Source organism: Streptomyces sp. Rer75, from assembly GCF_013414305.1.
GTDB classification, from domain to species: Bacteria; Actinomycetota; Actinomycetes; order Streptomycetales; family Streptomycetaceae; genus Streptomyces; species Streptomyces himastatinicus.
Map to the genome: position 1 here is coordinate 5572174 of NZ_CP058693.1, position 57671 is coordinate 5629844.

General features: G+C 70.5%; 49 protein-coding genes and 3 rRNA genes (2 of these 52 only partly in view). 28 read left to right on the forward strand and 24 right to left on the reverse strand.

Annotated elements, in window-relative coordinates:
* A protein-coding gene (locus HYQ63_RS23845; RefSeq protein WP_179935783.1) for an NADH:flavin oxidoreductase crosses the window boundary here: on the reverse strand, positions 1-178 show its 5' end (the start). Its footprint begins 956 nt before the window's first position; the window shows 178 of its 1134 coding nt (coding positions 1-178); it begins with the start codon at positions 176-178; its stop codon lies off the left edge, out of view.
* Between the two features lie 92 nt (positions 179-270).
* On the opposite strand from HYQ63_RS23845, the gene HYQ63_RS23850 reads away from it, so the two are divergent.
* Positions 271-705, forward strand: coding sequence for a MerR family transcriptional regulator (locus HYQ63_RS23850; RefSeq protein WP_179935784.1), 435 nt, complete (start codon positions 271-273; stop codon positions 703-705).
* Here the strand turns inward: HYQ63_RS23850 and HYQ63_RS23855 are convergent.
* On the reverse strand, positions 665-1117 hold the full coding sequence (locus HYQ63_RS23855; RefSeq protein ID WP_179935785.1) for an Lrp/AsnC family transcriptional regulator: 453 nt from the start codon (positions 1115-1117) through the stop codon (positions 665-667). The two genes, HYQ63_RS23850 and HYQ63_RS23855, sit on opposite strands and share 41 nt — an antisense overlap.
* Positions 1118-1177: 60 nt before the next feature.
* On the opposite strand from HYQ63_RS23855, the gene HYQ63_RS23860 reads away from it, so the two are divergent.
* The gene (locus HYQ63_RS23860) at positions 1178-1969 is read left to right on the forward strand and encodes a thioesterase family protein (RefSeq protein WP_373689135.1); all 792 of its coding nucleotides are present in this window, start codon (positions 1178-1180) and stop codon (positions 1967-1969) included.
* Here HYQ63_RS23860 and HYQ63_RS23865 read toward each other — a convergent pair.
* The 3 genes from HYQ63_RS23865 to HYQ63_RS23875 are packed head-to-tail and all read right to left on the reverse strand — an operon-like array spanning position 1935 to position 6227.
* On the reverse strand, positions 1935-2417 hold the full coding sequence (locus HYQ63_RS23865) for a GNAT family N-acetyltransferase (RefSeq protein ID WP_179935786.1): 483 nt from the start codon (positions 2415-2417) through the stop codon (positions 1935-1937). The two genes, HYQ63_RS23860 and HYQ63_RS23865, sit on opposite strands and share 35 nt — an antisense overlap.
* Entirely contained in the window at positions 2411-3232 is an 822-nt protein-coding gene (locus HYQ63_RS23870) for a class I SAM-dependent methyltransferase (RefSeq protein WP_179935787.1), read from the reverse strand. Before HYQ63_RS23870 ends, HYQ63_RS23865 begins: the two co-directional genes overlap by 7 nt.
* 10 nt (positions 3233-3242) lie before the next feature.
* Positions 3243-6227 (reverse strand): NACHT domain-containing NTPase, encoded by a 2985-nt coding sequence (locus tag HYQ63_RS23875; protein WP_179935788.1) that lies wholly within the window; start codon positions 6225-6227, stop codon positions 3243-3245.
* Between the two features lie 339 nt (positions 6228-6566).
* On the opposite strand from HYQ63_RS23875, the gene HYQ63_RS23880 reads away from it, so the two are divergent.
* Positions 6567-7169, forward strand: coding sequence for a M23 family metallopeptidase (locus tag HYQ63_RS23880; RefSeq protein ID WP_179935789.1), 603 nt, complete (start codon positions 6567-6569; stop codon positions 7167-7169).
* A gap of 46 nt (positions 7170-7215) precedes the next feature.
* On the opposite strand, the gene HYQ63_RS23885 is transcribed toward HYQ63_RS23880, so the two are convergent.
* Complete coding sequence (locus HYQ63_RS23885) at positions 7216-7803, reverse strand: TetR/AcrR family transcriptional regulator (RefSeq protein ID WP_179935790.1); 588 nt, start codon at positions 7801-7803, stop codon at positions 7216-7218.
* Positions 7804-7968: 165 nt separating this feature from the next.
* On the opposite strand from HYQ63_RS23885, the gene HYQ63_RS23890 reads away from it, so the two are divergent.
* Complete coding sequence (locus HYQ63_RS23890) at positions 7969-9597, forward strand: MDR family MFS transporter (protein ID WP_257232044.1); 1629 nt, start codon at positions 7969-7971, stop codon at positions 9595-9597.
* Positions 9598-9696: 99 nt separating this feature from the next.
* Here HYQ63_RS23890 and cseC read toward each other — a convergent pair whose 3' ends face one another.
* The 5 genes from cseC to HYQ63_RS23915 form a co-directional block, all read right to left on the reverse strand.
* Positions 9697-10998, reverse strand: coding sequence for a two-component system sensor histidine kinase CseC (cseC, locus tag HYQ63_RS23895; protein ID WP_179935791.1), 1302 nt, complete (start codon positions 10996-10998; stop codon positions 9697-9699).
* 9 nt (positions 10999-11007) lie between these two features.
* Positions 11008-11718, reverse strand: coding sequence for a two-component system response regulator CseB (gene cseB, locus HYQ63_RS23900; protein WP_179935792.1), 711 nt, complete (start codon positions 11716-11718; stop codon positions 11008-11010).
* Between the two features lie 9 nt (positions 11719-11727).
* Positions 11728-12459, reverse strand: coding sequence for a hypothetical protein (locus HYQ63_RS23905; RefSeq protein ID WP_179935793.1), 732 nt, complete (start codon positions 12457-12459; stop codon positions 11728-11730).
* A complete protein-coding gene (locus HYQ63_RS23910; RefSeq protein WP_179935794.1) occupies positions 12447-13064 on the reverse strand; it encodes a SigE family RNA polymerase sigma factor in 618 nt (205 codons plus the stop codon). Before HYQ63_RS23910 ends, HYQ63_RS23905 begins: the two co-directional genes overlap by 13 nt.
* Before the next feature lie 253 nt (positions 13065-13317).
* The gene (locus HYQ63_RS23915; protein ID WP_257232045.1) at positions 13318-14238 is read right to left on the reverse strand and encodes an A/G-specific adenine glycosylase; all 921 of its coding nucleotides are present in this window, start codon (positions 14236-14238) and stop codon (positions 13318-13320) included.
* Between the two features lie 238 nt (positions 14239-14476).
* Here HYQ63_RS23915 and HYQ63_RS23920 point away from each other — a divergent pair, with 238 nt between their 5' ends.
* Positions 14477-15328, forward strand: coding sequence for a hypothetical protein (locus HYQ63_RS23920; RefSeq protein WP_179935795.1), 852 nt, complete (start codon positions 14477-14479; stop codon positions 15326-15328).
* A 68-nt stretch (positions 15329-15396) separates the two neighbouring features.
* On the opposite strand, the gene disA is transcribed toward HYQ63_RS23920, so the two are convergent.
* Both disA and radA read right to left on the reverse strand, forming a co-directional pair.
* Positions 15397-16455 (reverse strand): DNA integrity scanning diadenylate cyclase DisA, encoded by a 1059-nt coding sequence (gene disA, locus HYQ63_RS23925; protein ID WP_179935796.1) that lies wholly within the window; start codon positions 16453-16455, stop codon positions 15397-15399.
* Between the two features lie 270 nt (positions 16456-16725).
* Positions 16726-18147 (reverse strand): DNA repair protein RadA, encoded by a 1422-nt coding sequence (gene radA, locus HYQ63_RS23930; RefSeq protein WP_179935797.1) that lies wholly within the window; start codon positions 18145-18147, stop codon positions 16726-16728.
* Positions 18148-18329: 182 nt separating this feature from the next.
* Between radA and HYQ63_RS23935 the strand changes: the two genes are divergently transcribed.
* Positions 18330-20042, forward strand: a complete 1713-nt coding sequence (locus HYQ63_RS23935; RefSeq protein WP_179935798.1) for a sigma-70 family RNA polymerase sigma factor — start codon at positions 18330-18332, stop codon at positions 20040-20042.
* A 580-nt stretch (positions 20043-20622) separates the two neighbouring features.
* Here the strand turns inward: HYQ63_RS23935 and HYQ63_RS23940 are convergent.
* Positions 20623-21480 (reverse strand): hypothetical protein, encoded by an 858-nt coding sequence (locus HYQ63_RS23940; RefSeq protein WP_179935799.1) that lies wholly within the window; start codon positions 21478-21480, stop codon positions 20623-20625.
* A gap of 106 nt (positions 21481-21586) precedes the next feature.
* On the opposite strand from HYQ63_RS23940, the gene HYQ63_RS23945 reads away from it, so the two are divergent.
* The 4 genes from HYQ63_RS23945 (at position 21587) to ilvD (ending at position 26046) form a co-directional block, all read left to right on the forward strand.
* Positions 21587-22516 (forward strand): Ppx/GppA phosphatase family protein, encoded by a 930-nt coding sequence (locus HYQ63_RS23945; protein ID WP_179935800.1) that lies wholly within the window; start codon positions 21587-21589, stop codon positions 22514-22516.
* A 55-nt stretch (positions 22517-22571) separates the two neighbouring features.
* Positions 22572-23417, forward strand: coding sequence for a sugar phosphate isomerase/epimerase (locus HYQ63_RS23950; protein WP_123105647.1), 846 nt, complete (start codon positions 22572-22574; stop codon positions 23415-23417).
* The gene (locus HYQ63_RS23955) at positions 23414-24052 is read left to right on the forward strand and encodes a TetR family transcriptional regulator (protein WP_179935801.1); all 639 of its coding nucleotides are present in this window, start codon (positions 23414-23416) and stop codon (positions 24050-24052) included. Before HYQ63_RS23950 ends, HYQ63_RS23955 begins: the two co-directional genes overlap by 4 nt.
* A gap of 143 nt (positions 24053-24195) precedes the next feature.
* A complete protein-coding gene (ilvD, locus tag HYQ63_RS23960) occupies positions 24196-26046 on the forward strand; it encodes a dihydroxy-acid dehydratase (RefSeq protein WP_179935802.1) in 1851 nt (616 codons plus the stop codon).
* Positions 26047-26085: 39 nt separating this feature from the next.
* On the opposite strand, the gene HYQ63_RS23965 is transcribed toward ilvD, so the two are convergent.
* Entirely contained in the window at positions 26086-28350 is a 2265-nt protein-coding gene (locus HYQ63_RS23965) for a PQQ-binding-like beta-propeller repeat protein (RefSeq protein WP_179935803.1), read from the reverse strand.
* 145 nt (positions 28351-28495) lie between these two features.
* Here HYQ63_RS23965 and HYQ63_RS23970 point away from each other — a divergent pair, with 145 nt between their 5' ends.
* Complete coding sequence (locus tag HYQ63_RS23970; RefSeq protein ID WP_179935804.1) at positions 28496-28771, forward strand: SH3 domain-containing protein; 276 nt, start codon at positions 28496-28498, stop codon at positions 28769-28771.
* 100 nt (positions 28772-28871) lie between these two features.
* Here the strand turns inward: HYQ63_RS23970 and HYQ63_RS23975 are convergent, their stop codons facing one another.
* Both HYQ63_RS23975 and HYQ63_RS23980 read right to left on the reverse strand, forming a co-directional pair.
* Positions 28872-30404 (reverse strand): SulP family inorganic anion transporter, encoded by a 1533-nt coding sequence (locus HYQ63_RS23975; protein ID WP_257232047.1) that lies wholly within the window; start codon positions 30402-30404, stop codon positions 28872-28874.
* Positions 30405-30615: 211 nt separating this feature from the next.
* A complete protein-coding gene (locus HYQ63_RS23980; RefSeq protein WP_257232048.1) occupies positions 30616-30960 on the reverse strand; it encodes a hypothetical protein in 345 nt (114 codons plus the stop codon).
* Between the two features lie 339 nt (positions 30961-31299).
* On the opposite strand from HYQ63_RS23980, the gene proC reads away from it, so the two are divergent.
* A complete protein-coding gene (proC, locus tag HYQ63_RS23985; RefSeq protein ID WP_179935805.1) occupies positions 31300-32109 on the forward strand; it encodes a pyrroline-5-carboxylate reductase in 810 nt (269 codons plus the stop codon).
* Between the two features lie 45 nt (positions 32110-32154).
* Here proC and trpS read toward each other — a convergent pair whose 3' ends face one another.
* Complete coding sequence (gene trpS / locus HYQ63_RS23990; protein ID WP_009716046.1) at positions 32155-33174, reverse strand: tryptophan--tRNA ligase; 1020 nt, start codon at positions 33172-33174, stop codon at positions 32155-32157.
* Between the two features lie 748 nt (positions 33175-33922).
* Here trpS and HYQ63_RS23995 point away from each other — a divergent pair.
* From HYQ63_RS23995 to HYQ63_RS24045, 11 genes are all read left to right on the forward strand, one after another.
* A 16S ribosomal RNA gene (locus HYQ63_RS23995) occupies positions 33923-35451 on the forward strand.
* A gap of 257 nt (positions 35452-35708) precedes the next feature.
* A 23S ribosomal RNA gene (locus HYQ63_RS24000) occupies positions 35709-38829 on the forward strand.
* A gap of 74 nt (positions 38830-38903) precedes the next feature.
* Positions 38904-39020, forward strand: a 5S ribosomal RNA gene (gene rrf, locus HYQ63_RS24005).
* The 16S, 23S and 5S rRNA genes sit together here, the layout of an rRNA operon.
* A 73-nt stretch (positions 39021-39093) precedes the next feature.
* Positions 39094-39750 (forward strand): HAD family phosphatase, encoded by a 657-nt coding sequence (locus HYQ63_RS24010; protein WP_179935806.1) that lies wholly within the window; start codon positions 39094-39096, stop codon positions 39748-39750.
* A gap of 25 nt (positions 39751-39775) precedes the next feature.
* Positions 39776-40990, forward strand: coding sequence for an MFS transporter (locus HYQ63_RS24015; protein WP_179935807.1), 1215 nt, complete (start codon positions 39776-39778; stop codon positions 40988-40990).
* Entirely contained in the window at positions 40959-42131 is a 1173-nt protein-coding gene (locus HYQ63_RS24020; RefSeq protein ID WP_179935808.1) for an acetoin utilization protein AcuC, read from the forward strand. The genes HYQ63_RS24015 and HYQ63_RS24020 overlap by 32 nt, the downstream gene beginning before the upstream one ends.
* Before the next feature lie 100 nt (positions 42132-42231).
* Positions 42232-43047 (forward strand): phosphatase, encoded by an 816-nt coding sequence (locus HYQ63_RS24025; RefSeq protein WP_179935809.1) that lies wholly within the window; start codon positions 42232-42234, stop codon positions 43045-43047.
* A gap of 131 nt (positions 43048-43178) precedes the next feature.
* Entirely contained in the window at positions 43179-43388 is a 210-nt protein-coding gene (locus HYQ63_RS24030) for a helix-turn-helix domain-containing protein (protein ID WP_014053989.1), read from the forward strand.
* 113 nt (positions 43389-43501) lie between these two features.
* A complete protein-coding gene (locus HYQ63_RS24035) occupies positions 43502-43600 on the forward strand; it encodes a 30S ribosomal protein bS22 (RefSeq protein WP_003948845.1) in 99 nt (32 codons plus the stop codon).
* Between the two features lie 195 nt (positions 43601-43795).
* Entirely contained in the window at positions 43796-44839 is a 1044-nt protein-coding gene (locus HYQ63_RS24040) for an NAD-dependent epimerase/dehydratase family protein (protein ID WP_179935810.1), read from the forward strand.
* 13 nt (positions 44840-44852) lie between these two features.
* Entirely contained in the window at positions 44853-45896 is a 1044-nt protein-coding gene (locus tag HYQ63_RS24045) for a lysophospholipid acyltransferase family protein (protein WP_179935811.1), read from the forward strand.
* Between the two features lie 76 nt (positions 45897-45972).
* On the opposite strand, the gene HYQ63_RS24050 is transcribed toward HYQ63_RS24045, so the two are convergent.
* From HYQ63_RS24050 to HYQ63_RS24065, 4 genes are all read right to left on the reverse strand, one after another.
* Positions 45973-47235: a DUF5667 domain-containing protein gene (locus tag HYQ63_RS24050; protein ID WP_179935812.1), complete on the reverse strand. Its 1263-nt coding sequence runs from the start codon at positions 47233-47235 to the stop codon at positions 45973-45975.
* Between the two features lie 204 nt (positions 47236-47439).
* Positions 47440-48279, reverse strand: coding sequence for an ECF subfamily RNA polymerase sigma factor, BldN family (locus tag HYQ63_RS24055; protein WP_123101053.1), 840 nt, complete (start codon positions 48277-48279; stop codon positions 47440-47442).
* 474 nt (positions 48280-48753) lie between these two features.
* The gene (locus HYQ63_RS24060; protein ID WP_123101054.1) at positions 48754-49677 is read right to left on the reverse strand and encodes an HAD family phosphatase; all 924 of its coding nucleotides are present in this window, start codon (positions 49675-49677) and stop codon (positions 48754-48756) included.
* A 119-nt stretch (positions 49678-49796) separates the two neighbouring features.
* Positions 49797-50075, reverse strand: a complete 279-nt coding sequence (locus HYQ63_RS24065) for a glutaredoxin family protein (protein WP_123101055.1) — start codon at positions 50073-50075, stop codon at positions 49797-49799.
* Between the two features lie 349 nt (positions 50076-50424).
* On the opposite strand from HYQ63_RS24065, the gene HYQ63_RS24070 reads away from it, so the two are divergent.
* From HYQ63_RS24070 to hemB, 5 genes are read left to right on the forward strand one after another with little or no spacing between them, the layout of a single operon-like run.
* Positions 50425-51273: a redox-sensing transcriptional repressor Rex gene (locus HYQ63_RS24070; RefSeq protein ID WP_179935813.1), complete on the forward strand. Its 849-nt coding sequence runs from the start codon at positions 50425-50427 to the stop codon at positions 51271-51273.
* A complete protein-coding gene (locus HYQ63_RS24075) occupies positions 51270-52772 on the forward strand; it encodes a glutamyl-tRNA reductase (protein WP_179935814.1) in 1503 nt (500 codons plus the stop codon). Before HYQ63_RS24070 ends, HYQ63_RS24075 begins: the two co-directional genes overlap by 4 nt.
* The gene (hemC, locus tag HYQ63_RS24080) at positions 52769-53737 is read left to right on the forward strand and encodes a hydroxymethylbilane synthase (RefSeq protein ID WP_179935815.1); all 969 of its coding nucleotides are present in this window, start codon (positions 52769-52771) and stop codon (positions 53735-53737) included. Before HYQ63_RS24075 ends, hemC begins: the two co-directional genes overlap by 4 nt.
* Complete coding sequence (locus HYQ63_RS24085) at positions 53734-55398, forward strand: bifunctional uroporphyrinogen-III C-methyltransferase/uroporphyrinogen-III synthase (RefSeq protein WP_179935816.1); 1665 nt, start codon at positions 53734-53736, stop codon at positions 55396-55398. The genes hemC and HYQ63_RS24085 overlap by 4 nt, the downstream gene beginning before the upstream one ends.
* Positions 55395-56399, forward strand: a complete 1005-nt coding sequence (hemB, locus tag HYQ63_RS24090) for a porphobilinogen synthase (protein ID WP_179935817.1) — start codon at positions 55395-55397, stop codon at positions 56397-56399. The genes HYQ63_RS24085 and hemB overlap by 4 nt, the downstream gene beginning before the upstream one ends.
* A gap of 66 nt (positions 56400-56465) precedes the next feature.
* Here the strand turns inward: hemB and HYQ63_RS24095 are convergent, their stop codons facing one another.
* Together HYQ63_RS24095 and HYQ63_RS24100 are read right to left on the reverse strand one after the other, a co-directional pair.
* Positions 56466-56687: a hypothetical protein gene (locus tag HYQ63_RS24095; protein ID WP_179935818.1), complete on the reverse strand. Its 222-nt coding sequence runs from the start codon at positions 56685-56687 to the stop codon at positions 56466-56468.
* Between the two features lie 14 nt (positions 56688-56701).
* On the reverse strand, positions 56702-57671 hold the 3' portion of the coding sequence (locus tag HYQ63_RS24100; protein ID WP_179935819.1) for a sodium:solute symporter family protein. It continues 710 nt past the right edge of the window; only the last 970 of its 1680 coding nucleotides appear in the window; its start codon lies beyond the right edge, outside the window — the gene reads right to left on this strand; its stop codon occupies positions 56702-56704.

A 57671-nucleotide genomic window follows, 5' to 3' on the forward strand; every position in this document is an offset into this window, starting at 1 on the left:
CACCGGCCGCCCGGCGCGCGTAGTACTGCGCCACATCGGCGCCGGGGACGCCGCCCGGCGAGAACTGGCGCGTCATCGGCGCCATGGCGATCCGGTTCGGCACGGTGAGCCCGCCCAGGGTGAACGGGCGGGACAGGATCTGAGCCGCGCGGTCGGCGGCAGCGCTGCTGGCAGGCACGTGAAGGCTCCTCGAAGCAGATGATGTTTCGCGGAGCTAAGCTAAAACCTGACGTTGACGTCAGGGGCAAATGTCGCAGGGAGGAGACCTGAGTGCGCATCGGTGAACTCGCCGCGCAGGCAGGAGTGAGCGTACGGGCGCTGCGCTACTACGAGGAGCAGCGCCTGCTCCACCCGGAGCGCAGCGCCAGCGGCCAGCGGCACTACCCCGAGAGCGCGGTCGACCGCGTCCATCTGATCCAGCAGCTGTACGCGGCGGGGCTGTCGAGCCGGACCATCGTGCAGCTGATGCCGTGCGTCGACACCGGTGAGGCGACCCCGGCGATGCTGGAACTGCTGCTCGCCGAGCGCGACCGCATCGAACGTCAGATGGGCGAGCTGGCCGAGGCCCGCGACCGGCTCGACACCGTGATCGCCTCCACGAAGGTGAGCACCTGCGTGCACCAGCCGCCCCGGCACCAGCCGCCGCGGCACCAACCGCCCCGGCTCACAGCGGCAGCGGCCGGTCCACGACGACGTCCTTCATGACGAGGGTGGAGCTGAGGCGCTGCACGCCGGGGAGCGTGGCGAGGCGGTCGTCGTACAGCTCCTGAAAGGCGGGCAGGTCGCGGGTGACCACGCGCAACAGATAGTCGGGGTCGCCGAAGAGCCGCTGCGCCTGGAGGACGTTGGGGATGGCGGCGACGGCCTGCTCGAAGGCGGCGACGGTGTCCCGGGACGCGTCGTGCATCGTGATGAAGACGAGGGCGTCGAAGGTGAGGCCGAGGGCGTGCGCGTCGAGGTGCGCGCGATAGCCGCTGATCGCGCCGGAGCGCTCCAGGGCGCGCAGCCTCCGGTGGCACGGCGAGAGGCTGAGGCGCACGCGCTCGGCGAGCTCCGTGACGGTGAGGCGCCCGTCCTTCTGGAGCTCGGCAAGGATTTTCCGGTCCACGTCATCCATGAGGAAGATTCTCCCTCACCCTTACGGTGGTCTCGTCAACGCCTGCCAAGGAGAAACCCGTTGGACAGCTACTTCGAGCGCACCGCCGAACACCGCTTCAAGCCCACCGGCCACGTAGGCGGCGCATGGGCCTCCGACGAACAGCACTTCAGCCCGCTCGGCGGCCTGATCGTGCACGCCATCGACCGCCACCTGGCCGGGCGTCCGGAGACCGGCATGGTCCTGAGCCGCATCAGCTTCGACATCCTCGGGCGCCTCGCCCTCGACGAGTGCGAGGTCCGGGTGGAGACCCTCCGGCCCGGCCGCACCATCGAACTCGTCGAAGCCACCGTGCTCATAGCGGACCGCGCGGTGGTCCGGGCCCGCGCCTGGCTCCTGACCACGCTGGACACCGGCGCCGTCGCGGGCGGCGGCCCCGACCGGCTCACCCCGCCCGACGCGCTCGCGCCCTGGGCCATGTCCACCGTCTGGCCCGGCGGGTTCATCGCCTCCCTGGACGTCCGGCCGCTCGCCCCGCCGCAGCCCGGCCGCGCCACCGTCTGGGTCTCCACCGGGACGGACCTCGTCGCCGGGGAGACCGCGACCCCGCTGGCGTCCTACGTCGCCCTGGTCGACACCGCCAACGGCATCGCCGTCCGCCAGCCGCCCACCGCCTGGATGTTCCCCAACGTGGACCTGACCCTCCACCTCCACCGGCAGCCCGAGGGCCGCTGGACCGGACTCGACACCAGCGTCGCCTTCGGCCCGACCGGCCAGGGCATCACCAGCACCGTCCTGCACGACCTCGACGGACCCGTGGGTCACGCACAGCAGATCCTCACGGTCCGCCCCCAGCCCGGTGAAGCGCCTTGACCATCATCTGCTCCCCGGTCACGCCGTCGGACGACAGATACACGAACCCGTTGCGCCGGTAGAGGGCGATGGCCGCGTCGTTGCCCGGGAGCACGCCGAGCGTCAGCGTCGTACCGCCCGAACGGCGCGCCCATCCCTCGACCGCCCCGATCAGCCGGTCACCGACCCCGTGGCCGCGCGCCTCGGCGCCGACCCACACCGACCGCAGCTCCCGCACCCCGCCCTCGCCGGGCACCCCGCCCGCCACGCCCACGGCCCGGCCGTCCCGGAGGGCGACGACGTGGAACGCGCCCGGCATCTCCAGACGGGCCCGCCACCGTTCCTCCCCGCCCCGGTGCCAGTCGGCGAGCGTGGTCTTGAACGCGTGGGGCGCGTCGGTCAGCGCGGCGAGCCGTACCTCCCGCCACAGCGGCCAGTCCCCGGGCGTGAGGACCCGCAGGTTCACCACTTCGTCGCCCGGAGCGAGTACATCAGCGGCAGGCGGGGGTGCCCCTCGGGGAAGCGGAAGACGGGCTGCTCGGCGGGACCGGTCCGCTCCAGCACCGGATAGCGCTGGAAGAGCGTGGTGTCGTGCTCGTGCAGGAACTCGATCCGCAGCCCCGCCCGCGCGAGGGCCGTCACCACGGCCCCCAGCGGGTGCTGCCACTGTACGGAGACGGTGTGGGCGAGCGGAGGCCCATCGGTGTACGTGTGCGGCTCGTCCCACGTCTCGCCCTGATCGTCGAAGTAGTCCACCTCGACGCTCTTCCCGTCGTCCCCCAGCACCTCGGTGAACGGATGGAACTCGGCGAGGTACAGCACCCCGCCGTCGTGCAGCAGCTCGGCCACCACGCGCGCCCAGCGCGGGATGTCGGGCAGCCAGCACAGCGCGCCGAGCCCGGTGTACACGACGTCGAACCGCTCGCCGCCGAGCGCCGCGGGCGCGTCGTACACGTCCGCCGCGACGAACCGCGCCCGGTCGCTGCCGAGCCCGACGTCCGCGGCCAGCCCGCGCGCGGTGCGGATGGCCGCCTCGGAGAAGTCCAGCCCGGTGACGTGCGCCGCCCCGCGGCGCGCCCAGGACAGCGTGTCCTGCCCCATGTGGCACTGAAGGTGGACGAGCCGCTTGCCCTGGACGTCCCCGAGTTCGTCCAGCTCGAAGCCGCGCAGGGTGCAGGCGCCGCCGCGGAACCCCGGCAGATCGTAGAAGTCGCTGCGGGCGTGGACCCGGACCCGGTCGTCCCAGTTCGCGCGGTTGTGACGCAGCCAGTCGTCGTCCGTCATGGCCGGGACGCTAGTGGGTGCGCCTTCCGGTGCTCATCCGGTTTTCGTCGACCTCGTTGTTCACGGCGACGCCCGGGAGCGCGTCCGGGTTGGCGACGGGCACGTTGACGGTGACGGTCTCCAGATCGGGGAGGACGGCGAGCGGGGACAGATCGATGGGCTCGGCGGATCCGTAGGTGAACACGAGGTTCAGATGACGGAGCCGGGGGCACGCGGCGGCGAGCCAGGCGGTGTCGATCGTCTCTCCCAGGACACGGAGGTCCAGCCAGGTGATCTCAGGGGGGAAGCAGAACGACAGCGGGTACTCACCGAAGGTGATCTTCAGCTGGTCCAGGGTCCCCAGTTTGTCCAGGCCCCCGGGGAAGGGCATCACTCTGGGCAGGTCGTAGACCAGGGTGCGGAGGGGGAGTTCGGAGAGCGGGGTCAGGTCGCGGGCTTCGGGGCAGCCGTTCAGATACAGCGTGTCGAGGTGCGTCAGATAGCTGATGGCGCCGAGGTCGGCGACCACGTCGTTGCGCTCCAGCCGCAGCCGGGTGACCTCCTCACCACGGAGGTGGTCCCTGAGATCGTCCTCGGTGAAGTCGCCGCGCAGGATCAGATCCGGACGTGGCCCGGTCTCCTGGAGCAGGCGCAGGTGCTCCATGGACTCGGCCACGAAGTACAGGTCCTCCCGGTCGAGGCGCAGGATCACCTCGGTGAAGTAGCGCTCGGTGTCGAACCGTCCCCAGCTGGAGGCCAGCTGCGCGCGCACGGCGATCGCGGGGTGGTCGGCGAATCGGGCCAGGTACGGGATGGCCGCGTCCACGGGGATGCGTGAGGCCGTCACGACGCAGCATTCCGCCTGCTGGTCGGTCAGGTCCCCGGGCGGCGGCAGGAGTTCCAGGACGAGAGGGCCCACCGTGGCGAGTTCCCGGGCCCGTCGGACGTCCAGGGGCGGGATGAACTCCATGGCGTGCCGGGTGACCTCTTCACGTATCTCCGGATCCAGGTCCGGTGCGTGGTCGAGGCAGGCCATGGCCAGAAGGAACAGCCGTAGCGAGGACTGGGAATTCTTGCGGGCCAGCTCCAGCAGCTTGCCCAGCAGCTCGGCCCGTTCGCGCGGGCGGGCGTGGGCGACGGCCATGCGGAGGACGTCTTCCCACTGGGAGTCGTGGGCGTTCTTGACCAGCAGGCCCACGTCCCACGCCTCCACCGCCGCCTTCGCGCCCAGGTAGTCCTGGAAGGTGCGGTGGACGAACTCCACGGTGCCCGCCGAAGGCTCCCGCAGCAGCCCGCTGCGCAGCAGCAGATGGCTGAGGATGCCGGGGGCGTCGCCCAGCTCCCGCACGGCCGGGACGGACGGCAGGGCCTCGGCGACGATGCGTTCGGCCCGGTCGCGGTCGAGTTCGGCCTCGCCGTTGCGGATCAGGTAGTAGGCGAGCCGCTGGAGGAGCTGGATCTGCGGCTCCTCCTCCAACTGGATGTCGCCGGGCGCGTAGATGTGGCGTTCGGTGTCGCGGCGGGTGAGGAGCATGGAGAGCGCCGCGTCGTAGAGGGCCTTGCGGCCGGGCGGGAGGTAGCCGCGGCGGGCGCGGTGGAGGGCGCAGATGAGGCCGCACATCAGGGGGTTGGTGGCGAGCCGGCTGAGGTCCTGCTTGGTGCGGACGGCCGTGTGGAGGGCGCTCTGGTACGCGTCGAGGGCCGCGCGCTCGTCGTCCGTACGACACGTCTGGCGCGCCGCTTCGTGCCAGCGGTCGATGAAGGCGGCCATGTCGTCGCGGCTCATGGGGGACAGCGCGAACTCGCTGAAGTCCTGGGCGGCCAGCCAGTCGTCGGCGACGGCGGAGGGGCGGGAGGTGACGAGCCACAGGTTGCCGGGGTAGGCGAGGAGCAGGTCGGCCAGCCAGGCGCGGGTGCGCTCCCGGTCGCGTTCGGGGATCTCGTCGATGCCGTCGATCAGCAGCAGCCCGCGTCCGGCGGTGAGGACGCGGTCGGCCCAGCCGGTGGGCTGGGCGGCGTCCAGGGGGTTGTGGACGGCGGCGAGGAAGCGGGCGGGGGAGGGCAGGGCGTCCTGGCGGGCGATGGTGCGCAGGGGGAGGACGAAGGGGACGCGGCCGATCAGCTGCTCCAGCCCGCGCGGCGGCTCCTGCCGGGCGGCGGAGACGGCGAGCCACTGGACGAGGGTCGTCTTGCCGGAGCCCGCGACCCCGCGCAGCAGGACGCGCTCGTGGCCGGAGAGGGCCCGGTCGGCGGGGAGGGCGGTGAGGGGGGCGCCGTCGAGGCCGGGGGAAGGCTCATCCTGGGAGACCGCCTCCAGGCTGAGGTACGCGGCGTCCAGCGGCCAGGTGGCCTCGGAGTGGCTGAGGTCGATGCCGACGATGGTCAGCGTGTCGTGTTTCTTGGCCGTGTAGTCGGCGTACCGGCGCTCGAACGCGGCGTCCTGCGCGGACTGGGACGGGAGCCGCTCGATCAGGATGTCGATCTTGGTGATGAGTTCGGTGAGCTGACCGCTCTGCTCGACCAGGGTGCGGGCGACGAAGGTCGAGCGCTGGGTGAAGAAGTGCAGGATGTGCAGGCAGGCGGTGTCGAGGAGGTTGCGGTAGAGCCGGGACGCGTTCAGCGAGAGCTGGGCGTCGGGAAGCTCGGCCTTGTAGTGGAGATCCTTGGCCAGCACCCGGTGGCCGAACCGCACGGCCTGTACGTCGTCCATGGTCAGGTCGCCCAGTGAGTGCAGCGACCTGGCCAGCGCGTCGGTCAGCGGCTCGGCCTCGTCGGCGGGGATCGGCCGCTCGCCCGGACCCGCCCCCGCCATGGCACGTTCGACGAGTTCGGCGGCGAGCTTGCGCAGGTCCTTGTCGGTCAGCGTGCGCTTCTCGCCGCGGAAGGAGACGAGGGAGGAGATGCGGACGGGCCGGTCCACCAGCCCGGCGCCCGGCCCCTCCTGCACGAACAGCTTCTTGACGAGCGGTGCGACGGCGCTGGACGCGAGGCGCGCGCCGATGACTGCGGGATCCACGTCCCATTCCCCCCGGTAGTGGTGCCTCCTGGCCGGACAGCATACCGGCGGGGCAGGGACTTTGGTCCCGAAATGGACACCCGGAAGTCCTTGCGAAAGGGGCGCGGATCGCGCCGCGCGGTGATATGCGGCACAGCGCATCCGGGACCTACTACGGGAAATAGGAATCGCGGCGCGACGGGACGAACCACGAGGTCAGGGGGTATGGAATTCCCCACCGGAAAGGGGTCCGGAGGTGCGTGAACTACGGAACCGCTTAGTAGAGACGCATCTTGGCCATATCGCGCGAACGGGATAACAAGGGGCGTCGTCTTCACGCATTCCCGGAGGTAGTCCCCTATGGCCCCGCGCGCCACCACCCGTCGTTATCCGCATTCGCATTCGTCCCTCGCGCGGGCCCGCGCCGCCGTGATCGCCGTGGGCGTGGGCGCCTCGCTCGCGCTCGGCGCCGGCGCGACGTTCGCCGCGGACGCGACGGCCGCCAGCACCCCCGCGAAGGTCGCCGAGGCCAAGAAGAAGGCCGACACCTGGGAGAGCCCGGTCGCCAAGTACGCCCTGGGCGCCGCCTTCGGCCTGGCGGGCAACCTGTGGTCGCACAACCACAGCGGTCAGGACTTCGTGGTGCCCACCGGCACCCCGGTGCGGGCCGTGCACACCGGCGTCGTCGTGAAGGCGGGCCCGAACGGCGCCGGGGACGGCTCCGCGTACGGCAACGCCATCGTGATCAAGCACGACAACGGCACGTACTCGCAGTCCGCGCACCTCTCCCGGATCGACGTGCGGATAGGCCAGAGCGTGACCACCGGCCAGCAGATCGGGCTGTCCGGCAGCACCGGCAACTCGACCGGCCCGCACCTGCACTTCGAGATCCGTACGACGCCGAACTACGGCTCGGCCGTGGAGCCGCTGCCCTTCCTGCGGCAGCACGGCGTCAAGATCTGACCCCCGGGTCGAAATCCGGCCGGTGACGCCCCGTCTCCCTCGGGCGTCACCGGTCGCCCAGGCGCTCCGCTGGCGCGTGTGCCTGGGTCAGCAGGTCGAGGGCGACTTCGAGGACGGCTTGCCGCTTCTCCTCGGGGTCGCCCTCGATCGTCTGCATCGCGAAGACCCCCGCGTGCATGCTGAAGAGCGCGGTCGTGCAGCGGACCTGGTCGGTCAGTCCGGCGTCGGGGTCGCGGATGAGGCCGGACATCGCGATCATCCGGTCCTTGAAGAACTGGCCGATGCTCAGCTCGCGCACCGTCGCCTGGTTCTCCTGCATGAAGCGCAGCAGCGGTTCGACGTCGGCCAGGGCCGCGCTGTAGCGGCGCAGCAGCTCCTGCTTGGTCTCCAGGGTGCGGGGCTGCCCCTCGCCCCAGGCGATCAGCTCGTCGAGCGGCTCGCTCAGGTCCCGGAAGAGGCTGAGGACGATGTCTTCCTTGGTCTTGAAGTGGTAGTAGAGCGCGGCCTTGGTGACGTCGAGATGTTCGGCGATCTCGCGCAGCGAGGTCTTCTCGTACCCCTGCTTGGCGAAGAGGTCCAGGGCCACGTCCTGGATGCGCTGACGGGTGTCGCCCCGGCGCGGTGTGCTGCCCAAGATGCTCTCCTGTGGGGGTGGGGGCCAGCCCTCTGAGCAGGCCGAACAAAACTTACTTGACGCCCGGCTAGTAGACGTCTTACCGTTCCCACTGTACTCAACTAGCCGGGCGGCAAGTAAGTGGCGCGTCACCGGAGCTCGTCGTAACCAGGGGGAGTGGAGATCATGTCCCAGAAGAAGCAAGAAGGTGAAGCGCCACCCGCTTCCCTGCCCGCACAGGGCGCCGCCCGGCCCGCTCCGGGCAAGCAGGGCAAGGAGCCGAAGACCCACAGCACCAGCGTGGTGATCCTGGCCCTCATGATCGCGATGCTGCTCGCGATGCTCGACAACATGATCGTCGGCACCGCGATGCCGACCATCGTCGGTGAGCTGGGCGGGCTCGAGCACCTCTCGTGGGTGGTGACCGCGTACACCCTGGCGACCGCCGCCTCGACCCCCATCTGGGGCAAGCTCGGCGACATGTACGGCCGCAAGGGCATCTTCCTCTCCTCCATCGCCCTCTTCCTCGTCGGCTCGGCCCTGTCCGGCATGGCTCAGACGATGGGTCAGCTCATCGGCTTCCGGGCCCTCCAGGGCCTGGGCGCGGGCGGTCTGATGGTCGGCGTGATGGCGATCATCGGCGATCTGGTCCCGCCGCGGGAGCGCGGTCGCTACCAGGGCATGATGGCCGGTGTGATGGCCGTGGCCATGATCGGTGGCCCGCTGGTCGGCGGCACCCTCACCGACCACCTCGGCTGGCGCTGGATCTTCTACATCAACATCCCGCTCGGCGCGATCGCCCTCTTCGCGATCAGCGCGGTGCTGCACCTGCCCAAGAAGCGCTACGAGGGACGGATCGACTACACCGGCGCTGTCCTGCTGACCGTGGGCATCACCGCCCTCGTGCTGCTCACCACCTGGGGCGGCAACGAGTACGCCTGGGACTCGGCCCAGATCTTCGGGCTCGGCGCGATCGGCGTCGTGGCGCTCGTGGCGTTCGTGTTCGTCGAGAAGCGGGTCGCCGAACCCGTGCTGCCGCTGCACATCTTCCGGATCGGCAACTTCTCGCTGGTCACGGTCATCGGCTTCCTCACCGGTTTCGTGATGTTCGGCTCGATGACCTTCCTGCCGCTCTTCCAGCAGACCGTCCAGGGCGCCAGCGCCACCAACTCCGGGCTGCTGCTGCTCCCGATGCTGCTCGGCATGATGGTCGTCTCGCTGGTCGCGGGCCGGGTCACCACCCAGACCGGCAAGTACAAGATCTTCCCGATCCTCGGCGGCGTCCTGATCACCACGGGCATGTTCCTGCTGGCGCAGATGGACACCGAGACCACGCGCACCACCTCCGGCATCTACATGACGGTGCTCGGCGCGGGCATGGGCTTCCTCATGCAGACGACCATGCTGATCGCGCAGAACAGCGTCGAGATGAAGGACATGGGCGTCGGCAGCTCCTCCGCCACCCTCTTCCGCACCCTGGGCGGCTCCTTCGGCGTCGCGATCCTCGGTGCCCTGTTCACCAACCAGGTGAACGACACCATGGCCGAGCGGGGCGGCGCGAAGGCGGCGGCTGCCACCTCCGGCAGCGCCCAGCTCGACCCGGAGAGCATCAAGCACCTGCCCCCGCCCATCAAGGACGCCTACACCCACGCCGTGGCCAGCGGCGCGCACCAGGTGTTCCTGTGGGGCGCGGTGATCAGCATCGTCGGCTTCCTCGCGGCCTGGTTCATCAAGGAGGTCCCGCTGCGCGCCGCCCCCAAGTCCGACGACGGCGAGACCCCGGCCGATGTGACGCCGGTGGCCGAACCTGTCTGACGCGTAACGGAACCCGAGCCGCCCGTCCCTCCCCGAGGGCGGGCGGCTCGCGTACGTCGTCAGTCCGGTTCAGTCCGGTTCAGTCCGGTTCAGTCCGGTTCAGTCCGGGACCTCGATGACGGGGAAGCTGCCGGTGTTGGTGGGCGCCGACTCCGGCAGCCAGAGCACCGCCACCGCGCCGTCCTCGCCCTCCACCGCCGGGTCCGCGTTACGGAACGTCAGCCGCGCACCCAGCACCCGGGCCTGGCCCGCGGCGATGGTCAGGCCCAGCCCGTGGCCCTTGCCCGCCCGGTCCTTGCTGCCGGTGCGGAACCGGCTCGGCCCGTCCTTCAGCAGCGACTCCGGGAAGCCGGGCCCGTGGTCGCGGACCCGCAGCACCCGGCCCTCCACGGTGACCTCGAACGGCGGCTTGCCGTGCCGCGCGGCGTTGGCCAGCAGATTGCCCAGGATGCGTTCCAGCCGCCGGGGATCGGTGGAGACGTGGGCGTCCCGGGCCACCACCGTGACCACGGCGTCCGGGGACACCACGCGCACCCGGCGGGTGATGAACTCGGCGAGGTCGATCTCCTGGAGTTCGGCCCGCTCGGCGAAGCCGTCCAGCCGGGCCACCTCCAGCACGTCCTCCACCAGCGTGCGCATCGCCTGCGCCCGGTCCCGCACCAGCTCGGTGGGGCGGCCCGGGGGCAGCAGCTCGGCGGCGGTGAGCAGCCCGGTGACCGGGGTGCGCAGCTCGTGCGCGATGTCGGCGGTGACCCGGCGCTCCGCCTCCAGCCGCTCCTGGAGCGCCTCGGCCATGCCGTCGACGGCGCGCGCCAGGTCGTCGGTCTCGTCGCGCACCCGGCCGCCGATGGCGTCCCGTACCCGCACCTCGGAGTCGCCCTCGGCGAGCTTGCGGGCCGCGGTGGCGGCCTTGCGCAGCCGCCGCGAGAGCTGGTCGCCGATGAGCACGCCGAGCGCGATCCCGCCCAGCACCACCGAGACCGAGCCCAGGATCAGCACCCGGTCCAGGTCGTCCAGGACGGCGAAGCGGTCCTGGAAGCGGGTGTGGACCGACAGCACCTTGCCGTCGCGCAGCGGCACCGACGCCCACACCTCGGGACTGCCGGTGCCGGAGTCCTCCAGATAGGTGGCGCGCTGCCCGCGCGCCGCGAACTTCCGCAGGTCCTCGGGCAGCCGCGCGTCGTCCAGCTTGGCGCCGAAGCCCAGCACCCGGGACTCCTCGTACCACTTCTGGGCGACCTTCACCCGCTCGTCCATCACCGTGCGGCTGTTGTCGAGCATGGAGACCCGGGCCGCGTTGTGGACGACGAGGCTCAGCGCGACCGCGACCAGCGCGCTCACCGCGGCGATCGCCAGGCTGACCTTCCAGCGCAGTCCGGAGCGGAGCGCGAGTCTCACCATGGTCCTGCTTCAGCCCCTGAGCTTGTAGCCGAAGCCGCGGACCGTCTCGATGCGGTCCTGGCCTATCTTGCCGCGCAGCCGCTGGACGTGGACGTCCACGACCCGGGTGTCCCCGCCCCAGCCGTACTCCCACACCCGCTCCAGCAGCCGGTCGCGGGAGAGCACGGTGCCGGGCGCGGCCGAGAACTCCAGCAGCAGCCGCATCTCGGTCGGCGTCAGCGCGACCTGCTCACCGGCCTTGCGGACCTCCATGCCCTCCGGGTCCACCTCCAGGTCGCCGAAGCGCAGCACCCCGCCCTCGGGCTCCTCGGGGCCCGGCTGCTCGCCGCCGCGGCCTCCGGGGCCGCTGGCGTGGCCGAAGCGGCGCAGCACGGCCCGGATGCGGGCGACCAGCACGGCGCCGTCGAAGGGCTTGGTGACGTAGTCGTCGGCCCCGGCCTCCAGGCCCAGCACCACGTCGATCGAGTCGGCGCGGGCCGACAGCATGATCACGGGCACGGTGGACTCGTCGCGGATCCGGCGGCACAGGCTGACCCCGTCCAGGCCCGGAACCATCACGTCGAGCAGGGCGATGTCGGGCCGGTCGGCCCGGAACCGCTCCAGCCCGGTCAGCCCGTCGGGCGCGGCGGTCACCAGGAAGCCGTCGCGCTCCAGGGCGAGCTGGGTGGCCTCGCGGATGACGTCGTCGTCTTCGACGAAGAGCACATGGGTTTCGGCCACAGCCTCGGTTCAGCCTTCCGTTCCGTCGTCCTCGCCGCCGTCCCTCGTGGCGGCGCTGGGGGCGGGGTCGTCCGTGGGGCTGCTCTTGCTGTAGTCGGTGTGCCGCTGCCGGACCACGGTGAACGCCTGCCTGCTTGCCGCCCAACGGTAGGTGATGACGTCCTCGCGCGAGGGACAGCAGACGCTGTCCCCCGAGGCGTACGAGAGCTTGGTGACGCTCAGATCGCCCTTGACGACGTCGGCGTAGACCGGCGGCTGCTCGTCCGTGAAGACGTTCTCGTACCGCTGTCCCACCTTGCGGTACACATACGAGCCGATGCCGAAGCCGTCATCGCAGCTCGTGACGTTGATGACGAGATCGGACGCGGTGGGTCCGGTCAGCTTCCCCCGGGACACCTCCACCGGGTAGCCCTTGACCGGCTGTTCCTTCGCGGCCGTCGCCGTGCACGGCTGGAGGTGCGACTTCAGGTCCTGGCCGACCTTCGGGTCCTCCTTGATCAGCCGCACCGCGTCGGCCTTCTGCACGGCCGACGGCTTGGTCGTCGAGCCGCTCGCGTACGAGCCCTTGTCCTGCGCGGAGGGCGAGGTCCACTGGGTGCGTGCGGGGCCCTCCGTCCGCACGCCCTGGCTGCCGGCGCTGCATCCGGCCAGCATCCAGCCCCCGGCTGCCGCGAGGCCCACGACCGCGCCGCCGGTGATCATGGCAGTCCTGCCAGGAGTGGCCTTGATCAGGCCGCGCACCGTTCCTGCCCCCGCTCCTGGCGGTCACGCCGGACCTGGTTCCCCGCCCGGAGCGGCTTCGCGACGGCGGGCTCGCCCGCCGGCTCGCGGCCGAGCGCGCGGGCATCCAGCTCGCGGCTCTCCAGCTCCTGCCGCAGCCGCGCGAGCGCCCGGTGCAGCGTGCTCTTGACCGTGCCGGTCGACATACCGAGCGCCTCCGCCGTCTCCTCCGTCGTCATCTGCTCCCAGTGTCGCAGCACCACGACACTGCGCTGCTTGGGAGCCAGCACTCCGAGGATGTCCATCAGCAGGGCCCGGTCGGCGTGCTGCTCGGTGCCGTCCTCGACGCTGGCCTCCGGCAGCTGCTCGGTGGGCACCTCGTCCAGCTTGCGGGCGCGCCACCACTCGGTACGGGTGTTGATCATGACGCGGCGGAGATACGCGTCGGCGAGGGACTTGTCGGCTATCCCGTCCCAGCGGCCGTAGGTGCGCACGAGCGCGGTCTGGAGGAGGTCCTGTGCCTCGATCGGGTCCGGAACCAGCCGACGGGCGCTGCGCAGCAGCGCGTCCTGCCGGTTGCGCACGTACTCCTCGAAGTCCAGAACCTCGCCGCTGCTGCCGTTCATCGTGCAGCCCTCCATCCCGCTGTCTTCCCCACGTTGAATGCCTGCCGTTCGGCCGGCACGGGAAGGACGCTACGGAGGCGCTGTTGCGGCACCATGTGCGTCAGCACGTCGGCGAACGCACAGCTACCCATAGGTTGTGTAACAGCGGAACCCGGTTCGACTGAGTGTCAGAACCGGGTCCTGGCAGTGTCACAGCTCTGTCACAGGATGCCTGGTGGGGCCGTGAAACCGGGGTGTGGCAGGGGCGTTCGGATCAGGTCAGCGGCAGCCGGTAGAGGCCGCCCGCGAGCGGTTCGACGAGACCGTCGGAGACCAGCCCGTCGAGCGCCCGGGCCCGCTGCACCGGCTCGTTCCACACCTGGTCCAGCGCCGCCTGCGGCACCGGCGCGACCGCCTCCCGCAACACCGCCAGCAGCTTGCCCCGCACCTGACGGTCCGTACCCGCGTACGTCTGGCCGCGCCGCGGCGGGCCGTCGTGCTCCGGCGAACCGGCCCCGCGCCAGGCGCAGGACCCCGCGATGGGGCAGCGCGCGCAGTCGGGGGTGCGGGCCGTGCAGACCAGGGCGCCCAGCTCCATCGTGGCCGCCGCCCAGCGCGCCGCCGTCCGCTCGTCGTCCGGCAGCAGGGCGCGGGCCAGCTTGCGCTCGGCGGCGGTGGTGGCGTTCGGCGGGTACTGGACGCCGCCGACCGCCCGCGCGAACACCCGGCGGACGTTGGTGTCCAGCACCGCGTGACGCTGTCCGTACGCGAACGAGGCCACGGCCGCCGCCGTGTACTCGCCGACCCCCGGCAGCGCGAGCAGCTGCGCATGGTCCTCCGGTACGTCACCGCCGTGCCGCTCCCTTATGGCCGCCGCGGCGCCGTGCAGCCGCAGCGCACGGCGCGGATAGCCGAGCCGCCCCCAGGCGCGGACCGCCTCACCGGGCGGCTCGGCGGCCAGGTCGGCGGGGCGCGGCCAGCGGGCGAGCCACTGCTCGTACACCGGCAGCACACGGCTCACCGGCGTCTGCTGGAGCATGAACTCGCTCACCATCACACCCCACGCTCCGGCCTCCGGGCGGCGCCAGGGGAGGTCGCGGGCGTGGGCGTCGAACCAGTCGATGACGGGCCGGTGGAGCTCGGCACCGTCGGGGGTCGGGGTTGCGGCGGCCGGGGCGGCGGAAATGGCAGTCATCACATCCGATCCTGACACGACGGAACGCCCTATGGGGGCCGAGGGCGCGGGCGTTCGGGTCGAGCCGGGGCAGATCCGAGCGAAACGGTGCAATTCAGGTGAGGTTGCGCGGTCGGCGGCCGGGAACGCCCGCGCCGTTGTCGCCCAGGTGGCCGATCCGGTCGGATGATGAGAAAAGTAGGGAGCTCGGCGGCGGTTATTGGCGGGTCATGGCGTCGATCTCCCATAGAGTTTCCGCGTGGGATCTCTGCGCAATCCGATCGGGCCGCTTCCCTCCTCCATCTACTGGCGGCGGAGGGCTGTTGCGCTGGCCCTGCTCGCACTCATCGTGCTCCTCGTCATCTGGGCCTTCGGCTGGGGTGGTTCGGGCGGCGGCGGAAGAGACGAGGGCAAGGGGCCGGGCGGCGGCGGACCCGCGCGTACGATCACCCCCGGACCGACCACCTCCGGGCCGGTGAACAGCGAACGCCCCGGTGGGCGCGACGAGTCGGACACCGGCGGCACGGGCCCCGGCTCGGGTTCCGGCTCCGGCTCCGATGACTCCGGCGGCGACGGTGGCACGGGCACCGGGTCCGGCGGTGCGGCGGACGGCGGCGCCCCGGGCGGCACCGGCGGCACCGGCGACGGACTCGGCGAGGGCGACGGCCAGGGGCTGCCCGTGGGGTCGAGCCTGCCGGAGTGCAAGCGCGGCGACATCGACCTGACGGTGCGCAGCGTCAAGGATGCGAAGGTGAAGAACACGTACGAGCCGGATGAGAAGCCGACGTTCGAAATCACCGTGAAGAACTCCTCGAACAGCTCCTGCGCGGTGGACTTCGGCCGGGCGGCCGCCTCGCTGACCATCACGGACGCGGACAACGAGCACGTCTGGGCCTCGGACGACTGCCCCGAGGGCACCGCCGCCGCCCTGATCGAGGTGCCCGCCTCCGGCGAGACCAAGCGCACCGTGGAATGGGACCGCAACCGCACCGCCGCCCACTGCGCGAAGCCGGCCGGCAGCAAGACCGCCGCGCCCGGCACCTACCTGGTCGAGGCGAAGCTGGACGGCCTGGGCACGGCCAAGGTGTCGTTCGTCCTCGCCAAGGACTAGTTGCAGCAGAGGGCCGGATCCGCGGACGCGGATCCGGCCCCCTTGCTTGCCGTTTGCTTGCCGTGTCGCTACACGTACCGCTCCAGGATCGACGACTCCGCCAGCCGCGACAGGCCCTCGCGGACCGAGCGGGCCCGGGCCTCGCCCACGCCGTCGACCATCTGGAGATCGTCCACGCTCGCGGCCAGCAGCTTCTGTAGCCCGCCGAAGTGCTCCACCAGCCGCTCGATGATCGCCCCCGGCAGCCTCGGCACCTTGGCCAGCAGCCGGAAGCCGCGCGGGGAGACCGCCGAGTCCAGGGTCTCGGGGGAGCCCGTGTACCCCAGGGCGCGGGCCACGATGGGGAGTTCGAGCAGCTCGGTGTGGGTGAGCCGGTCCAGCTCGGCGAGCGCGTCGGCGACGGTGCGGGTGCGCTTGGCGGTCGGCTCGGGCACGTAGTCCCGTACGACCAGCTCCCGCTCCGGCTCGACGCCCGCGATCAGCTCGTCCAGCTGGAGCGACAGCAGCCGGCCGTCCGTGCCCAGCTCCACCACGTACTCGGCGATCTCGGTGGCGATGCGCCGCACCATCTCCAGCCGCTGCGCGACCGCGCTGACGTCCCGGACGGTGACCAGGTCCTCGATCTCCAGCGCGGAGAGGGTGCCCGCGACCTCGTCCAGCCGCAGCTTGTACCGCTCCAGGGTGGCCAGCGCCTGGTTGGCGCGGGACAGGATGGCCGCGGAATCCTCCAGGACCCGCCGCTGCCCGTCCACGTACAGCGCGATCAGCCGCATGGACTGGCTGACGGACACGACCGGGAACCCGGTCTGGATCGAGACGCGCTGCGCGGTGCGGTGCCGGGTGCCGGTCTCCTCGGTGGCGATCGCCGCGTCCGGGACGAGCTGCACCCCCGCCCGCACGATCTTGCTGATGTCCTTGTCGAGTACCAGCGCCCCGTCCAGCTTGCACAGTTCGCGCAGCCGGGTGGCGGTGAACTCGACGTCGATGACGAAGCCGCCGGTACACAGCGACTCCACGGTCTTGTCGGTGCCGAGCACGATGAGCCCGCCCGTGTTTCCACGGAGGACGCGCTCAAGGCCGTCGCGCAGCGCCGTGCCCGGCGCGACAGCGCTCAGAGTGGCACGCATCAGACCGTCGGCTTTGCCGGGAGTCGATGCCCGGTCGCCTGCTGCCACTGCACTCCTCCGTCACAAGGTCTGAATCGGTGCCGCGAGTCGCCCCTCCGCGCCCCTGTACGAGGCCCTGTACGGGCGAGACCAGGGCAAAGTCTACCGGCGGTCCCCGGCCTCCCGTGGGGTCTCCCGGCGTACGCCCGTGGGCGGGAACCGGAGTGCGGCTCCCCCTGCGGTCCGGCGCGGTCCGGATCGCCCCGCTCACCACCGCGTTCGCCCCCGTCATCACCCCTGCTCGGGGGCGTCGGCGCGGGACCGGTCGGCGCGCTCCCGGCGGGGCAGTACGCGCAGTGCGTCCCCTATGTCCGCCACCTCCAGCACCCGCATGCCCTCGGGGATGCGACCCGGATCGGAGGGCACCAGGGCGTGGGTGAAGCCCAGCCGGGCGGCCTCGGACAGCCGCCGCTGCACGCCCGTGACCCGCCGGACCTCGCCCGCGAGCCCCACCTCGCCGATCGCCACCAGGTTCTTCGGCAGCGGGGTGTCGCTCGCCGCGCTCGCCAGCGCGAGCGCCACCGCGAGGTCCGCCGCGGGCTCCGACAGCTTCACCCCGCCCACCGTGGCGCTGTAGATGTCGCGCTTGCCGAGTGCGCTGATCCGGCCGCGCTGCTCCAGGACGGCCAGCATCATCGAGACGCGCGAGGTCTCCAGGCCGGAGGTGGTGCGGCGCGGGGAGGGGATCTGCGAGTCGACCGTCAGCGCCTGCACCTCGGCCACCAGCGGGCGGCGGCCCTCCAGGGTGACGGTCAGACAGGTGCCGGGCACCGGCTCGGCGCGCCGGGTGAGGAACAGCCCCGAGGGGTCGGCGAGGCCGGTGATGCCCTCGTCGTGCAGCTCGAAGCAGCCCACCTCGTCCGTCGCCCCGTAACGGTTCTTGACGCCGCGGACCAGCCGCAGCCGGGCGTGCCGGTCGCCCTCGAAGTGCAGCACCACGTCGACCAGGTGCTCCAGCAGCCGGGGGCCCGCGATCGCCCCGTCCTTGGTCACATGGCCGACCAGCAGCGTGGACATGCCGCGCTCCTTGGACGCCCGGATCAGCGCCCCGGCCACCTCGCGCACCTGGGCCATGCCGCCGGGGGCGCCGTCGATCTCGGGCGAGGCGACGGTCTGGACGGAGTCCAGGACCAGCAGCGACGGCTTGACCGAGTCGAGATGGCCGAGCACGGCGGACAGGTCGGTCTCGGCCGTGAGGTAGAGATGCTCGCTCAGCGCCCCGATGCGGTCGGCCCGCAGCCGGACCTGACCGGCCGACTCCTCCCCGGTCACGTACAGCGTCCGGTGGTCGTCGGTGGCCGCCTTGGCCGCGACGTCCAGCAGCAGCGTCGACTTGCCGACGCCCGGCTCCCCGGCCAGCAGCACCACGGCGCCGGGGACCAGGCCGCCGCCGAGCACCCGGTCCAGCTCGTCCACGCCGGTGGAGCGGGCGGTGGCCTGACGGCCGTCGACCTGGCCGATGGGCAGGGCGGCCGAGGTGACCCGGCCGGGCGCGGTGGTCCGCACGGCGGGCGCGCCGAACTCCTCGACCGTGCCCCAGGCCTGGCACTCCGGGCAGCGGCCGAGCCACTTGGCGGTGGTCCAGCCGCATTCGGTGCAGCGGTAGGAGGGCCGGTCCTTGGCGGATGAACGGGAGGAGCTACGGGCAGCCATGACGCCAACGCTAGCGTCGGCCACCGACAGCGCGGCGCCCAGGCTGCTTGTGGGCTCATAGCAGTTCTGCGGCACGGAAGAGGGACACCTGTCCCCTTATGAGGGAGATGGTCACCCGTAAGGGTTAAAACTGCCCAAGTGAGGCGAGCGAGTCTGCATCATCCGCCTACGGTCGCCGGGTGATGAGCAGCAGGTCCGAGCACTCGACACACGCCACCGGCGCACACCGGGCGCAGCGCCGCGCGCCCCGCGTCGCCACCACGCGCCCTCAGCGGCCCCCCGCGCGCTACGAGCCGTATCTGGACGGTCTGTTCACCTACTGCCTGTCGGTCCTCTGCGAGCACGACGCCGCGGCCGCCACGCTCGGCGATGTGCTGGCCGTCGCCGAGCGGCGGCTCGGGCGGGGGCGGGGGCGCGGGCGCACGGAGGCCGAGGAGGAGCCGAGCAGGCCGTGGCTCTACGCGGTCGCCCGCTGGGCCTGTCTGCGCAAGCTCGCCGAGCTGCGCGAGCGGCAGGAGCCGCGGGACCCGACGGGCGGGCGGGGCGGTCCGGACACCGCGCTGCCCGAGCCCGTCGCCGACCGCCGCCGCCGCGAACTCGCCGCGCTCGCCTGGCCCGAGGCCGCCGGAACCACCGCCGCACAGCGCGAAGCGCTCGAACTCCACGTCCGCCACCAGCTCACCCCCGCCGAGGTCGCCGCCGCGCTCGGCAAGGAGCCCGACGAGACCCGCGCCCTGCTCTCCAGCGCCGCCTGCGAGGTGGAGCGCACCCGCGCCGCGCTCGCCGTCGTGGAGCTGGGCCACTGCCCCGTCGTCGCCCGGCTCGCGGGCGACACCCAGGTGCTGCTCTCCGCCGCGCTCCGCCGTGAGCTGGTGCGCCACGTCGACGACTGCCGCGAATGCCGCCGGATGGCGGAGCGGGCCACGGCGGACGGCCCCTGGCCCGGCACGGCCGCCGCGCCCGCCGCGCTGCCGCTGGTGGAGGCGCCCCGCTCCGCCGTGCACGCCGCGATGCTGTGCGCCCTGAGCGCCCGCCCCGTGCGCGCCGCGGCCGGTCCGCGCTTCGACCGGCGCGGCTTCCCGCTCGACCCCCAGGACCGGGCCGCCCGCCGCAGCAGGCTGCGCAGCCGCGCTCTGACCACCACCGTGGTCGCCACGGTCGTGGCCGCCCCGGTGCTCGCCCTGTGGGCCGCGTACCGCGGTGCGCCGCTCGCCGGTGACGAGCACGACACGGACTCGGTGGCCGCCGCCGCGGACGGCGCGGGTGAGGCCCCGGCCGACGGTGAGCAGGATCGGTCCGCCGGGCGTGCGTACGAACAGGCGGGCAGCGCGCAGGACCGTTCCGGCGCGACCCGGCTGCGGAGCCGGGCCGGTGCGTCGGGGGCGGAGGTGACGGTCGAGGTCATCGGCGTGGACGGCAAACCGGAGCGGCACGGCAAGGGCGGCGGGCGCTCCCGCGGCGACACCCGCCCCGACGTCGGCGGCCGCCACGGCGGCGGATCCGCCCCGTCCCGCCCGGCCCCCGGGCCCGGGCGGCTCACCGTGGAGGCCCAGCCGAGCGGCGATGTGACGGTCATCACCCTGTCCGCCTCCGGCGGCGCTCCGGTGCGCTGGTCGGCCTCGGCGTCGGGCGGCGCGTCCTGGCTCCGGCTGCACCACACCGCCGGTGAGCTGCGGCCCGGCGAGACGACGACGATCACGGTGTCCGTGGACCCCGACCGCGAGCCACCGGGCCGGTGGCGCGCGCGGGTGATGGTGGCGCCGTCGGGCGCCGTTGTGGTGATCGAGGGCCGAGGCACACCCCCCGCCCCAACCCCAACCCCCACGGCTTCCTCCCCATCGACCCCACCCCCCTCCACCCCACCCCCCTCGGACTCGCCCACCCCCAAGGGCTAGGGGCACGCGAGCGCCAGCCGGGGAAGCGCCCCCGGCGCTCGCCGAAGCCGCGGGCACCAGGCCCGCAGTACGAGTCCTGGCACGAGGCCGAGCGGGACGTCGCGGCCCGCCGTGCCCCAAGCCCGGGCGTCGGGGTTCAGAGGCGGAGCCCCCTGGTTACGGGAAGGGGCGGGGTGGGGGAAAGATCCGCCTCAGCCCACCACAGCCCCAGGCCCGCGGCGCCCGAAGCCGCGGGCACCGGGGGCCCGGGGGCCGAGCCCCGAAAGGGGCGGGGGTCCAGGGGCGTAGCCCCTGGTTTCGGGAAGGGGCGGGGTGGGGGAAGAGTCCTCAGCCCGCCACGGCCGCGGGACCGCCCCGCCCGAAGCCGGGCGTCGGGGCTCAGGGGCGGAGCCCCGAAAGGGGCGGGGTCCCAGGGGGCGCAGCCCCTTGGTTTCGGGAAGGGGCGGGGTGGGGGAAGAGTCCTCAGCCCACCACGGCCGCAAGCCCGCCCCGCCCGAAGCCCGAGCCCCGGGGGCCCGGGGCGGAGCCCCGAAAGGGGCAGGGGCCCAGGGGGGCGCAGCCCCCTGGAATCGGACCGGGCTCAGCCCGCCGGGTCCGCCGGGTGCGGCGCCACCAGCGGCAACGACGCCGCCATCCGCGCCTCGCACAGCTCCACCAGCCGGTCGTACCCGGCCTTGCCCATCAGCTCCGTCAGCTCCGGCCGGTACGACACGTACACCGGGTCCCCGGCGCCGTGCGCGGACACCGCCGACGTGCACCACCAGTGCAGGTCGTGCCCGCCGGGGCCCCACCCCCGGCGGTCGTATTCGCCGATCGTGATCTGGAGCACCTGGGTGTCGTCCGGGCGGTCGATCCACTCGTACGACCGCCGCACCGGCAGCTGCCAGCAGACGTCCGGCTTGGTCTCCAGCGGTTCGCGCCCCTCCCGCAGCGCCAGGATGTGCAGCGCACAGCCCGCGCCGCCCGCGAAACCGGGGCGGTTCTGGAAGATGCACGAGCCGTCGTAACGGCGCGTCTGGCGGTCGCCGTCCTCGTCCTCCTGCACCCACCCCCGGGCGTGGCCCTCGTCGTGGAACTGCCAGACCTCCGGGGTCAGCCGGGCCATATGGCGGGCGACCCGCTCCTCGTCCTCCTCGTCGGAGAAGTGCGCGCCCAGGGTGCAGCAGCCGTCGCTCGCGCGCCCGGCCTGGATGCCCTGGCAGCCCTGGCCGAAAATGCAGCTCCACCGCGAGGTCAGCCAGGTCAGGTCGCAGCGGAAGACCTGCTCCTCGTCGGCGGGGTCGGGGAATTCGACCCAGGCGCGGGCGAAGTCCAGGCCGACCTCGTCCGCGGGCGGGGCCGCCGGGGACGGGACCGCATCCGCGGCCCGCTGGTCCTGCTCCGGCGCCGGGGCGTTCTTCCGGTCTTTGTCCTGCTTCGCCTTTTTCGTCGTTGCCACGGTGCAAGGGTATGCCCCCGACATGACGGCAGCGGGGACGGGGATCCCGTGCGAACAGGAGGGATCCCGTGCATGACCACGCCAGGCGCGCAGTAGCGTTCTGGCCATGAGACTCGGTGTCCTCGACGTGGGTTCGAATACGGTCCATCTGCTGGTGGTGGACGCGCATCAGGGCGCCCGCCCGCTGCCCGCCCACTCCCACAAGGCGGAACTGCGGCTGGCCGAACTCCTCGACGGCGACGGAGCCATCGGCTCCGAAGGCGTCGACCGGCTGATCGCGGTGGTGAAGGAGGCGCTGGAGGCGGCCGAGGACAAGGGTGTCGAGGAGGTGCTGCCGTTCGCGACCTCCGCGGTCCGGGAGGCCGCCAACGCCGACGAGGTCCTCGCCCGGGTGGCCGAGGAGACGGGCGTACGGCTGCGCGTGCTCAGCGGCGAGGACGAGGCCCGGCTCACCTTCCTGGCCGCCCGCCGCTGGTGCGGCTGGTCGTCGGGGCGGCTGCTGCTCCTGGACATCGGCGGCGGCTCGCTGGAGATCGCGTACGGGCTCGACGAGGAGCCCGACGCGGCCGTCTCGCTGCCGCTGGGCGCGGGCCGGCTGACCGCCGGCTGGCTGCCGGGCGACCCGCCCGACGCGGCGGACGTCCGCGCCCTGCGGCGCCATGTGCGTACCGAGATCGCCCGCATAGTGGGCGACTTCAGCCGCCACAGCACCCCGGACCAGGTGGTCGCCACCTCCAAGACCTTCAAGCAGCTGGCCCGGATCGCGGGCGCGGCGCGCTCCGCCGAGGGCTTGTACGTGGAGCGCAGGCTCACCCGCAAGGCGCTGGAGGAGTGGGTGCCCCGGCTGGCGGCCATGCCCGCCGAGGAGCGGGCCGAGCTGCCGGGGGTGTCCGAGGGGCGGGCGCCGCAGCTGCTGGCGGGGGCGCTGGTGGCCGAGGCCGCCATGGATCTGTTCGAAGTCGACGTGCTGGAGATCTGCCCGTGGGCGCTGCGCGAGGGGGTCATTTTGCGCCGCCTGGACCACCTGCCCACGTGACGTGATCGGCAGTCGCGGTTTAGTCGCACAGAGCAGCGGCCGTACGCTGTCCCTCGTGACAGAGCCAGTGGTGCGCATCCCGGATGCGAAGGTCGCCCTGTCCACCGCCTCGGTCTATCCGGAGTCGACGGCGACGGCCTTCGAGATCGCCGCGCGGCTGGGCTACGACGGTGTCGAGGTCATGGTGTGGACCGATCCGGTCAGCCAGGACATCGAGTCGCTGCGCCGCCTCTCGGATTATCACGGGGTGCCGATCCTTGCCGTGCACGCGCCATGTCTGTTGATCACTCAGCGGGTGTGGTCGACCGACCCGTGGGTCAAGCTCCAGCGGGCCAAGGCGGCGGCCGAGCGGCTGGGCGCATCCACCGTCGTCGTCCACCCGCCGTTCCGATGGCAGCGGTCGTACGCCCGCGAGTTCGTACGCGGAATCTGGCGGATGGCGGACGAGACCGATGTGCGGTTCGCGGTGGAGAACATGTTCCCGTGGCGCTATCGCGACCGGGAGATGCTCGCGTACGCGCCGGACTGGGACGTCACCAAGGACGACTACCGGCACTTCACGATCGACCTCTCGCACACCGCGACCTCCCGCACGGACGCCCTGGACATGGTGGACCGGATGGGCGACCGGCTCGCCCATCTCCACCTCGCCGACGGCCAGGGCTCCAACAAGGACGAGCACCTGGTGCCGGGGCGCGGCACCCAGCCCTGCGCCGAGCTGCTGGAACGTCTCGCCAGGACCGGCTTCGACGGCCATGTGGTGGTCGAGGTGAACACCCGGCGGGCCATGTCCCAGGCCGAGCGCGAGGCCGACCTCGCGGAGGCGCTGGCCTTCACCCGCCTCCATCTGGCCTCCCCGACCCCGGCCTCCCGGACGGGCAGGGCGGTGCGCCGGAAGTGACCCCCGCCACGCCCCAGCCGCCCGCCACGGGGCCCCGGCGCGGCCGCGGCCGCCCGGCCCGCAGCAGCGCGGCCGACGGCCCCGGGGCCCGCGACCGGATCCTGACCGCGGCGCGCAACGAGTTCGCCGAGCGCGGCTACGACAAGGCCTCGATCCGCGGCATCGCCAAGGCAGCCGAAGTGGACCCGGCGCTGGTGCACCACTACTTCGGCACCAAGGAGCAGGTCTTCGGCGCGGCGATCGAACTGATCCTGGCGCCCGCCATGGGCGCCCCGGACGCGGTGCACGCCGGCAGCCCGGAGGGCGCGGGCGAGCGGATGGCCCGCTACTTCTTCGCCACCTGGGAGAACCCGGTCTCCCGGCTGCCCCTGCTGGCGGTGATGCGCTCCGCGCTCACGAACGAGACTGCCGCCGCCGTACTGCGCGGGCTGATCGAGCGGCGGTTGCTGATGCGGGTGGCGCGCGACCTGGACGTGCCGGACCCGAAGTTCCGGGCCCAGCTCGCGGCCGCCCAGATCATCGGGGTCGCGATGCTGCGGTACGTGATCAAGATGGAGCCGGTGGCCTCGGCGACCGTGGACGAGATCATCGCCATGGTGGGGCCGACGCTTCAGCGGTACCTCACCGAGAAGTGACTCGTGATTCCGTACTGTGAGCCGCCCGTCTCTGGATCCGGACACCGCATCGGGATTCGCGCCGCACAGGCGTAGAGTCAGAAGACTCCGATCCGATCCATAGGTCCGATTCGCAGGACGCACTTACGAGGGAGCCGAGTACCGTGCCCGAGCTGAGGTCTCGCACCGTCACCCACGGCCGCAACATGGCGGGCGCCCGCGCCCTTATGCAGGCTTCCGGCGTAGCGCGTGAGGACTTCGGCAAGCCGATCGTCGCCGTGGCCAACAGCTTCACCGAGTTCGTGCCGGGCCACACCCACCTCCAGCCGGTCGGCCGGATCGTCAGCGAGGCGGTCCACGCGGCGGGCGGCATCCCGCGCGAGTTCAACACCATCGCCGTCGACGACGGCATCGCGATGGGCCACGGCGGGATGCTCTACAGCCTCCCCTCCCGCGACCTGATCGCCGACTCCGTCGAGTACATGGTCGAGGCGCACTGCGCGGACGCGCTGATCTGCATCTCCAACTGCGACAAGATCACGCCCGGGATGCTGATGGCCGCGATGCGGCTCAACATCCCGACCGTCTTCGTCTCCGGCGGCCCCATGGAGTCCGGCCGCGCGACCCTGGTCGACGGCACGGTCCGCAAGCTCGATCTGATCACTGCGATCTCCGAGGCCGTCAACGACAAGGTCTCGGACGAGGACATCGCCCTCATCGAGGACAACGCCTGTCCGACCTGCGGCTCCTGCTCCGGCATGTTCACCGCCAACTCGATGAACTGCCTCACCGAGGCGATCGGCCTCGCCCTGCCGGGCAACGGCTCGGTGCTGGCCACCCACACCGCCCGTAAGGAGCTGTACGAGACGGCCGGGCGCACGGTCGTGGAGATCACCAAGCGCCACTACGAGCAGGACGACCAGACCGTCCTGCCGCGCTCCATCGGCTCCCGCGCCGCCTTCGAGAACGCCATGGCCCTCGACATCGCCATGGGCGGCTCCACCAACACGATCCTCCACCTGCTGGCCGCCGCCCAGGAGGCCGCCCTCGACTTCGACATGCAGGACATCGACGGGATCTCCCGCCGGGTGCCCTGCCTGTCCAAGGTCGCGCCCAACATCGCCCCCGGCGGCGTGTACTACATGGAGGACGTCCACCGGGCGGGCGGCATCCCCGCCATCCTCGGCGAGCTGTACCGCGGGGGCCTCCTCAACGAGGACGTGCACTCCGTGCACTCCGACTCGCTGGCCGACTGGCTCAAGCAGTGGGACATCCGCGGTGGTTCGCCGTCCGCCGAGGCCGTCGAACTGTTCCACGCCGCCCCCGGCTGCGTCCGCTCCGCGACCGCCTTCTCCCAGTCCGAGCGCTGGGACACCCTGGACACCGATGCCGAAGGCGGCTGCATCCGCGACATCGCACACGCCTACTCCACCGAGGGCGGCCTCGCCGTCCTCTACGGCAACCTCGCCGAGGACGGCTGCGTCGTGAAGACCGCGGGCGTCGACGAGTCGATCTGGACCTTCGAAGGCCCGGCCGTCGTCTGCGAGTCGCAGGAGGAGGCCGTCGAGCGGATCCTGAACAAGCAGGTCAAGGAGGGCGACGTCGTCGTCATCCGCTACGAGGGCCCCAAGGGCGGCCCCGGCATGCAGGAAATGCTCTACCCCACCTCCTTCCTCAAGGGCCGGGGCCTGGGCAAGGCGTGCGCGCTGATCACCGACGGCCGCTTCTCCGGCGGCACCTCGGGCCTGTCCATCGGCCACGCCTCCCCCGAGGCGGCCTCGGGCGGCACCATCGCCCTGGTCGAGGACGGCGACCGGATCCGCATCGACATCCCGGCCCGCACGATGGAACTCCTCGTCCCCGAGGAGGAGTTGGCCACCCGCCGCGAGGCCCTCGGCGGCGTCTACGCCCCGAAGAACCGCGAGCGCAAGGTCTCCACGGCCCTGCGCGCCTACGCGGCGATGGCCCTCAGCGCGGACAAGGGCGCCGTGCGGGACATCACCCGACTCGGATAGTTCACCGGCGCGTCGCCGGGTCTCACCGGCGCGCCGATTTCACCAGCGCGCCGGGTCCCGGGCGTCCACGCCGAACACCGTGCCGTCCGGGGCCGTCGCGAAGACCTTGCCCGCCGCCGTCACCGGCGCGGGCATCAGGGCCAGGAAGCCCTGGCCGCCGGGGCGGTCCGCGCGGGGGCGGGTCTGGCCGAGCAGGCGGGCGCGCCGCGTGTCCACGGCCAGCAGCCGGCCGTCCGCCGACGAGAAGTACAGCCGTTCGCCCGAGGCCACCAGCGGTGAGGCGTTGGCCACCGACGTCTCCATCCGCCACCGCTGGGCCCCGCGCGCGGTGTCGACGGCCACCAACCCGCCGTCCTCGCCCAGCAGATACGCCCGGTCGCCCCGCACGGTGGCGCTGCTCAGGGACACCGGCGCGGTCAGCTCGGACCGCCGCTCCGCCCGCCGCGCCGGGTCGTAGCGGACGACGGCGACGGTACGGCTCCGGTCGTCGGTCTCGGTCAGCTGGAGGACGCCGTCCGGGCCCGCCCCGACGGGGGTGAGGGTGCCGGAGAGCGAGCGGTGCCAGCGCGTCGTACCGCGCACCGTGTCGATGGCCGTGACCAGGGTGTGCCCACCGTCCGGGGCGGTGGTGAGGGCGTACGCGGTGCGGCCGTCGCCGTACGAGAAGAAGCTCGGCTCGACGTGCCCGGGCAGCGGATGGCTCCAACGCTCCCGGTTCGTCGCCCCGTTCACCGCCGTGACGGTGCCGTCCGCCGCGACCAGCAGCACCGTGTCGCCTGCCGCGTACACCCGGCCGCCGTACGCGGACACCTCGCGGCTCCACCGCACCCGGTGCGTACGCGGATCCAGCGCCTCCAGCCGCGTCCCGTCCGGCGACATCACCCGCACCAGACCGCCCGCCGGGACCGGCGCTGCGGGGGTGCCCTCGCCGGGGCGGCTCGTGGCGGCCGGGCGTGACCACACCACCCGGCCGTCGGCGGGGTCGATCCGGGCGGCCTGGACGCCGCGCGCCGCGCAGTACAGCGCGCCGTCCCCGTACGAACAGGACGCGGGCCGCGCCCCCTTGGCCGCCGCCCCGGCCGCGCCGCCGCGCAGCTCCCGCTCCCACGGCCGCCACGCGGTGGCGGCGGCGCTGTTCTGCGGCTGCCGCTCCGTATCGGACTCCCGCTCGTTCAGCTGACCCAGCCCCACGACCGTGCCCGCACCCAGCAGGACCAGCGCGGCGAGCGCCGCCGGGACCCACCGCCGCACACCCCGGCGCCCCCGCGGCGCGGGCGCGTCGGCCACCTCGGGCGCGGCCTCGGACCCGGACGCCGCCTCGGGCTCGGGTATCGGCTCGGGCTCGGGCGCCACGACCGGCTCGCGTGCCACGACCGGCTCAGGCGCCACCTCGGGCTCGGGCGAAACGACCGGCTCCGCCGCCCGCTGCGCCGGGAGAGCCACCGGGGCGGGCCCCCGCGCCTCCGGCGGCTGGGGCCCGCGGACCGCCCGCAACACGGTCATCAGGGCATCCGGGGAGGGCCGTTCCGCCGGGTTCTTGGCCAGACAGCGCTCGATCAGCGGCAGCAGTTCGTCCGGCACCCCCGCCAGATCCGCCTCGTCGTGCACCACTTGGTACGCCACGATGTACGGGCTCTCGGACTCGAACGGCCCCCGCCCGGTCGCCGCGTGCACCAGCAGCGACCCCAGCGCGAACACATCCGCCGCCGGACCCACCGCCCGCGGCCGCTGGAACTGCTCGGGCGCCATGAACGGCGGCGTGCCGATCAACTTGCCCGTCTCGGTGCGCAGTTCGCTGTCGGACGGCCGGGAGATCCCGAAGTCGATGACCTTCGGCCCGTCCGCCGCGAGCAGCACGTTGCTCGGCTTCAGATCGCGGTGGACGACGCCCACCCGATGGATGTCGCGCAGCGCCTCAGCGAGCCCGGCGGCCAGCGCCACCACCTCGTCCGGCTTCAACGAGCCGTTCCGCTTGACGTGTTCGGCGAGGGTCGGGCCGGGGATGTAGGTGGTGGCCATCCAGGGCCGCACACCCTCCGGGTCGGCGTCCACGACGGGCGCCGTGAACGCCCCGCTGACCCGCCGCGCGGCCGCCACCTCCTGCCGGAACCGCGCCCTGAACTCGGGGTCTTCGGCGAACTCGGCATGCACGACCTTCACCGCGAGCCGTCGTCCCGACGCCGAACGGGCCAGGTGGACGACGCCCATGCCTCCGGAGCCGAGGCGTGCTTCCAGCCGATATTGCCCGGCGTACTCGGGATCTTCCGTTTCCGGCCCCGTCCCGGCTCCGCGCCCCGGCGGCATGCCCCACCCCCGTGTATTCGGACCGCTAAGCGACTCGGCGAGCCTAGTCGATGATGCGTACGAAGCTTGTTAACCTCCGCATGTCGTGTCACTTAATCCGACATGTGCACTACGTCGGAACGTAGTTCAACGGGGGAGAGGCCACATGGCCACCGAAGACACCGTCGCGCAAGCCGTCACCTATCCGACCGCGCCCGGCTACCAGGTCAACGTCCGCAGCGGTCCCGGCACGGGCTACACACTGGTCAAGAAGCTGCCGGCCAACACCCGTGTGTCGATCCGCTGCCAGACGCACGGTCAGCGGGTGTCCGGTCCGTACGGCTCGACGGACATCTGGGACTGCATCGCGCCGGGGCAGTACGTCTCCGACGCGTACGTGAAGACGGGAAGCGACGGCTTCGTCACCGTCTCCTGCGGCTGAACCGCGGCGTCGGGTGACCCGGACGCCCGGCGGCGAAAAGCCCCGGGCCCCCGGCGCGGGATGCGCCGGGGGCCCGGGGCTGGGCTGTGCCGTTCAGGCGTTACGCCGGTACTTTCGTGTCCTCGTCGGTGGTCTCCGCGTGGCTCACCACCGCGTTGTGCCGCTCGGTCCAGGTGGCCAGCGCCATCTCGCAGGCGTGGTCCACATGGCGCAGTCCCCTCAGGTCCAGCTCCACGACCCGCTCACGGGGCAGCGCCTCCAGCTCGTCCAGCAGCTTGGGCAGCCGGAGGAAGGTCGCGTTGCCGAGCACCCGCACCTTGATGGGCTGGTCCTCGGCGTCGTCGCGACCCTTGACGTCGATGTGGACGTGCGAGGTCTCCCAGGCGGTCTTGGCGACCGACATCAGCAGACCGATGATGACGCCCTCGAACATGTTGGTGATCACGATGGCCCCGGCGGTGACGATCAGGATGATCGCCTCGCCCCGGCGCTCCCGCCACAGCGGCAGCAGCTCCTTGGTCGGGATCAGCTTCCAGCCCGCGTGCACCAGAACACCGGCGAGCGTCGCGACCGGGATGATGCCCAGCGCGGAGGGGAAGAGGACCGCGAAGACCAGCAGCCACACACCGTGCAGGACGCGCGAGAGCTTCGTCTTGGCACCGGCGAACACATTGGCCGAGCTGCGCACGATCACCGCGGTCATCGGCAGCGCGCCGAGCGCACCGCACACCGCGTTACCGGCGCCCTGCGCCATGAGCTCCTTGTCGTAGTCGGTGCGCGGACCGTCGTGCAGCCGGTCCACGGCCGCCGCACTGAACAGGCTCTCCGCCGAAGCGATCAGGGTGAACGCGAGAATGGTCCCGATCACACCCACTTCGGCCATCTGGGTGAGCTCATCGACGCCGGGGGGCTGGATGGCCTCCAGCAGACCCTTGACCTCGACCCGGGCGACCGGCAGATCGAAGCTGACCGTCGCGATCGTCGCGAGGGCGACCGCGGCCAGCGGAGCGGGCAGCACCTTGGCGCCCTGGCGGAAGCGCGGCCAGAAGACCAGCACCACGATGGTTCCGACGCCGATGGCCACGGCCGTGAGTGAGTCGCTCGACCCGGCCACATCGCCGATCAGCTCCGGAATCCCGAAGATCTTGTCGAGCCCGCTGCTCGGGGCCTTCGCGTCGGCGAGCGCGTAGAGCTGCCCGGCGATCAGTACGAGGCCGATACCGGCCAGCATGCCCTGCACCACGGCGAGCGAGATCGCCCGGAACCAGCGGCCCAGGCCCAGGGCGCCCATCGCCAGCTGGAGCAGTCCGGACACCAGGACGAGTACGCCCAGCGCCGCGACGCCGTACTCCTGGACGGCCTCGTAGACCAGCACCGTCAGACCCGCGGCCGGGCCCGATACCTGGAGGCTGCTGCCCGGCAGGAGGCCGGTGACCAGGCCGCCGACGATGCCGGTGATCAGGCCCAGCTCGGCCGGGACGCCGGAGGCGACGGCCACGCCCACGCACAGGGGCACGGCCACCAGGAAGACGACGAGAGAAGCGGTGAAGTCGGCGCGGAACGTCCCGGCGCCGGGGGAAGAGCCCGCGGCGCCGCCGGAGCCGCGCAGTCGGGCAAGAAGGGAATTTCGCATGAGGGTTGCCTCCAGTGCGCCCCGTCACCGGCTCTGGGCAGGCGGGGGCACGGCATAGCACTTCGTCAGTGGGATCGATCGAATCGGTCGCTGGCGGTGAAGCTCGCTTGCTCACACGGAGCGTGAGGAAGCGTGAAACGTGACGTGCGAGAGCGCACAGAATGAGCCGTCATGAGCCGTCATGAGCCTTCGGCATATGACGGTGCAGCCCTCAGCAGCGGAAAATCTGGTGAACGACGGGCAACTCGCCCGATCTCGAGATCGGTACGGCCTGTCGTCCCGTCAGGGATGAGTTGATCGCGGTGCGCGGCATCCGCACACCCGCGTCGCATCCGCACACACATCCGTATTTGCCGCTCGGTGTGGGTGCGGTCAGCGGTACCCGTCCGTTGCGGAGCCCCTTGCAGTCCTCCACCCCGCTGTCATGGTGGGTGGAGAGCGCCTTGATGATCGGCTTGGGGTCGGCGGACGCGGTCGAGCTGATCGTTTCAGGATGGGTGACCTGTGCGGACGAACTGTCCGCGGCGATGAAGAGGGCGAGCAGTACGGATACCACGGCTAGCAGTCCACGGGCGGTATGCCGGACCGTCCTCACCATCGCCTCCCTCCTGTACGTATCGACACTCAACTCCATTGTGTCCAGAAGCCCGTGACCATTTGCAAGTCGATATGTAACCAACTTGTGAATAGAGAGGCGTCGAACAGGACGGATTCCTTCCGGTCACCCCGGCGGACGCCCGCGCTCGCAGGTGATTGGGTCACGCCGGGCCGCCGAGGCGCGTCATGAAAAATATTATTCATCGAACGATGAATAATGTACGGCGCGTCGCCCGGCCCCCGGTGCGAGGATGAGAGACGTCCATCCATTGCAGCAACGCACGAGGTGAGCCGCACTATGACGGAGACGGTCGCCGTACTCGGCACGGGAAAGATCGGCGAAGCCCTGCTCAGCGGGATGATCCGCGGTGGCTGGAAACCGACCAATCTGCTGGTCACCGCCCGCCGCCCGGAGCGCGCCCAGGAGCTGCGGTCTCGCTACGGCGTCGAGGCCGTCACCAACGCCGAGGCCGCCAAGGCCGCCGACACCCTCATCCTCACCGTCAAGCCGCAGGACATGAGCACGCTGCTGGACGAGCTGGCCCCGCACGTGCCCGCCGACCGGCTGGTCATCTCCGGCGCCGCGGGCATCCCCACCTCCTTCTTCGAGGCGCGCCTGGCCGTCGGCACCCCCGTGGTGCGCGTCATGACCAACACCCCCGCCCTCGTCGACGAGGCCATGTCCGTCATCTCGGCGGGCAGCCACGCCGCCGAGGAGCACCTCGTCCACGCCGAGGCGATCTTCGGCGGCGTCGGCAAGACGCTCCGCGTCCCGGAGAGCCAGCAGGACGCCGCGACCGCCCTCTCCGGCTCCGGTCCCGCGTACTTCTACTTTCTCGTCGAGGCCATGACGGACGCCGGAATCCTGCTCGGGTTGCCCCGCGACAAGGCCCACGACCTGATCGTCCAGGCGGCGATCGGCGCCGCGACGATGCTGCGCGACAGCGGCCAGCACCCGGTCGCGCTGCGCGAGGCCGTGACCTCCCCCGCGGGCACCACCATCAGCGCCATCCGCGAACTGGAGAGCCACGGCGTACGCGCCGCCCTGATCGCCGCCCTGGAGGCGGCCCGCGACCGCAGCCGCGAGCTGGCCTCCGGCAACGGCTGACCCCGCGGGGCCCTGGTGCCTGAGCCGGGGCCCGAAGGCTCCGGCTCAGGCCGGCGGCAGCAGCCCCACCGCCGCATAGGCGGCGTCGACCCGCGGCCGGGCCAGCGCCCGGGCGCGCTCGGCCCCGGCCCGCAGCACCCCGTCCACGTACCCCGGATCCGCGCTCAACTCGGCGTGCCGGGCCCGCAGCGGCCGCAGCACCTCCACCACCGCCTCGGCCACCGCGCCCTTCAGCGCCCCGTACGAGGTGTACTCCTCGGCCAGCACCTCCGGCTTGCCCCCGGTGCACGCCGCGAGCACATCCAGCAGGTTCGACACCCCGGGCCGCTCCTCCCGGTCGTAGCGGACATCGCTGCCGCTGTCCGTGACCGCCCGCATGATCTTCTTGCGCACGACATCCGTCTCGTCCAGCAGATAGACGATGCCCCGGCCCTCGGCGTGCGACTTCCCCATCTTCGACAGCGGATCCTGAAGGTCCATCACCCGCGCGGCCACCGGCGGCGGCGTCGCCCGCGGCACGGTGAAGACCGGCCCGTACCGCTGGTTGAACCGCCGCGCCAGATCCCGGGTCAGCTCCACGTGCTGCGTCTGGTCGTCGCCGACCGGCACCTCGTTCGTCCCGTACGCCAGGATGTCGGCCGCCATCAGCGCCGGATAGGTGAGCAGCGACAGCCGTACGCTCCTGCCCCGCGCCGACTCCCGGGCGACCTTCTCCTTGTACTGGATCATCCGCCGCATCTCGCCGTCCGCGGCCGTGCACTCCATCAAATAGGAGAGGCGCGCGTGTTCGTCCACATGACTCTGGACGAACAGCGTGCAGTGCGCCGGATCCAGACCGGCCGCCAGGAACAGCGTGGCCGCCTGCCGGGTCAGCCGTCGCACCCGCGCCGGATCGTGCTCAACGGTCAGCGCGTGCAGATCGACGACGCAGAACAACGCGTCGGCCCGGTACTGGTCCTCCTCGACCCACCGGCGCAGGGCGCCGAGGTAGTTGCCGAGGGTCAGATGCCCGGTCGGCTTGACCCCGCTGAAGATCCGGGGACGTGCCGTCGTGGTGTGTGCCATGGGTGTGCTCTCTCCCGCTGTCTCGGGACCACCGGACCGGACGGCCGACTCCGCGAGAGGGAGCAGATACGGAAACGGCCGCCGGAGCGGCGGCCGTGGAAGTGCATGCGCTGGGGGCGGCCGCCGTCAGGCGGGCCACCACTGGGCGATGTGCGCATGCTTCGTCATGCCACTGAGACTACGCCCACGGGGGCGCCCCGGCACGGGTTTGAAGGCCGTCGGGGCGTCGTGTAGTGTTCTTCGAGTTGTCACGGAGCCCGCAGGGAAACGGGACAGCCACTCGAGCCGCACCGGCGGCAAACCACTCTGCACGGCCCCCAATCGGGAACGACTTCGGCATGCCGAAATCCGGACCGAAAAGCTGGATTATGAGCATCCGGGGGAATCCGCTAAAGTGGTGGACACGCCGGAAGGCGCGAAACACCCCGCTCCAACAGGGGGCCGGAAACGGAATTCGGACCGGAAACGGAACGGAAAACGGATCTGGTAAGGTTGGAAACACGAAAGGCCGAAAGGCCGGAGGGAAGAGCCCGGAGAAACCGGTGATACGGTTTCAAAGGAAGCGTCCGTTCCTTGAGAACTCAACAGCGTGCCAAAAGTCAACGCCAGATATGTTGATACCCCGTCCGCATCATCGATGTGGTCGAGGTTCCTTTGAAGAAAAAACACAGCGAGGACGCTGTGAACCATCGGATTATTCCTCCGGTGGTTCCGCTCTCGTGGTGTTCACCAGGATTACCTGGAAGCATTCACGGAGAGTTTGATCCTGGCTCAGGACGAACGCTGGCGGCGTGCTTAACACATGCAAGTCGAACGATGAACCCGCTTCGGTGGGGGATTAGTGGCGAACGGGTGAGTAACACGTGGGCAATCTGCCCTGCACTCTGGGACAAGCCCTGGAAACGGGGTCTAATACCGGATACGACACACGACCGCATGGTCTGTGTGTGGAAAGCTCCGGCGGTGCAGGATGAGCCCGCGGCCTATCAGCTTGTTGGTGGGGTGATGGCCTACCAAGGCGACGACGGGTAGCCGGCCTGAGAGGGCGACCGGCCACACTGGGACTGAGACACGGCCCAGACTCCTACGGGAGGCAGCAGTGGGGAATATTGCACAATGGGCGCAAGCCTGATGCAGCGACGCCGCGTGAGGGATGACGGCCTTCGGGTTGTAAACCTCTTTCAGCAGGGAAGAAGCGAAAGTGACGGTACCTGCAGAAGAAGCGCCGGCTAACTACGTGCCAGCAGCCGCGGTAATACGTAGGGCGCAAGCGTTGTCCGGAATTATTGGGCGTAAAGAGCTCGTAGGCGGCTTGTCGCGTCGGATGTGAAAGCCCGGGGCTTAACCCCGGGTCTGCATTCGATACGGGCAGGCTAGAGTTCGGTAGGGGAGATCGGAATTCCTGGTGTAGCGGTGAAATGCGCAGATATCAGGAGGAACACCGGTGGCGAAGGCGGATCTCTGGGCCGATACTGACGCTGAGGAGCGAAAGCGTGGGGAGCGAACAGGATTAGATACCCTGGTAGTCCACGCCGTAAACGTTGGGAACTAGGTGTGGGCGACATTCCACGTTGTCCGTGCCGCAGCTAACGCATTAAGTTCCCCGCCTGGGGAGTACGGCCGCAAGGCTAAAACTCAAAGGAATTGACGGGGGCCCGCACAAGCGGCGGAGCATGTGGCTTAATTCGACGCAACGCGAAGAACCTTACCAAGGCTTGACATACACCGGAAACGTCTGGAGACAGGCGCCCCCTTGTGGTCGGTGTACAGGTGGTGCATGGCTGTCGTCAGCTCGTGTCGTGAGATGTTGGGTTAAGTCCCGCAACGAGCGCAACCCTTGTTCTGTGTTGCCAGCATGCCCTTCGGGGTGATGGGGACTCACAGGAGACTGCCGGGGTCAACTCGGAGGAAGGTGGGGACGACGTCAAGTCATCATGCCCCTTATGTCTTGGGCTGCACACGTGCTACAATGGCCGGTACAATGAGCTGCGAAGCCGTGAGGTGGAGCGAATCTCAAAAAGCCGGTCTCAGTTCGGATTGGGGTCTGCAACTCGACCCCATGAAGTCGGAGTCGCTAGTAATCGCAGATCAGCATTGCTGCGGTGAATACGTTCCCGGGCCTTGTACACACCGCCCGTCACGTCACGAAAGTCGGTAACACCCGAAGCCGGTGGCCCAACCCCTTGTGGGAGGGAATCGTCGAAGGTGGGACTGGCGATTGGGACGAAGTCGTAACAAGGTAGCCGTACCGGAAGGTGCGGCTGGATCACCTCCTTTCTAAGGAGCACATAGCCGACTGCGAGCGAATGACTTGCACGGTTGCTCATGGGTGGAACGTTGACTATTCGGTGGATCGGCTGAGCTGCCGTCTTCAGTACTGCCCCTTCGGGGCGTGGAACGGGACCGTGGTGAGGAAGATCTGCCGGGCACGCTGTTGGGTGTCTGAGGGAATGACCCCTCGGAGGCCGGAGTCCATGAAGTCTGTGGGCGACTGGTCGTTGTTTGAGAACTGCACAGTGGACGCGAGCATCTGTGGCCAAGTTTTTAAGGGCGCACGGTGGATGCCTTGGCACCAGGAACCGATGAAGGACGTGGGAGGCCGCGATAGGCCCCGGGGAGCTGTCAACCGAGCTTTGATCCGGGGGTGTCCGAATGGGGAAACCCGGCAGTCGTCATGGGCTGTCACCCGCTGCTGAACACATAGGCAGTGTGGAGGGAACGCGGGGAAGTGAAACATCTCAGTACCCGCAGGAAGAGAAAACAACCGTGATTCCGGGAGTAGTGGCGAGCGAAACTGGATGAGGCTAAACCGTATGTGTGTGATACCCGGCAGGGGTTGCGCATGCGGGGTTGTGGGAGTGTGCTGGATCGGTCTGCCGGCCGGTCGGAGAGTCAGAAACCGTATGGATAGGCGAAGGGCATGCGAAAGGCCCGGCGTAGAGGGTAAGACCCCCGTAGCTGAAATCTGTACGGCTCTCTTGCGTATTTCCCAAGTAGCACGGGGCCCGAGAAATCCCGTGTGAATCTGGCGGGACCACCCGCTAAGCCTAAATATTCCCTGGTGACCGATAGCGGATAGTACCGTGAGGGAATGGTGAAAAGTACCGCGGGAGCGGAGTGAAATAGTACCTGAAACCGTGTGCCTACAAGCCGTGGGAGCGTCGCGCAGAGACTTGTCTCTGCGTCGTGACTGCGTGCCTTTTGAAGAATGAGCCTGCGAGTTTGCGGTGTGTTGCGAGGTTAACCCGTGTGGGGAAGCCGTAGCGAAAGCGAGTCCGAATAGGGCGGTTTAGTAGCGCGCTCAAGACCCGAAGCGGAGTGATCTAGCCATGGGCAGGTTGAAGCGGAGGTAAGACTTCGTGGAGGACCGAACCCACCAGGGTTGAAAACCTGGGGGATGACCTGTGGTTAGGGTGAAAGGCCAATCAAACTCCGTGATAGCTGGTTCTCCCCGAAATGCATTTAGGTGCAGCGTCGTGTGTTTCTTACTGGAGGTAGAGCACTGGATAGGCGATGGGCCCTACCGGGTTACTGACCTTAGCCAAACTCCGAATGCCGGTAAGTGAGAGCGCGGCAGTGAGACTGTGGGGGATAAGCTCCATGGTCGAGAGGGAAACAGCCCAGAGCATCGACTAAGGCCCCTAAGCGTATGCTAAGTGGGAAAGGATGTGGAGTCGCAGAGACAACCAGGAGGTTGGCTTAGAAGCAGCCATCCTTGAAAGAGTGCGTAATAGCTCACTGGTCAAGTGATTCCGCGCCGACAATGTAGCGGGGCTCAAGCGTACCGCCGAAGTCGTGTCACTACAGCAATACCTCCAACGAGGGCTGTGGTGGGTAGGGGAGCGTCGTGTGCCGGGTGAAGCAGCGCCGGAAGGTAGTTGTGGACGGTTCACGAGTGAGAATGCAGGCATGAGTAGCGATACACACGTGGGAAACGTGTGCGCCGATTGACTAAGGGTTCCTGGGTCAAGCTGATCTGCCCAGGGTAAGTCGGGACCTAAGGCGAGGCCGACAGGCGTAGTCGATGGACAACCGGTTGATATTCCGGTACCCGCTTTGAAGCGCCCAATATCGAATCCTCTGATGCTAAGGCCGTGAAGCCGCCCTGATCTCTTCGGAGTTGAGGGGAGTGGTGGAGCCGCTGATCCAAGGTGGTAGTAGGTAAGTGATGGGGTGACGCAGGAAGGTAGTCCAGCCCGGGCGGTGGTTGTCCCGGGGTAAGGGTGTAGCCCGAGGAGTAGGTAAATCCGTTCCTCGTTAAGGGTGAGACCTGATGCCGAGCCGATTGTGGTGAAGTGGATGATCCTATGCTGTCGAGAAAAGCCTCTAGCGAGTTTCATGGCGGCCCGTACCCTAAACCGACTCAGGTGGTCAGGTAGAGAATACCGAGGCGTTCGGGTGAACTATGGTTAAGGAACTCGGCAAAATGCCCCCGTAACTTCGGGAGAAGGGGGGCCATTGCTGGTGATCACTCTTGCAGTGTGAGCTGGTGGTGGCCGCAGAGACCAGCGAGAAGCGACTGTTTACTAAAAACACAGGTCCGTGCGAAGCCGTAAGGCGATGTATACGGACTGACGCCTGCCCGGTGCTGGAACGTTAAGGGGACCGGTTAGCTCCATTTCGGTGGGGCGAAGCTGAGAACTTAAGCGCCAGTAAACGGCGGTGGTAACTATAACCATCCTAAGGTAGCGAAATTCCTTGTCGGGTAAGTTCCGACCTGCACGAATGGCGTAACGACTTCTCGACTGTCTCAACCATAGGCCCGGTGAAATTGCATTACGAGTAAAGATGCTCGTTTCGCGCAGCAGGACGGAAAGACCCCGGGACCTTTACTACAGCTTGATATTGGTGTTCGGTTCGGCTTGTGTAGGATAGGTGGGAGACTGTGAAATCATGACGCCAGTCATGGTGGAGTCATTGTTGAAATACCACTCTGGTCGTGCTGGATGTCTAACCTGGGTCCGTGATCCGGATCAGGGACAGTGTCTGGTGGGTAGTTTAACTGGGGCGGTTGCCTCCTAAAGGGTAACGGAGGCGCCCAAAGGTTCCCTCAGCCTGGTTGGCAATCAGGTGTTGAGTGTAAGTGCACAAGGGAGCTTGACTGTGAGACCGACGGGTCGAGCAGGGACGAAAGTCGGGACTAGTGATCCGGCGGTGGCTTGTGGAAGCGCCGTCGCTCAACGGATAAAAGGTACCCCGGGGATAACAGGCTGATCTTCCCCAAGAGTCCATATCGACGGGATGGTTTGGCACCTCGATGTCGGCTCGTCGCATCCTGGGGCTGGAGTCGGTCCCAAGGGTTGGGCTGTTCGCCCATTAAAGCGGTACGCGAGCTGGGTTTAGAACGTCGTGAGACAGTTCGGTCCCTATCCGCTGTGCGCGTAGGAGTCTTGAGAAGGGCTGTCCCTAGTACGAGAGGACCGGGACGGACGAACCTCTGGTGTGCCAGTTGTCCTGCCAAGGGCATGGCTGGTTGGCTACGTTCGGGAGGGATAACCGCTGAAAGCATCTAAGCGGGAAGCCTGCTTCGAGATGAGGGCTCCCACCCACTTGATGGGGTAAGGCTCCCAGTAGACGACTGGGTTGATAGGCCAGATATGGAAGCCGGGTGACCGGTGGAGTTGACTGGTACTAATAGGCCGAGGGCTTGTCCTCAGTTGCTCGCGTCCACTGTGTTGGTTCTGAAATAACGAACTGTGTCGATATCCGGTTTGTTTGTTTCATAGTGTTTCGGTGGTCACAGCGTTAGGGAAACGCCCGGTTACATTCCGAACCCGGAAGCTAAGCCTTTCAGCGCCGATGGTACTGCAGGGGGGACCCTGTGGGAGAGTAGGACGCCGCCGAACAAATTTTAGAAAAGGCCCTGTTGGGAGCTTCAAGCTCCCAACAGGGCCTTTTCGTCTTTGTAGGCTGCACGACATGCGCTATGACATGGTCATCTTCGACAACGACGGAGTGCTCGTCGACAGCGAGCCGATCTCCAATCGGCTCCTCGCGGGCTATCTCACCGAGCTGGGACACCCCACCAGCTACGAGGACTCCCTGCGGGACTACATGGGATCCGCGATGCACCGCATCCACGACCTCGTCCTGGAGCGCACCGGGCAGCGGCTGCCCGCCGACTTCGACACCACCTTCCACTCCCGCGTCTTCGACGCCTTCCGCCGCGAGCTGGAGCCCGTTGCCGGGGTCGCCGCGACGCTGAACGGTCTGCGGGCGGAGGGGATCCCGTACTGCGTCGCTTCCTCCGGAAGCCATGAGCGCATACGGGTCGCCCTGCGGAAGACCGGGCTCTACGACTACTTCGGCGAGGACCGCATCTTCAGCTCCGAGGACGTGGGCCGCGGCAAGCCCGCCCCCGACCTCTTCCTCCACGCGGCGAGCCGCATGGGTGCCACCCCTGAGCAGTGCGCCGTCGTCGAGGACAGCCCGCTCGGAGTGCGGGCCGCCGTGGCCGCCGGGATGGACGCGTACGGCTACACGGCCATGACCCCGGCCGACCGGCTCCCGGGCGCCCTGGCCCACTTCTCGGACATGGCCGAACTGCGAATACTGCTCAGCTCTACCCACAAGTAGCACCGGGGGCCTACGCTCCTCGGCCATGACGGATACGCGCCCGGGCCCGCGGCTGCGGCATGGCCGGGCCTCGCTGGCCATCAGCTTCTTCGTCCAGGGCGCGATCTTCGCTCTGCTCGTGACCCGGATACCCGCGCTCCAGGACCGCTACGGGATATCCGACGGGCTGCTGCCCCTCTTCCTCGCCGCCGTGCCCGTTCTGGCCGGGGTGGGCAGCGTCGCCACCGAACACCTCGTGAAGCGCGTGCGGCCGGGGCGGGTGCTGCGCGGGGTCCAGCCCGTCGTCTCGCTCGCCCTGCTCGCCGCGGGGTCGGGCACGGCGGTGTGGCAGCTCGCCGTGGCGCTCGCGGTCTTCGGCCTCACCGTCGGGGCGCTCGACGCGTCGATGAACATGCTCGGGGTGAGCCTGCAACGCGCGTACGGGCGCAGCATCATGCTCGGCTTCCACGCCGCGTACAGCCTGGGCGGGATCGCCGGGGCGTCGCTCGCCTGGGCGGGCGCGCACTGGGACCTGCCGCTGGTCGCGCTCTACGCGCCGCTGGTGGCGGTCCTCGTGCCCGTGGCGTTCATCGCGGGCCGCTGGTTCGCGGACGGCGAGGGCGGCCCGGACGAAGCGAACACCGGCGGGGAGCAGGGCGCCACCGTGAACATGAAGCTGCTGCTGCCGCTCTGCCTCGTCATGACCTTCGCCTACATCGGCGACTCCACGGTCTCCAACTGGTCCGCCAAGTACCTGGAGGACGTGCTGCACAGTTCGGATCAGCTGGCGACGGTGCCGTACAACGTCTACATGGTCACCACCCTCCTCGGCCGTACCTTCGGTGACCTCGGGGTGCGGCGCTTCGGTGCGGCCGCCGTTGTCCGGGCCGGGGCGCTGCTCGCGGCGGGCGGGTTCGCCGTGGTCGCGGCGGCGCCCGGGGCCTGGGTGGGGATGCTCGGGTTCACGCTGCTGGGGCTCGGGCTGTGCGTCCTGGTGCCGCAGACGTTCGCCGCCGCCGGGCGGCTCTTCCCCGGGGCATCGGATGCGGCCATCGCGCGCCTGAACATTTTCAATTACGTGGGCTTTCTGATCGGTTCGCCGCTCGTGGGCGCGCTGGGGGGCGCGTGGAACTACCGCGGGGCGATGCTCGTGCCGATGGCGCTCGTCCTCGTGACGCTGGTCTATGCGAGGTCGTTCACGGCTGCACCAGCCCGATACGGTGACGGGCATGAGCGGCCGCGCACAGTTGATGTGGGATGAGGAAGTAACCGGGTACGACTTCGGTGCCGGGCATCCGATGGACCCGGTCCGGCTCGCGCTGACCATGAGGTTGGTGGAGGCGTACGGGCTCGACCGGGCGGTCGAGGTGGTGGCCGCCAAGGCGGCCGGCGACTCGACGCTGCGGCTGGTCCACCGCCAGGAGTACATCGAGGCGGTGCGCAGGGCCTCGGCCGATCCGGCGGGCGCGGACGGTTCGTACGGGCTCGGGACCATGGACGACCCGGCGTTCGCCGGAATGCACGAGGCGTCGGCGCTGATCGCCGGGCAGTCGGTGGGCGCGGCGGAGAGCGTCTGGCGCGGTGACGCGCTGCACGCGGTGAACTTCGCGGGCGGGCTGCACCACGCCATGCCCGGCGGCGCCGCCGGGTTCTGCGTGTACAACGACGCGGCGCTGGCGGTGGCCCGGCTGCTGGAGCTGGGTGCCGAGCGGGTCGCGTACGTGGACGTGGACGTGCACCACGGCGACGGCGTGCAGGCGGCCTTCTGGGACGATCCGCGGGTGCTGACGATCTCGCTGCACGAGCATCCGCGCACCCTCTTCCCGCAGACCGGATGGCCCGAGGAGACGGGCGGCCAGGGCGCCGAGGGCTCGGCGGTGAACGTGGCGCTCCCGGCCGGGACCGGGGACGCGGGCTGGCTGCGGGCCTACCACGCGGTGGTGCCGGAGCTGTTGGCCGCGTTCCGCCCGCAGGTGCTGGTGACCCAGCACGGCGCGGACACCCACATCGAGGACCCGCTCGCGCACCTGGGCGTGACCGTGGACGCGCAGCGTGCGGTCGCGGAGAGCTGCCACCGGCTGGCGCACGAGTACGCGGACGGGCGCTGGGTCGCCCTCGGGGGCGGCGGCTACGCGGTGGTGGAGGTGGTGCCGCGGTCGTGGACGCATCTGGTGGCGATCGCGGCGGGGCGTCCGGTGGCGCCGGAGGCGGAGGTGCCGGAGGAGTGGCGGCACGAGGTGTACCGGCGGACCCGGCTGGAGGCGCCGCGGCGGATGACGGACGGGCGTGAGCCGCGCTGGCAGGACTTCGCCGAGTCCGGCTACGACCCGGCGGACCGCCTGGACCAGGCGATTCTGGCGACCCGGCGGGCCGTCTTCCCCCACCACGGCCTGCTGCCGTAGCTCTCCGGCGGCTGTCACTCGTACGCCAGTGTTAGGCCGACCGTGGGAACTCGGGGCGTTCCCCTTCGGGCGCGGACGGTGATCCAGCAGCATCGGTGGGGTGTTGAGTACCGCCGCGCTGCGTGCGCATCTGCTGGCGGCGCGGCTCGCCGGGCCGGTGGCCACCAGCCGGGAGGAGAGCCTGCGCCGCTATCGGCTCTTCGCCGCCCGCGACCCCCGGGTGCTGCTGGGCCTGGAGCCCGAATACGACTGGTCCTTCACCGAATTGCTTCGCCTCATGGGGAGTAAATGCGGGGTTTCGGTCAACCCGGCGGATGTCTCGGGTCACGATGTGATCGACCCGGAGCGTACGATCGCCGCCCTCCAGACCTTCGCGGACCGGCTCCGGGTGGCCGCCGAGACCCGGGCGCCGGTGCTCCTGGGCACCGGCCACCCCCACCGTCTCCTGGGTTTCTACGCCGCGTTGGCGGCGGCCCTCTCGGCGGCCGGATGCCGGATCCTCACCCCTGCGAAGGGTAGATGTGTCGACATAACGACTCGGTTTGGCGTACGTACGTACCAGCTCACCTACGTACGGGGAGTCGCGATGGTGCGGGAACCCGGCGCCCGGCCGACCGCGAGTGAGCCGGGCGCCCACAGCCATTCGCCCCTCCCGGTTCGCGTCGCCCTCGCCTGTGCCGCGGAGTCCGGCGGGCCCCTGCCGGGGCTGGTGATCGGGGACCACGGATGGGTCTGCGGGGCAGGTCAACTGGGGTTTGCGGCCATCGGGCTGGGCGACACCGACGACCCCGCGCTGTTCGTCGGGGAGGCCGAGGGGCAGGTTTCCGTCGCCGTTCCACTTGATGACGCTGTGCGGTCTGGTTACTACCGGCCGCTTACTCGCTATGTACTCAATCGAGCGTGTCTGTCACAGTAGGCGTGCGATCGCTACTCCTCTTCCCCACTCGCATCACCCGCCCCTAACCTGGGGATGAGCGCGCATGCGAGCAGGAGTCACCGGAGGGGAAGCCGGTGCCCGACATGTGCGGAAGGTTCAGGTGGTGTGTCATGGCTGCTGGCGAACGGCCTCTGAATGAGGTTCAGTTTCTGACCGTGGCGGAAGTCGCCTCGGTGATGCGAGTCTCCAAGATGACCGTGTACCGATTGGTGCACAGCGGTCATCTGCCGGCGATCAGGGTGGGCAGGTCCTTCCGGGTCCCGGAGCAAGCGGTGCATGAGTACCTCCGCGAGTCCTATGTGGGGGTGGAGTCCGCTTAAGCCGACGACCCTCGGATTACGTGGTTCGCTCGGTGGCGGGTAGGCTGGCCCGATGTAGGTCGTGTGGGCTCGGACGCCCCGCACCGAGTGAATCGAAGTGAGCGAGGGTAGTCGTGGGCTCTGTTATCAAGAAGCGGCGCAAGCGGATGGCGAAGAAGAAGCACCGCAAGCTGCTCAAGCGCACGCGCGTCCAGCGTCGTAACAAGAAGTAGGACCAGCGGCGCTGTGTTCGTCCCGCAGCCCTTCCACCCATGGTGGAAGGGCTGCGGTGTTTTGCGGCGGGGGCTCGGCTCAAAACGTCGCACCGCGCGGCGAGTGGTCATCACAGCGCAACATCGAGCGGTTACGGTGTTCCGCACAGCCCAGCTCGGAAAGCTCGGACGAGGGTGGGAAGGAAGGCGCTGATCTTGGGAAAGGTCGTGCTCGTCACCGGAGTCGCCCGCCGGCTGGGGGGCCGATTCGTACGGCGCATACAGCGTGAGCCGGACGTCGACCGGGTCATCGGAGTGGACGCGGTCGCTCCCGAACACCAGCTGGGCGGGGCGGACTTCGTCCGGGCCGACATCCGCCACCCCACGATCGGGAAACTGCTCGCCGAATTCGGCGTCGACACCGTCGTCCACATGGACATCAACGGCACCCCGCTCGGCGCCCGCGGAAATCGCACCTCGGTCAAGGAAACCAACGTCATCGGCACCATGCAGCTGCTCGGTGCCTGCCAGAAGGCGCCGTCGGTCCAGCGGCTGGTGGTGAAGTCCAGCACCAGCGTGTACGGCTCCGCGCCCCGCGACCCCGCCGTCTTCAGCGAGACCACCCCGCCCAAGTCGCTGCCGAGCGGTGGCTTCGCCAAGGACACCGTCGAGGTCGAGGGGTACGTACGCGGCTTCGCCCGGCGCCGCCCCGACGTCGCGGTGTGCGTGCTGCGCTTCGCCAACATCCTGGGGCCGTGCTCGGACTCCCCGCTCGCCGAGTACTTCGCCCTGCCGGTGCTGCCCACCGTCATCGGCTACGACCCGCGGCTCCAGTTCGTCCACGAGAAGGACGCCATCGAGGTGCTGCGGATCGCCGCCTCCGAGCCGCGCCGCGGCACGCTCAACAGCGGCACGTTCAACATCGCGGGCGACGGGGTGCTGCTGCTCTCCCAGGCCGCCCGCCGCCTCGGCCGCCCCACCCTGCCGCTGCTGCTGCCGACCCTGCGCTGGGCCCGCACCGCGCTGCGGTCCCTCGGCATCACCGACTTCTCGCCCGAGCAGGTCCGGCTGCTCACCCACGGCCGGGTGGTGGCCACGACCCAGATGCGCGAGACGCTGGGATTCGACCCCGAGTACACCACCGCCGGCGCCTTCGCGGACTATGTGCACAGCCGCGGTCCCGGGCTGCTCCCGCCCGAGACCCTCGCCCGTACCATCGACCGGCTCGGCGCACTGCTGCCCGCCGGAGCCCAGAAATGAGGAGCGCACCACCATGGCGGATGCCAAGGTCATTCCGTTCGGTGAGGAACCCCGGTCCCGGCGGAAGGGGCTGCGCACGGGCCGTTCGAACCGGTCCCAGGGCCCGCTGAAGCCCGTACCGCAGCAGCGCGACGAGGAGCTGGAGCACCGCCCCGAGACCTCCGCGGCGGCCGCCCCGCCACCGCCCCCGCACCCGCCGAAGCGGGCGCCCGGCGGCGGCGACTGGGAGCGCAAGCTCGCCCACGGGCTGAGCTTCCTGCGCCGCCGGATCACCGGCGAGTACGAGGTCGACGACTTCGGCTACGACGAGGACCTCACCGACCAGGTGCTGATGTCGATGCTCCGCCCGATGTACGAGAAGTACTTCCGGGTCGAGGTGAAGGGCATCGAGAACATTCCGGAGAGCGGCGGCGCGCTCGTGGTCGCCAACCACTCCGGGGTGCTGCCGCTGGACGGGCTGATGCTCCAGGTCGCGGTGCACGACAACCACCCGGCCCAGCGCCATCTGCGGCTGCTCGCCGCCGATCTGGTCTTCGTGCTGCCCGTCATCAACGAACTCGCGCGCAAGGCCGGTCACACCCTCGCCTGCTCCGAGGACGCCCAGCTGCTCCTGGAGCGCGGCGAGGTCGTCGGGGTGATGCCGGAGGGATTCAAGGGCATCGGAAAGCCGTTCGCGGACCGGTACAAGCTCCAGCGGTTCGGGCGGGGCGGCTTCGTCTCGACGGCGCTGCGCGCCGGGGCGCCGATCGTGCCGTGCTCGATCGTGGGCGCGGAGGAGATCTATCCGATGGTCGGGAACGCGAAGACGCTCGCCCGGCTGCTGGGGATTCCGTACTTCCCGATCACGCCGACGTTCCCGCTGCTCGGACCGCTGGGGGCGGTGCCGCTGCCGACGAAGTGGACGATCCAGTTCGGTGAGCCCATCCCGACGGACGGGCACCCGCCGGAGGCCGCGGACGACCCGATGCTGATGTTCAACCTGACGGATCAGGTGAGGGAAACGATCCAGCACACGCTGTACAAGCTCTTGGTGCAGCGCCGCTCGGTGTTCTTCTGACCCGAAGTTCTTCTGACCCGAAGCCCATGAATGCGGGTCCGGCGGCGGGGCCGCCGGACCCGAACAGGCAGGCTGATTACCTCGTGTCGTCGCCGTCGAGATCGAGCCCCGGCAGCAGGTCGGGCAGCAGCGGCGGGATGGTGATGTCCGGCTGGGACGGCTTGCCGCCGCCCGTCTCCCCCTTGCCCGCGGACGGGCTCGGCGTCGCCGCGCCGGTCGGGGGCTCCAGCAGACCACCGGCGCCGCCCACCAGGCCGCCCTGCTCCTCGGGGGCGGCCGACGCCGACGGGCGCGGCTTGGACGAGGCGTCACCGGGGCGGCTGTGGGTCGGGGCGGCCGAGGAGGACGCCGACTGGCCGCGCTCCGGCTCCACCGCGCCGGGGCGCGGCGGCAGCTCGCCGCTCGGCTGGCCGGACTGTCCGTGCTGTTCCCGGGAGGTGGGCAGCAGCGAGCGCAGCGGGCCGACCTCATCGTCTATGGCGTCGAAGACCGAGCTGACCTGCTCGCCGACGTCCATGAGCTGGACCGGCAGCTGCTCGCGCAACCGGCTCCAGCCGTCGCGGTGCGCCGTGGCGAAGGTGGACAGCTCCCGCATCGGGCCGAGCGAGCCGTCCCGCTTGTACACCCCGCGCAGCAGCCGGTGGCCCTCGGACGCGTCATGGCGCATCCCGGACAGGGTCCGGCGGATCTCGCCGAGCTGGTCGTGGTCGAGGTCGCCGGAGCGGGTCCGCTCCATCAGCCGGCGCGCCTCGCTCAGCCGGGTGGACGCCTGGTCCAGATAGATCCGGCCGCGGTCGGCGTCGCCGTCGGCCATCTCCAGCTTCAGGTCCTCCATGCCCCGCTTGAACCCGTAGAGGGTGTCGCCCGGGAGGGCGTCGGAGCTGGCCGCGGCGACTCCGCCGAACGCGCCCGCCGCGACTCCCACGGTGAGCCCCCCGGCCGCGAGCCCCTTGGACCAGCGGGAGCGGGGCCGGAGTCTGGCCACCGGGGGTTTCGCACGGTGGGCGCCGCTGCTGCGGCGGCGCTGCTCGGGGACGTGGGACGCGCCGTCCGCGAAGGCGGCCTCCATGGCGGCGATCAGCTGGGCCCGCTGGGTGGTTTTGACGTCGGCGGACAGCGTCGGCGCCGGCAGCTCGCCGAGCTGCCGCGCCAGGCCCACCAGCCGCTGCTGCTGGCCGGGGCTGTCCGCCGCCGGGCCGGACGGTTCGGCGGCGGCCGCTGTCGCGGTCGCCCCGGTCGTGTCCTGGGACGCCCGGTGCCGGCTCTCCAGAGCCTCCAGGGCCTCCAGCGCCTCGGCGAAGGCGTTCGCCCGCCGGTGCGCCGATACGTTCGCGATCACGGGCGGCACCTCCTCTTCTCGTGACGGTCGACTCCCCAGGACACCTGGAGGTTCCGTGCCATGCGCGCGTCCACCCGATCGAGTGAGGGGACTACGGGCAGGGTACGACCGCGAGGCGCCTGCACCTCCCACAACGAGCGGCGCAGCACAGGGGTTACGCCCTCCCGATGATCGGACCACACGTCGCGCCCGCGCTTCCCGGGGTCAGCGGGCGTCGTCCGGCAGCAGCCGCGCCAGGGTGCGCACGGCCCGGTACTGAAGGGTCTTGATCGCGCCCTCGTTCTTCCCCATGACGCGGGCGGTCTCGGCGACCGAGAGGCCCTGGAGGAAGCGCAGGGTCACGCACTCCTGCTGCTGCGGGTTGAGTTTTCGCACCGCCTGGAGCAGCGCCGCGTTGGAGAGGGACTCCAGGACGGAGTCCTCCGGGCTGCGCTCGACCTCGTTGGCGTCGAGCATCTCGCCGGTGGTGACCTCCAGCCGGAAGCGGCTGGACTTGAAGTGGTCGGCGACGAGGTTGCGGGCGATCGTCACCAGCCAGGCGCCGAAGTCGCGGCCCTGCCAGGTGAAGGTCCCGATGCGCCGCAGGGCGCGCAGGAACGTCTCGCTGGTGAGGTCCTCGGCCGTGGCCCGGCCGCCGACCCGGTAGTAGATGTAGCGGTACACCGTGTCGGCGTACTGGTCGTAGAGTCGGCCGAAGGCCTCGGCCTCGCCCGCCTGGGCGCGCTCCACGAGGTCCATCATCCGGCGGCTGTCGCTGTCGGCGCCGGGCCGTCGGGCGGTGGAGGTGGAGCCGCGGGAACGTCTGCCGACCGCCGCGCCGCCGTCCGTGAGCGCATAGCAGGGACTGGCGGTACCGGACCGGCTGACCGTGCCGTCGGAAGGACCGGCGGGACGGGCGGGACCGGCCGCACCGGCGGGCACGGGCGAGGCGAGGGCGAGGGCGGGGACGGCATACGCGGTGGGGACGAAGCCGCGCAGACAGTCGAGGACCGTTGCGCGCAGCGTAGCCAGGCCCGAGGCGTCAACCCCGACGTGTGGGTACACGGGACTCCCAGAGGCAGAGCTTCCATCACGTGCAGTACGGGACCGTTCACCCGCCGTAGGGACGCGTGGGTACCGGTTTGCGTCTAAGGAGAATAACGCTTCGTATAGGCGGCGCTACACCCAGTTGCTCAAATCATCGTTTCCGTCTGCTTCGTTATGGGTTGATGACGGATCAAGTGTCGAATGCAGTATGGGAGTTGATCGGAAAGCTTCGTTGGTTGAGCGCTGATATGGCGTGTTGTGACAAACCGGCGGTAAGGGGACTGGCGAGGGCGCTATGGGGCAGCAAACGCGGATTGTCTGAAACGGGACGGGCGCGGTCGTCCGATGACCGTCCGTATCACTGCCCATGCCGTCACGCAGCGCGACGATCGGTCAAGGGCGGGCATGCCCGGTCACCCTCGTACGGCGACGGTGGGTCACGGTGATGGGGACGCCTCCAGGGGCAGGAGGTGCCCCTGGGGCGAATGGTGTCTAGCGGCGTCGGCGGTGGAGGGCCACGGCGGCCGCCGTGCCGCCTGCCACCGCGCCCACCCCGGCCGCGGCCGGGATGCCGATGCGGGCCGCCTTGCGGCCGGTGCGGTAGTCGCGCAGCCGCCAGCCGCGCTCGCGGGCGTGCTTGCGCAGCTGCCCGTCGGGGTTCACGGCGTAGGGGTGGCCGACGATCGACAGCATCGGGATGTCGTTGGAGGAGTCGCTGTACGCCGCGCAGCGGCTCAGGTCGAGCCCCTCGGCCGCCGCCAGCGCGCGTACGGCCTCCGCCTTCGCGGGGCCGTGCAGCGGTTCGCCGACCAGTTTGCCGGTGTAGACGCCGCCGACGGACTCGGCCACCGTCCCCAGCGCCCCGGTCAGCCCCAGCCGCCGGGCAATGATCGTGGCGGTTTCGACGGGGGCCGCGGTCACCAGCCACACCCGCTGCCCGGCGTCCAGGTGGGCCTGGGCGAGGGCGCGGGTACCGGGCCAGATGCGGTCGGCCATGTACTCGTCGTAGATCTCCTCGCCGATCGACATCAGCTCGGCGACCCGGTGGCCCTTGACGATCGACAGCGCGCTGCTGCGCACGTCCTCCATGTGGGCCGGGTCCTCGACTCCCGCCATCCGGAACCACGTCTGCTGCCAGGCGAAGCGGGCCAGCTCGCGTTTGCGGAAGAAATGCCGCTTGTAGAGGCCGCGGCCGAAGTGGAAGAGCGCGGCGCCCTGCATGACCGTGTTGTCCAGGTCGAAGAAGGCGGCCGCCTGCTCGTCCCCGACGACGGGGAACTCCGGCTCGGCGGCGGTCTGTGGCGGGGCAGTCTCGGCCGACGACTTGCGCGCCGCCTCGGCCGATGCCTCTCCGGCGAGGACACTCCGCTCGGTGGCGGGCTGTCGACGTCGGGTGAACCATCCCAGTGCGGCCATGGAGCGAGCATAGCCACGCCCTCGGAGCTTCCCGTTACGCCCCGGTGTCGAGCGGATTCAGGTTACGCGAAAGGGATGCGGGTGCGGATGTCCGTTGTCAGCCGCCCCTCAGCCGCGCCTCAGCCGCCGAGGGCGGCGCGCAGCCGCTTGGGGTCGACCCGCCAGAAGTCGTGCTGGGCGCCGTCGACCAGGATCACCGGGATCTGCTCCCAGTACTTCCGGTACAGCTCCTCGTCCTGGGTGATGTCCTTCTTCTCCCACGGGGTGCCCAGCTCGCCGCAGACCCTCTCGATCACGGCCTCGGCGTCCTCGCAGAGGTGACAGTCGGGCTTGCCGATCAGCGTCACCGTGCGCTCGCTGGGCTTCTTGCGGGGGCTACGGCGCAACAGCGGACTCATGCCCCCCATCATGCCCGGCCCCGTCCGGGGCGGGGCGATCAGTTCGGCGGTGGGGCCCGGGTCGGTTTACCATCGTGGGCGATTTGTTGCTGTCCGGGGGTAAAACGGTGAGGAGTGAGAGCCCGTGCTCCCCTCGGCGTCTCCGCGGTGCGTGCGCGCCCACGGGGAACGGTGCGACGCTGGTGGTGGTTCCGTGGCCAGGTCGAAAAGGCGCGTGACACCGGTCACTTTGCTCGGACAAAGCGGACACCATCTTTGTGCACGCGTTCACAAAGACATAGCCTGCTGTCGATGGGGCGGCGTCACGCCAGCCGGCCGCCCGCAGCCCCGCTCTACCCGCAGGAGCACCGTGGCAACTGGCCGAACTCACCGACCGGCGACCCGAAGCCGAGGAATCCCCGAGGCCACCGTCGCCCGGCTACCGCTGTATCTGCGCGCCCTGACCGCGCTCTCCGAGCGCTCGGTGCCCACGGTGTCCTCCGAGGAACTCGCGACCGCCGCCGGGGTCAATTCGGCCAAGCTGCGCAAGGACTTCTCGTACCTCGGCTCGTACGGCACCCGGGGTGTCGGCTACGACGTGGAGTACCTCGTCTACCAGATCTCGCGGGAGCTCGGCCTCACCCAGGACTGGCCGGTCGTGATCGTCGGTATCGGTAACCTCGGCGCCGCGCTCGCCAACTACGGCGGCTTCGCCTCCCGTGGCTTCCGGGTCGCCGCGCTGATCGACGCCGATCCGGCGATGGCCGGGAAGCTGGTCGCGGGCATCGCGGTGCAGCACACCGACGAGCTCGAGAAGATCATCGACGACAACGGGGTCTCGATCGGCGTCATCGCCACCCCGGCCGGCGCCGCCCAGCAGGTCTGTGACCGGCTCGTGGCGGCCGGGATCACCTCGATCCTCAACTTCGCGCCCACCGTGCTGTCCGTTCCGGAGGGTGTGGACGTCCGTAAGGTCGACCTCTCCATCGAGCTACAGATCCTCGCCTTCCACGAGCAGCGCAAGGCGGGCGAGGAGGCCACCCCTCCCGAGCGGGAGACGGCCGGAACCGGCGAGCCGGGTGTCGCGACGACGCCCAAGCCGTCCGCCGCCGCCTCGCACCGCCCTGCCGCCGGTGGGTCCGGCGGCACCGGTGGCCACAGTGGCGACGGCAATCGGCAGGGACCTGACGGGGATGTGCCCGCCGTGATGCCGGCATGAGTCTCCTCGTCGTCGGAATGAGTCACCGCAGCGCGCCCGTGAGCGTGCTGGAGCGCGCTGCCCTGGTGGGGGACGAGCAGGCGAAGCTGTTGCAGGACACGCTCGCCGCCGAGCCCGCCACCGAGGCCGCGGTGCTGGCCACCTGCAACCGGATCGAGCTGTACGCCGATGTGGACAAGTTCCACGCCGGAGTGGCCGAACTGTCCACCCTGATCGCCCAGCACACCGGTGTCGGCCTGGACGAGCTGACTCCGTATCTCTACGTCCACTACGAGGACCGGGCCGTCCACCACCTCTTCTCGGTGGCCTGCGGGCTGGACTCGATGGTCGTCGGAGAGGGCCAGATCCTCGGCCAGATCAAGGACGCGCTCGCGCTCGGGCAGGAGCTGCACACCGCGGGCCGGATGCTGAACGACCTCTTCCAGCAGGCGCTGCGGGTCGGCAAGCGGGCGCACAGCGAGACCGGGATCGACAAGGCCGGGCAGTCGCTGGTGACCTTCGGCCTGGAGCAGCTGGCCGGGACCGAGTCGGTGCCGGATTGGGCGGCCGGGAAGCGTGCGCTGGTGATCGGCGCCGGGTCGATGTCCTCGCTGGCCGCGACGACCCTCGCGCGGGCCGGTGTGGCAGAACTGGTGATCGCCAACAGGACGTTGGAGCGGGCCCTGCGGCTCGCCGAGTCCCTCGCGGGCCAGCACGCCGGGCTGGGCGCCGACGTCGCCGTCGCGGACCTCGCGGCCGACGCCGCGCGCGAGGCCGCCCCGGACCAGCGGCCCGGCCTGATCGCCCGCGCCGTGCCGCGCGACCGGGTCGCGAACGAGCTGCCGCACGCCGACATCGTCGTCTCCTGTACGGGCGCGACCGGCCTGGTGCTGACCGAGGACGACCTGCGCACCGCCCTCGCCCAGCGGGCGGGCTGCCCCTCCGCCGGGCACGCCGCCACCGTCTCGCTGCTGGACCTGGCGATGCCGCGCGACATAGACGCGGCGGCGCACCGGATCGAGCGGTTGCGGCTGGTCGACATCGAGTCCCTCGCCGAGGCGGCCGCCACCCCCTCCGACGACACGGGGTCGTCCGCGGTAGCGCTGGCCGCCGACGTCGACAAGGTCCGCGGAATCGTCTCCGCCGAGGTGTCCGCCTTCGGGGCGGCCCAGCGCGCCGCGCACATCACGCCGACCGTGGTCGCGCTGCGTACCATGGCGGCAGATGTCGTCGCGAGTGAGATCGCCCGGCTCGACGGACGCCTGCCCGATCTGGACGACAAGCAGCGCTCGGAGATCACCCAGACCGTGCGCCGGGTCGTCGACAAGCTGCTTCACGCGCCCACCGTGCGGGTCAAGGAGCTGGCGAGCACTCCGGGCGGCGCGGGCTACGCGGACGCGCTGCGCGAGCTCTTCGACCTCGACCCCCAGGCGGTTGCCGCCGTCAGCCGGGCCGACACCAGCGGCTCGGGCCCGGCGGCCGCCGCCGAACCGAACGACCCGAAGGGAGGCCGGGCATGACCACCGCCCCCGCCACCCCGCTGCGGCTGGGGACCCGCCGCAGTGCGCTCGCCATGGCCCAGTCCGGCCTGATAGCCGACGCGGTGCGCGAGCTGACCGGACGCCCCGTCGAGCTGGTCGAGATCACGACGTACGGGGACGTCTCGCGCGAGCAGCTCGCGCAGATCGGCGGCACCGGCGTCTTCGTCTCGGCGCTGCGCGAGGCGCTGCTGAGCGGCGAGATCGACTTCGCCGTCCACTCGCTGAAGGACCTGCCGACCGCCGAGCCGGAGGGCCTGACCCTGGCCGCGATCCCGCGGCGCGAGGACCCGCGCGACGCGCTCATCGCGCGCGACGGCCTCACCTTCGAACAGCTGCCGCCCGGCGCCCGGATAGGCACCGGATCGCCGCGCCGTGCCGCGCAGCTCAACGCGTGGGCGCGGTCGTTCGGGCTCGATGTCGAGACCGTGCCGATCCGCGGCAACGTCGGCACCCGGATCGGCTACGTCCGCTCCGGTGAACTGGACGCCGTGGTGCTCGCCGCCGCCGGGCTGAGCCGCCTCGGGCGGATCGGCGAGGCGACCGAGATCCTCGACGCCGACCATGTTTTGCCCGCCCCCGGCCAGGGGGCTCTGGCAGTCGAATGTGCCGCGGACGACGCGGAGATGACTGCCCTGCTCGCCGGACTCGACGACCCGCGCACGCGGGCCGCCGTGACCGCCGAGCGTTCCCTGCTCGCCGCCCTGGAGGCCGGCTGCAGCGCACCCGTGGGGGCGCTGGCCGACCTGTTGGGCGACGGTCAGGTTGTCACCGAAATGCGCCTGCGCGGCGTCGTCGGCACGACCGACGGCTCGACGTTGGTGCAGCTGTCCACCACCGGTCCCGTACCCGCGTCGCCCGATCAGGCCGCGGACCTCGGTCGCGAACTCGCCGCCGAGATGCTCGCCAAGGGTGCGGCCGGTCTTATGGGGGAGCGAGCACTTTGAACCCCAATGCCCCGAATCACCCCGGCTGCGGGCACGTCACCTTCCTCGGTGCCGGCCCAGGAGATCCGGGCCTACTGACGCTGCGGGCCGTGGAGGCTCTGGCCGCCGCGGACGTGCTGATCGCCGATCCGCACGTGCTCGACGTGGTACGTACGCACGTCAGGCCGGGCGTGGCCGCGGAAGCTCAGGGCACGCCAGGGCAGGCGGACCCTGACGCGTCGTCAGGCACCGCCGAGGTCCCGGTATTGCGGGACAGCACCAATCTTGTCATGGCGGCCGCGCGCGGCGGCAAGCGGGTCGTCCGCGCCGTCGCGGGCGATCCCGGCCTCGACGGGGACGCCGCCGACGAGATGCTCGCGTGCGCCGCCGAGGGCATCGTCTTCGAGGTGGTCCCCGGTGTCGCGTCCGCGGTGGGCGTGCCCGCCTACGCGGGGGTGCCGCTGCGGGACTCCCAGGGCGCCGATGTGCGCTTCGTGGACGCCCGCACCGCCGACGAGCGCTGCTGGAGCGAGGTCGGCTCGTCCGACTCGACGGCCGTCGTCTCCGCCACCCTGGAGACGGTCGCGGCCGCCGCGGGCGAGCTGGTGTCCGCGGGCCGCAAGCCGGACACCCCGCTGACGGTCACCGTCGCGGGCACCACCACCCGCCAGCGCACCTGGACGGCGACGCTCGGCACCATCGCACAGGTGCTGAAGTCCGCGAAGGTGCTGCCGTCGCCGCAGGGCTCGCAGCCCGTGATAGCGGTCGTCGGCGAGAGCGGCGCGGCCGAGCGGCGCGATCAGCTGTCCTGGTTCGAGTCCAAGCCGCTGTTCGGCTGGAAGGTCCTGGTGCCGCGCACCAAGGAGCAGGCCGCCTCGCTCTCGGACCAGCTGCGTTCGTACGGCGCGGTGCCCAGCGAGGTGCCGACGATCGCCGTCGAGCCGCCGCGCACCCCGCAGCAGATGGAGCGCGCGGTCAAGGGCCTGGTCACCGGGCGCTACGAGTGGATCGCCTTCACCTCGGTCAACGCGGTCAAGGCGGTGCGCGAGAAGTTCGAGGAGTACGGGCTCGACGCCCGCGCGTTCGCCGGGATCAAGGTCGCGGCGGTGGGCGAGCAGACCGCCAAGTCGCTGATCGACTTCGGTGTGAAGCCGGACCTGGTGCCCAGCGGTGAGCAGTCCGCGGCCGGGCTGCTGGAGGACTGGCCGCCGTACGACCCGGTCTTCGACCCGATCGACCGGGTGTTCCTGCCGCGCGCCGACATCGCCACCGAGACCCTGGTCGCCGGGCTGATCGAGCTGGGCTGGGAGGTCGACGACGTCACCGCGTACCGCACCGTGCGCGCCTCGCCGCCGCCGGCCGAGACCCGTGAGGCGATCAAGGGCGGCGGGTTCGACGCGGTGCTGTTCACGTCGTCGTCCACCGTGCGGAACCTCGTCGGCATCGCGGGCAAGCCGCACAACGTCACTGTCATCGCCTGCATCGGCCCGGCCACCGCGAAGACCGCGGAGGAGCACGGCCTGCGGGTGGACGTGCTGTCGCCCGAGCCCTCGGTGCTCAAGCTGGCCGAGGCGCTCGCGGACTTCGGCGCGGCGCGGCGCCAGGCCGCGGTCGAGGCCGGGGACCCGGTCACGCGCCCGAGCGAGCGACGGCCCGGATCGCGAAGGAGGGCACGCTCTTGAGCACGAGGTACGGCAACTTCCCCGGGGCCCGTCCCCGTCGGCTGCGTACGACACCGGCGATGCGGCGCATGGTCGCCGAGACCCGGCTGCACCCGGCCGAGCTGATCCTGCCCGCGTTCGTGCGGGAGGGCGTCAGCGAGCCGGTGCCGCTCCAGTCGATGCCGGGCGTCCTCCAGCACACCCGGGACAGCCTGCGGAAGGCCGCGAGCGAGGCGGTCGCGGCGGGCCTCGGCGGGATCATGCTGTTCGGGGTGCCGGAGGAGTCCAAGAAGGACGCCGTCGGCACGCCCGGCACCGACCCGGAGGGCATCCTCCAGGTCGCCATCCGTGACGTGCGCGCCGAGGTCGGCGACGACCTCGTGATCATGTCGGACCTGTGCCTGGACGAGCACATCGACCACGGCCACTGCGGCGTCCTGGACGCCGAGGGCCGGGTCGACAACGACGCCACCCTGGAGCGCTACGCCGAGATGGCCCGCGTCCAGGCCGACGCGGGCGTCCACGCGGTCGGCCCGAGCGGCATGATGGACGGCCAGGTCGCCGTCATCCGCGAGGCCCTCGACGGCGCCGGGCACCAGGACGTGTCGATCCTCGCGTACACCGCCAAGTACGCCTCCGCCTTCTACGGCCCGTTCCGCGAGGCGGTCGGCTCGTCCCTCAAGGGCGACCGCAAGACGTACCAGCAGGACCCGTCCAACGCCCGCGAGTCCCTGCGCGAGCTGGAACTGGACCTGTCCGAGGGCGCCGACATGGTCATGGTCAAACCGGCCCTCCCGTACCTGGACATCCTCCACCGCATCGCCGACGCGGTGGACGTCCCGGTGGCCGCGTACCAGATCTCCGGCGAGTACGCGATGATCGAAGCGGCTGCCGCGAACGGCTGGATCGACCGCGACCGCGCCATCATGGAATCCCTCACCTCGATCCGCCGCGCGGGCGCGGGGATGATCCTCACCTACTGGGCAACGGAGGTCGCCCAGCGGCTGAACCGCGGGGAGTAGGTTTTCTGCGCACATGAAGGGGCCGGTCCTGCCAGGCAGGACCGGCCCCTTCCGTATCCGCACGGCCTACGGGTCGTCGCGGCGCTGTGGGGCGAGCTTTGCCCAGGCGCCGAACGCGGCCGCCACGGCCAGGAGGCCGAGGCCGATCCAGAGGTTGATGCGGATGCCGTCGGCCTTGGCCAGTTCGGCGGGGCCGTCGGTGATGCCGAGGACGGTGAGGACGGCGCCGTACAGGCCGAGGAGTCCGGCGATGAGCCAGCGGACGTCGAAGGTCTTTCCCGGGGGCATGGGGTTCTCTCCATTCATACCGCTACGACCAGCCAGACGCTCAGGGCCGCCGTCAGGGCCAGGATGATGCAGCCGAGGACGACCGGGGACTTCCACCAGGGCTGGCGCACCGCCGCCTCGTGGGCGTCGGGGGAGTCGGGGTCGGGGAGGCCCCAGACGAGGCCGCGGAGTTCGGATTCCGGCTTCGGCTGGGTGATGAAGGTGACCGCGATCGTGACGACGGCGTCCACGACGAAGGCGAAGAGGGCGCCGTAGAAGTTGGCCATCTGGGCGTTGATGGTGTCGTGCGGGCCGACTTCGCCGCCGGGGTAGAACCAGCCGATGTGGTAGGCGGAGAGGTGGGCGACGGCGGCCGCGGCCGTGCCGGAGAGCATGCCCCAGAAGCCGGCCCACGGGGTGACCCGCTTCCAGAACATCGCCAGCAGGAAGGTCGCGAACAGCGGCGAGTTGAAGAAGGAGAAGAGGAGCTGGATGTAGTTCTGGATGTTGTTGTACTCGGAGGCGACGAACGCCGCCGCGACGCTCACCGCGATGCCCGCGACCGTGGCGTAGCGCCCGGCGGTGAGGTAGTAGCGGTCGTCGCGGTCGCGCACCACGTACGGCTTCCAGATGTCGTACGTGAACACGGTGTTGAAGCCGGAGATGTTGGCGGCCATGCCCGCCATGAAGGCGGCGAGCAGGCCGGTGAGGGCGATGCCGAGGACTCCGGTCGGCAGGAAGCGCTGCATCATCTCGGGGATGACGTCGTTGTACGTGGGCCCGCCGGGCTTCCCCAGCTTGGGGATGATGACCAGGGCGACCATGCCGGGGACCACGGTGAACAGCGGCAGCGCCATCTTGGGGAAGGCCGCGATGAGCGGGGTGCGGCGGGCGGCGTTGAGGTCCTTGGCGGCGAGCGAGCGCTGCACCTCGGCGAAGTTGGTGGTCCAGTAGCCGAAGGCGAGGACGAAGCCCTCGCCCATGGCGAGGCCGATCCAGTCGCCG

Excerpts from the sequence above, each read along its gene's own strand:
- HYQ63_RS23855 (WP_179935785.1), bottom strand. The coding sequence starts at position 1,117 with ATGGATGACGTGGACCGGAAAATCCTTGCCGAGCTCCAGAAGGACGGG.
- HYQ63_RS23870 (WP_179935787.1), bottom strand. The coding sequence starts at position 3,232 with ATGACGGACGACGACTGGCTGCGTCACAACCGCGCGAACTGGGACGAC.
- HYQ63_RS23880 (WP_179935789.1), top strand. The coding sequence starts at position 6,567 with ATGGCCCCGCGCGCCACCACCCGTCGTTATCCGCATTCGCATTCGTCC.
- HYQ63_RS23890 (WP_257232044.1), top strand. The coding sequence starts at position 7,969 with ATGTCCCAGAAGAAGCAAGAAGGTGAAGCGCCACCCGCTTCCCTGCCC.
- cseC (WP_179935791.1), bottom strand. The coding sequence starts at position 10,998 with ATGGTGAGACTCGCGCTCCGCTCCGGACTGCGCTGGAAGGTCAGCCTG.
- HYQ63_RS23910 (WP_179935794.1), bottom strand. The coding sequence starts at position 13,064 with ATGAACGGCAGCAGCGGCGAGGTTCTGGACTTCGAGGAGTACGTGCGC.
- HYQ63_RS23915 (WP_257232045.1), bottom strand. The coding sequence starts at position 14,238 with ATGACTGCCATTTCCGCCGCCCCGGCCGCCGCAACCCCGACCCCCGAC.
- disA (WP_179935796.1), bottom strand. The coding sequence starts at position 16,455 with ATGCGTGCCACTCTGAGCGCTGTCGCGCCGGGCACGGCGCTGCGCGAC.
- radA (WP_179935797.1), bottom strand. The coding sequence starts at position 18,147 with ATGGCTGCCCGTAGCTCCTCCCGTTCATCCGCCAAGGACCGGCCCTCC.
- HYQ63_RS23935 (WP_179935798.1), top strand. The coding sequence starts at position 18,330 with ATGAGCAGCAGGTCCGAGCACTCGACACACGCCACCGGCGCACACCGG.
- HYQ63_RS23945 (WP_179935800.1), top strand. The coding sequence starts at position 21,587 with ATGAGACTCGGTGTCCTCGACGTGGGTTCGAATACGGTCCATCTGCTG.
- HYQ63_RS23965 (WP_179935803.1), bottom strand. The coding sequence starts at position 28,350 with ATGCCGCCGGGGCGCGGAGCCGGGACGGGGCCGGAAACGGAAGATCCC.
- HYQ63_RS23970 (WP_179935804.1), top strand. The coding sequence starts at position 28,496 with ATGGCCACCGAAGACACCGTCGCGCAAGCCGTCACCTATCCGACCGCG.
- HYQ63_RS23975 (WP_257232047.1), bottom strand. The coding sequence starts at position 30,404 with ATGCGAAATTCCCTTCTTGCCCGACTGCGCGGCTCCGGCGGCGCCGCG.
- proC (WP_179935805.1), top strand. The coding sequence starts at position 31,300 with ATGACGGAGACGGTCGCCGTACTCGGCACGGGAAAGATCGGCGAAGCC.
- trpS (WP_009716046.1), bottom strand. The coding sequence starts at position 33,174 with ATGGCACACACCACGACGGCACGTCCCCGGATCTTCAGCGGGGTCAAG.
- HYQ63_RS24010 (WP_179935806.1), top strand. The coding sequence starts at position 39,094 with ATGCGCTATGACATGGTCATCTTCGACAACGACGGAGTGCTCGTCGAC.
- HYQ63_RS24015 (WP_179935807.1), top strand. The coding sequence starts at position 39,776 with ATGACGGATACGCGCCCGGGCCCGCGGCTGCGGCATGGCCGGGCCTCG.
- HYQ63_RS24020 (WP_179935808.1), top strand. The coding sequence starts at position 40,959 with ATGAGCGGCCGCGCACAGTTGATGTGGGATGAGGAAGTAACCGGGTAC.
- HYQ63_RS24030 (WP_014053989.1), top strand. The coding sequence starts at position 43,179 with ATGGCTGCTGGCGAACGGCCTCTGAATGAGGTTCAGTTTCTGACCGTG.
- HYQ63_RS24045 (WP_179935811.1), top strand. The coding sequence starts at position 44,853 with ATGGCGGATGCCAAGGTCATTCCGTTCGGTGAGGAACCCCGGTCCCGG.
- HYQ63_RS24060 (WP_123101054.1), bottom strand. The coding sequence starts at position 49,677 with ATGGCCGCACTGGGATGGTTCACCCGACGTCGACAGCCCGCCACCGAG.
- HYQ63_RS24065 (WP_123101055.1), bottom strand. The coding sequence starts at position 50,075 with ATGAGTCCGCTGTTGCGCCGTAGCCCCCGCAAGAAGCCCAGCGAGCGC.
- HYQ63_RS24075 (WP_179935814.1), top strand. The coding sequence starts at position 51,270 with ATGAGTCTCCTCGTCGTCGGAATGAGTCACCGCAGCGCGCCCGTGAGC.
- hemC (WP_179935815.1), top strand. The coding sequence starts at position 52,769 with ATGACCACCGCCCCCGCCACCCCGCTGCGGCTGGGGACCCGCCGCAGT.
- HYQ63_RS24095 (WP_179935818.1), bottom strand. The coding sequence starts at position 56,687 with ATGCCCCCGGGAAAGACCTTCGACGTCCGCTGGCTCATCGCCGGACTC.